General features: G+C 65.5%; 50 protein-coding genes and 2 pseudogenes (2 of these 52 cut by a window edge). 24 read left to right on the forward strand and 28 right to left on the reverse strand.

All coding sequences use genetic code 11. The features are described from left to right. On the forward strand, positions 1-730 hold the end of the coding sequence (locus tag BOSE125_RS09825; protein WP_371300585.1) for an aldehyde dehydrogenase (NADP(+)). 857 nt of this gene lie to the left of the window's left edge; 730 of the gene's 1,587 nt are visible here — the last part of the coding sequence; its start codon lies off the left edge, out of view; the stop codon is at positions 728-730. 219 nt (positions 731-949) lie between these two features. Here BOSE125_RS09825 and BOSE125_RS09830 read toward each other — a convergent pair whose 3' ends face one another. Genes BOSE125_RS09830 through BOSE125_RS09855 form a run of 6 tightly spaced genes read right to left on the reverse strand, consistent with a single transcriptional unit; the run spans position 950 to position 8,445 of the window. Continuing rightward, positions 950-2,515, reverse strand: coding sequence for an FAD-dependent oxidoreductase (locus tag BOSE125_RS09830; protein WP_159552146.1), 1,566 nt, complete (start codon positions 2,513-2,515; stop codon positions 950-952). Beyond that, positions 2,512-3,954, reverse strand: a complete 1,443-nt coding sequence (locus BOSE125_RS09835) for an FAD-dependent oxidoreductase (RefSeq protein WP_159552148.1) — start codon at positions 3,952-3,954, stop codon at positions 2,512-2,514. Before BOSE125_RS09835 ends, BOSE125_RS09830 begins: the two co-directional genes overlap by 4 nt. Next, positions 3,951-5,402, reverse strand: a complete 1,452-nt coding sequence (locus BOSE125_RS09840) for an FAD-dependent oxidoreductase (protein ID WP_159552150.1) — start codon at positions 5,400-5,402, stop codon at positions 3,951-3,953. Before BOSE125_RS09840 ends, BOSE125_RS09835 begins: the two co-directional genes overlap by 4 nt. Then, positions 5,399-6,817 (reverse strand): MFS transporter, encoded by a 1,419-nt coding sequence (locus BOSE125_RS09845; protein WP_159552152.1) that lies wholly within the window; start codon positions 6,815-6,817, stop codon positions 5,399-5,401. Before BOSE125_RS09845 ends, BOSE125_RS09840 begins: the two co-directional genes overlap by 4 nt. A gap of 18 nt (positions 6,818-6,835) precedes the next feature. Further along, entirely contained in the window at positions 6,836-7,624 is a 789-nt protein-coding gene (locus BOSE125_RS09850) for an SDR family NAD(P)-dependent oxidoreductase (RefSeq protein ID WP_159552154.1), read from the reverse strand. Next, positions 7,618-8,445, reverse strand: a complete 828-nt coding sequence (locus tag BOSE125_RS09855; protein ID WP_159552156.1) for an SDR family NAD(P)-dependent oxidoreductase — start codon at positions 8,443-8,445, stop codon at positions 7,618-7,620. Before BOSE125_RS09855 ends, BOSE125_RS09850 begins: the two co-directional genes overlap by 7 nt. A 126-nt stretch (positions 8,446-8,571) precedes the next feature. Here BOSE125_RS09855 and BOSE125_RS09860 point away from each other — a divergent pair, with 126 nt between their 5' ends. The 3 genes from BOSE125_RS09860 (at position 8,572) to BOSE125_RS09870 (ending at position 11,756) form a co-directional block, all read left to right on the forward strand. Beyond that, complete coding sequence (locus tag BOSE125_RS09860) at positions 8,572-9,375, forward strand: IclR family transcriptional regulator (RefSeq protein WP_159552158.1); 804 nt, start codon at positions 8,572-8,574, stop codon at positions 9,373-9,375. Positions 9,376-9,383: 8 nt separating this feature from the next. Further along, positions 9,384-10,142: an IclR family transcriptional regulator gene (locus BOSE125_RS09865; protein WP_236558170.1), complete on the forward strand. Its 759-nt coding sequence runs from the start codon at positions 9,384-9,386 to the stop codon at positions 10,140-10,142. Between the two features lie 177 nt (positions 10,143-10,319). Next, positions 10,320-11,756 carry an MFS transporter gene (locus tag BOSE125_RS09870; protein WP_159552162.1) on the forward strand — a complete coding sequence of 479 codons (1,437 nt, stop codon included), beginning with the start codon at positions 10,320-10,322 and terminating at the stop codon, positions 11,754-11,756. Between the two features lie 114 nt (positions 11,757-11,870). Here the strand turns inward: BOSE125_RS09870 and BOSE125_RS09875 are convergent, their stop codons facing one another. Together BOSE125_RS09875 and BOSE125_RS09880 are read right to left on the reverse strand one after the other, a co-directional pair. Continuing rightward, positions 11,871-12,788: a hypothetical protein gene (locus BOSE125_RS09875; protein ID WP_159552164.1), complete on the reverse strand. Its 918-nt coding sequence runs from the start codon at positions 12,786-12,788 to the stop codon at positions 11,871-11,873. After that, a complete protein-coding gene (locus tag BOSE125_RS09880) occupies positions 12,788-13,279 on the reverse strand; it encodes a hypothetical protein (protein WP_159552166.1) in 492 nt (163 codons plus the stop codon). Before BOSE125_RS09880 ends, BOSE125_RS09875 begins: the two co-directional genes overlap by 1 nt. 263 nt (positions 13,280-13,542) lie before the next feature. Between BOSE125_RS09880 and BOSE125_RS09885 the strand changes: the two genes are divergently transcribed. Then, entirely contained in the window at positions 13,543-13,812 is a 270-nt protein-coding gene (locus tag BOSE125_RS09885) for a hypothetical protein (protein WP_159552168.1), read from the forward strand. 92 nt (positions 13,813-13,904) lie between these two features. Then, positions 13,905-14,622 (forward strand): annotated as a pseudogene (locus tag BOSE125_RS09890) (DUF2071 domain-containing protein). A gap of 35 nt (positions 14,623-14,657) precedes the next feature. Here BOSE125_RS09890 and BOSE125_RS09900 read toward each other — a convergent pair. Both BOSE125_RS09900 and BOSE125_RS09905 read right to left on the reverse strand, forming a co-directional pair. Next, positions 14,658-15,470 carry a nitroreductase family protein gene (locus BOSE125_RS09900; RefSeq protein ID WP_159552174.1) on the reverse strand — a complete coding sequence of 271 codons (813 nt, stop codon included), beginning with the start codon at positions 15,468-15,470 and terminating at the stop codon, positions 14,658-14,660. A gap of 3 nt (positions 15,471-15,473) precedes the next feature. Further along, positions 15,474-15,803: a hypothetical protein gene (locus tag BOSE125_RS09905; RefSeq protein WP_159552176.1), complete on the reverse strand. Its 330-nt coding sequence runs from the start codon at positions 15,801-15,803 to the stop codon at positions 15,474-15,476. Between the two features lie 277 nt (positions 15,804-16,080). On the opposite strand from BOSE125_RS09905, the gene BOSE125_RS09910 reads away from it, so the two are divergent. Next, positions 16,081-18,546: a calcineurin-like phosphoesterase C-terminal domain-containing protein gene (locus BOSE125_RS09910; RefSeq protein WP_159552178.1), complete on the forward strand. Its 2,466-nt coding sequence runs from the start codon at positions 16,081-16,083 to the stop codon at positions 18,544-18,546. A 95-nt stretch (positions 18,547-18,641) separates the two neighbouring features. On the opposite strand, the gene BOSE125_RS09915 is transcribed toward BOSE125_RS09910, so the two are convergent. The 3 genes from BOSE125_RS09915 to BOSE125_RS09925 all read right to left on the reverse strand — a co-directional run bounded on the left by BOSE125_RS09915 (position 18,642) and on the right by BOSE125_RS09925 (position 20,830). Further along, positions 18,642-19,283, reverse strand: coding sequence for a tRNA (adenosine(37)-N6)-threonylcarbamoyltransferase complex ATPase subunit type 1 TsaE (locus tag BOSE125_RS09915; protein ID WP_159555017.1), 642 nt, complete (start codon positions 19,281-19,283; stop codon positions 18,642-18,644). Between the two features lie 53 nt (positions 19,284-19,336). Next, positions 19,337-20,611: an alanine racemase gene (gene alr, locus BOSE125_RS09920; protein ID WP_159552180.1), complete on the reverse strand. Its 1,275-nt coding sequence runs from the start codon at positions 20,609-20,611 to the stop codon at positions 19,337-19,339. 78 nt (positions 20,612-20,689) lie between these two features. Continuing rightward, positions 20,690-20,830 carry a hypothetical protein gene (locus BOSE125_RS09925; protein WP_159552182.1) on the reverse strand — a complete coding sequence of 47 codons (141 nt, stop codon included), beginning with the start codon at positions 20,828-20,830 and terminating at the stop codon, positions 20,690-20,692. Positions 20,831-21,119: 289 nt separating this feature from the next. On the opposite strand from BOSE125_RS09925, the pseudogene BOSE125_RS09930 reads away from it, so the two are divergent. Together BOSE125_RS09930 and BOSE125_RS09935 are read left to right on the forward strand one after the other, a co-directional pair. Beyond that, positions 21,120-21,260, forward strand: a pseudogene (locus BOSE125_RS09930) (sugar phosphate nucleotidyltransferase); the annotation flags it as partial. Between the two features lie 367 nt (positions 21,261-21,627). Next, complete coding sequence (locus tag BOSE125_RS09935; RefSeq protein ID WP_159552184.1) at positions 21,628-22,749, forward strand: hypothetical protein; 1,122 nt, start codon at positions 21,628-21,630, stop codon at positions 22,747-22,749. Positions 22,750-23,031: 282 nt separating this feature from the next. Here BOSE125_RS09935 and BOSE125_RS09940 read toward each other — a convergent pair whose 3' ends face one another. Further along, the gene (locus BOSE125_RS09940) at positions 23,032-23,382 is read right to left on the reverse strand and encodes a holo-ACP synthase (RefSeq protein ID WP_159552186.1); all 351 of its coding nucleotides are present in this window, start codon (positions 23,380-23,382) and stop codon (positions 23,032-23,034) included. 418 nt (positions 23,383-23,800) lie between these two features. Here BOSE125_RS09940 and BOSE125_RS09945 point away from each other — a divergent pair, with 418 nt between their 5' ends. Further along, a complete protein-coding gene (locus BOSE125_RS09945) occupies positions 23,801-25,201 on the forward strand; it encodes a sugar transferase (RefSeq protein WP_236557913.1) in 1,401 nt (466 codons plus the stop codon). A gap of 13 nt (positions 25,202-25,214) precedes the next feature. Here BOSE125_RS09945 and BOSE125_RS09950 read toward each other — a convergent pair whose 3' ends face one another. The 4 genes from BOSE125_RS09950 to rfbB all read right to left on the reverse strand — a co-directional run bounded on the left by BOSE125_RS09950 (position 25,215) and on the right by rfbB (position 30,492). After that, on the reverse strand, positions 25,215-25,790 hold the full coding sequence (locus BOSE125_RS09950; protein WP_159552190.1) for a hypothetical protein: 576 nt from the start codon (positions 25,788-25,790) through the stop codon (positions 25,215-25,217). 83 nt (positions 25,791-25,873) lie between these two features. Then, positions 25,874-28,000, reverse strand: a complete 2,127-nt coding sequence (gene glgX / locus BOSE125_RS09955; RefSeq protein ID WP_159552192.1) for a glycogen debranching protein GlgX — start codon at positions 27,998-28,000, stop codon at positions 25,874-25,876. Positions 28,001-28,075: 75 nt separating this feature from the next. Next, the gene (gene rfbD, locus BOSE125_RS09960) at positions 28,076-29,485 is read right to left on the reverse strand and encodes a dTDP-4-dehydrorhamnose reductase (protein ID WP_159552194.1); all 1,410 of its coding nucleotides are present in this window, start codon (positions 29,483-29,485) and stop codon (positions 28,076-28,078) included. Between the two features lie 8 nt (positions 29,486-29,493). Further along, entirely contained in the window at positions 29,494-30,492 is a 999-nt protein-coding gene (rfbB, locus tag BOSE125_RS09965; RefSeq protein ID WP_159552196.1) for a dTDP-glucose 4,6-dehydratase, read from the reverse strand. Positions 30,493-30,665: 173 nt separating this feature from the next. On the opposite strand from rfbB, the gene BOSE125_RS09970 reads away from it, so the two are divergent. The 3 genes from BOSE125_RS09970 to BOSE125_RS09980 all read left to right on the forward strand — a co-directional run. Next, on the forward strand, positions 30,666-30,907 hold a 242-nt coding region (locus tag BOSE125_RS09970), incomplete at its 3' end, for a sugar phosphate nucleotidyltransferase (protein ID WP_236557914.1). 102 nt (positions 30,908-31,009) lie between these two features. Further along, positions 31,010-31,732, forward strand: coding sequence for an IS21-like element helper ATPase IstB (istB, locus tag BOSE125_RS09975; protein ID WP_305764257.1), 723 nt, complete (start codon positions 31,010-31,012; stop codon positions 31,730-31,732). A gap of 337 nt (positions 31,733-32,069) precedes the next feature. Then, positions 32,070-33,488 (forward strand): NF041680 family putative transposase, encoded by a 1,419-nt coding sequence (locus tag BOSE125_RS09980; protein ID WP_159552198.1) that lies wholly within the window; start codon positions 32,070-32,072, stop codon positions 33,486-33,488. 142 nt (positions 33,489-33,630) lie between these two features. On the opposite strand, the gene BOSE125_RS09985 is transcribed toward BOSE125_RS09980, so the two are convergent. The 3 genes from BOSE125_RS09985 to glmS all read right to left on the reverse strand — a co-directional run bounded on the left by BOSE125_RS09985 (position 33,631) and on the right by glmS (position 39,124). Next, positions 33,631-34,542 carry a glycosyltransferase gene (locus BOSE125_RS09985; RefSeq protein WP_159552200.1) on the reverse strand — a complete coding sequence of 304 codons (912 nt, stop codon included), beginning with the start codon at positions 34,540-34,542 and terminating at the stop codon, positions 33,631-33,633. 396 nt (positions 34,543-34,938) lie between these two features. Next, the gene (locus BOSE125_RS09990; protein ID WP_159552202.1) at positions 34,939-36,036 is read right to left on the reverse strand and encodes a hypothetical protein; all 1,098 of its coding nucleotides are present in this window, start codon (positions 36,034-36,036) and stop codon (positions 34,939-34,941) included. A gap of 1,216 nt (positions 36,037-37,252) precedes the next feature. Continuing rightward, positions 37,253-39,124: a glutamine--fructose-6-phosphate transaminase (isomerizing) gene (gene glmS / locus BOSE125_RS09995; RefSeq protein WP_159552204.1), complete on the reverse strand. Its 1,872-nt coding sequence runs from the start codon at positions 39,122-39,124 to the stop codon at positions 37,253-37,255. Between the two features lie 237 nt (positions 39,125-39,361). On the opposite strand from glmS, the gene BOSE125_RS10000 reads away from it, so the two are divergent. The 3 genes from BOSE125_RS10000 (at position 39,362) to BOSE125_RS10010 (ending at position 42,894) form a co-directional block, all read left to right on the forward strand. After that, positions 39,362-40,483, forward strand: coding sequence for a glycosyltransferase (locus BOSE125_RS10000; protein WP_159552206.1), 1,122 nt, complete (start codon positions 39,362-39,364; stop codon positions 40,481-40,483). Positions 40,484-40,576: 93 nt separating this feature from the next. After that, entirely contained in the window at positions 40,577-41,842 is a 1,266-nt protein-coding gene (locus BOSE125_RS10005) for a zinc-dependent alcohol dehydrogenase (RefSeq protein ID WP_159552208.1), read from the forward strand. Next, positions 41,842-42,894: an NAD-dependent epimerase/dehydratase family protein gene (locus BOSE125_RS10010; RefSeq protein ID WP_159552210.1), complete on the forward strand. Its 1,053-nt coding sequence runs from the start codon at positions 41,842-41,844 to the stop codon at positions 42,892-42,894. The genes BOSE125_RS10005 and BOSE125_RS10010 overlap by 1 nt, the downstream gene beginning before the upstream one ends. A 20-nt stretch (positions 42,895-42,914) precedes the next feature. Here the strand turns inward: BOSE125_RS10010 and BOSE125_RS10015 are convergent, their stop codons facing one another. Continuing rightward, positions 42,915-44,165 (reverse strand): nucleotide sugar dehydrogenase, encoded by a 1,251-nt coding sequence (locus BOSE125_RS10015; protein ID WP_159552212.1) that lies wholly within the window; start codon positions 44,163-44,165, stop codon positions 42,915-42,917. Between the two features lie 132 nt (positions 44,166-44,297). Then, positions 44,298-44,738 (reverse strand): hypothetical protein, encoded by a 441-nt coding sequence (locus tag BOSE125_RS10020; RefSeq protein ID WP_159552214.1) that lies wholly within the window; start codon positions 44,736-44,738, stop codon positions 44,298-44,300. Between the two features lie 199 nt (positions 44,739-44,937). Between BOSE125_RS10020 and BOSE125_RS10025 the strand changes: the two genes are divergently transcribed. Further along, positions 44,938-45,231, forward strand: a complete 294-nt coding sequence (locus BOSE125_RS10025) for a cytoplasmic protein (RefSeq protein WP_159552216.1) — start codon at positions 44,938-44,940, stop codon at positions 45,229-45,231. A 60-nt stretch (positions 45,232-45,291) separates the two neighbouring features. On the opposite strand, the gene BOSE125_RS10030 is transcribed toward BOSE125_RS10025, so the two are convergent. Continuing rightward, complete coding sequence (locus tag BOSE125_RS10030) at positions 45,292-46,227, reverse strand: LysR family transcriptional regulator (protein ID WP_159552218.1); 936 nt, start codon at positions 46,225-46,227, stop codon at positions 45,292-45,294. Positions 46,228-46,345: 118 nt separating this feature from the next. Here BOSE125_RS10030 and BOSE125_RS10035 point away from each other — a divergent pair, with 118 nt between their 5' ends. From BOSE125_RS10035 to BOSE125_RS10045, 3 genes are read left to right on the forward strand one after another with little or no spacing between them, the layout of a single operon-like run. Next, on the forward strand, positions 46,346-47,728 hold the full coding sequence (locus BOSE125_RS10035) for a CitMHS family transporter (RefSeq protein WP_159552220.1): 1,383 nt from the start codon (positions 46,346-46,348) through the stop codon (positions 47,726-47,728). Between the two features lie 59 nt (positions 47,729-47,787). Further along, positions 47,788-49,149 (forward strand): acyclic terpene utilization AtuA family protein, encoded by a 1,362-nt coding sequence (locus BOSE125_RS10040; RefSeq protein WP_159552222.1) that lies wholly within the window; start codon positions 47,788-47,790, stop codon positions 49,147-49,149. Further along, positions 49,146-49,463: a hypothetical protein gene (locus BOSE125_RS10045; RefSeq protein ID WP_159552224.1), complete on the forward strand. Its 318-nt coding sequence runs from the start codon at positions 49,146-49,148 to the stop codon at positions 49,461-49,463. The genes BOSE125_RS10040 and BOSE125_RS10045 overlap by 4 nt, the downstream gene beginning before the upstream one ends. 71 nt (positions 49,464-49,534) lie before the next feature. Here the strand turns inward: BOSE125_RS10045 and BOSE125_RS10050 are convergent, their stop codons facing one another. From BOSE125_RS10050 to BOSE125_RS10065, 4 genes are all read right to left on the reverse strand, one after another. Continuing rightward, a complete protein-coding gene (locus tag BOSE125_RS10050) occupies positions 49,535-50,065 on the reverse strand; it encodes a hypothetical protein (RefSeq protein ID WP_159552226.1) in 531 nt (176 codons plus the stop codon). A gap of 56 nt (positions 50,066-50,121) precedes the next feature. Next, entirely contained in the window at positions 50,122-50,943 is an 822-nt protein-coding gene (locus tag BOSE125_RS10055; protein ID WP_159552228.1) for an SGNH/GDSL hydrolase family protein, read from the reverse strand. Between the two features lie 140 nt (positions 50,944-51,083). Further along, positions 51,084-52,019, reverse strand: coding sequence for a LysR family transcriptional regulator (locus BOSE125_RS10060; protein ID WP_159552230.1), 936 nt, complete (start codon positions 52,017-52,019; stop codon positions 51,084-51,086). A gap of 106 nt (positions 52,020-52,125) precedes the next feature. Continuing rightward, positions 52,126-53,499 (reverse strand): MFS transporter, encoded by a 1,374-nt coding sequence (locus tag BOSE125_RS10065; RefSeq protein WP_159552232.1) that lies wholly within the window; start codon positions 53,497-53,499, stop codon positions 52,126-52,128. Positions 53,500-53,673: 174 nt separating this feature from the next. On the opposite strand from BOSE125_RS10065, the gene BOSE125_RS10070 reads away from it, so the two are divergent. The 4 genes from BOSE125_RS10070 to BOSE125_RS10085 form a co-directional block, all read left to right on the forward strand. Further along, a complete protein-coding gene (locus tag BOSE125_RS10070) occupies positions 53,674-54,540 on the forward strand; it encodes a LysR family transcriptional regulator (RefSeq protein WP_201301175.1) in 867 nt (288 codons plus the stop codon). Positions 54,541-54,721: 181 nt separating this feature from the next. After that, complete coding sequence (locus BOSE125_RS10075; protein WP_159552236.1) at positions 54,722-56,029, forward strand: NAD(P)/FAD-dependent oxidoreductase; 1,308 nt, start codon at positions 54,722-54,724, stop codon at positions 56,027-56,029. Positions 56,030-56,080: 51 nt separating this feature from the next. After that, on the forward strand, positions 56,081-56,503 hold the full coding sequence (locus BOSE125_RS10080; RefSeq protein WP_159552238.1) for a RidA family protein: 423 nt from the start codon (positions 56,081-56,083) through the stop codon (positions 56,501-56,503). Continuing rightward, a protein-coding gene (locus BOSE125_RS10085; RefSeq protein ID WP_159552240.1) for a DUF1028 domain-containing protein crosses the window boundary here: on the forward strand, positions 56,500-57,010 show its 5' portion. It continues 161 nt past the right edge of the window; only the first 511 of its 672 coding nucleotides appear in the window; its start codon is at positions 56,500-56,502; its stop codon lies off the right edge, out of view. Before BOSE125_RS10080 ends, BOSE125_RS10085 begins: the two co-directional genes overlap by 4 nt.

The raw sequence follows: 57,010 nt of genomic DNA on the forward strand, positions 1-57,010 counted from the left end.
CCTCGCCACGGGCTTCGTGAATTCGCTGACCAGTTCCTCCGGCCAGCTCTGCACTGTCCCCGGCATCCTGCTGGTCCCCGCCCGTGAGCCTGGTGACAGCTTGGTCGAAAGGATCGGGCAGATCTTGTCTGAGCGCAATGGTCAGACCATGCTGAGTCCATCCATCGCGCAGTCCTGGGCGGATGGCGTCTCCGAGCTCGGCCGGCAGGCCGGGGTGGAGAAGATCGCGTCGGGCACTCGAGGGGAAACCGAGAACGCACCGGCACCGCTCGCGTTCGCCACCACGTCGGACGTGTTCCTGGCCAACGAGGCCTGTCACGCCGAGATTTTCGGAGCAGCTGCCCTGATCGTCCGTTACGCAGATCTCGGGCAGCTTCAGGAGGTCCTGGAATCACTCGAGGGCCAGCTCACGGCGACCCTCCAGCTGACGGAGAAGGACTACGAGGCTGCGTCCACGGTCCTCCCGGTCCTCGAGGAGAAGGTCGGGCGCATCGTCGTTAACGGCTGGCCCACAGGCGTGGAAGTCGGCCACGCGGTCGTCCATGGCGGCCCCTACCCGGCGACGTCTGACTCACGGTCGACGTCCGTAGGGTCGGCTGCCATCGACCGCTTCCTGCGTCCGGTTGCCTATCAGGACTTCCCGGAGCAGCTATTACCTGAATCGACTCGCGATTCGAATCCCTGGCAAGTGGCGGGTCGACTGCGCGATGGTCTTCCGGAGCAGCACTGAACGCCGGTGGCCGTTGACCGATCACCACGCCTCGGAGGCAGTGATGAGTACTTACTTCTAGGCGGGCTCGAGAGATCAGCGCCCTGCCGTGCCCTCATGCTGGAAGGTCGGTTCTGTCTGCAATAGAGAACACTGTGTGGTGGCACCTTTGGGGTGCTGGATGTCCATCATTCCCAAGGGTGCCACCAGACGCGGTGTGGGTCCGGATCGCCGGCTGATTCACTGGACGGCGTGCACCGAACCGGTGTCCCATGCGGTGACCGCGTCGGCCGGGGTCAGGTCCGCACGGGCGGGGCTGACGGCCACCTTGCGACCGACGATCCGACCGGACACCATGGCCCAGCCGATGTGCAGACCGTGGTTGAGCAGCTGGAGGCCGCCCTGACCGGTAGATCCCGCAGCCCAGAGACCGGGTACCTGCTCGCCGGACTCGGTGATGACCTGGAGGTCGTCGTCCACGGCCAGGCCACCGTCGGCCAAGGTGATGTAGGCGTTCATCGGCCCGAGCGCGTAGAAGGGGCCCTCCTGGATGGGGCCGCCGAAGTGCTCCCGGCCGAAGGCCTCGTCCTGGCCGGTGTCAGTCACCGTGTTCCACTCCCGCACGGTGTCCTGCAGTGCCGTGGCGTCCACGCCCATGGACTCGGCGAGCTCCTCCAGGGTGTCCGCCTTGTGGTAGACGTCCGGGCGGAACCGCTTGTAGTCCTCCACATAGGCGTAGGCCACGCCGGGAAAGGTCGAGACCGGGTTCGGCCAGGCCGAGAACTCGTGGGCGACCCTCGCATCGAACACCATGTACCCGGCGTTCCGGGGATCGGCTGCCACGGCGCGGGCCATGGTCTGGTCCGAGTCCTCGTTGGCCACGCGCTGGCCGGAGGCATTGACCAGGATTGCCCCCGCCCGGTACATGGTGTTGTTCGGGCCGATCCAGCTGGTCAGGGCGCCGCGGATGATCACTGCGAGCAGGCTCTTCGGCAGCACGTCTACGGCCCACCGCACGGCCTTGGCCATGATCGGGTGATACGGGATGGATTTAATGAGGTCCGGCCGCGTGGACGGGGCGAAGCGCAGTCCCTCGTAGAGCCGGTCCATCTGCACCATGGTGCCGCCGGCAGCCGCACCGAGCTTGATGCCATCCCCGGTGTTGCCCGTGTTCACGGCCGGAACGTTGGCCGCGTCCGCACCGACGAATTCGGACTTCAGGTCCCGGGAAGCGGAGTAGTCGCCGGTGGCGAGCACCACGCCCTGGCGGCCGAAGAACTCCTCACCGTTGGCGCGGGCCCCGATGATCTCTCCCGCGGCATTGCGCAACAGCGCGTCCACCCGCATCGAGGTCCTGATGGTGACCCCGCGCTTGGCACACTCCTTGGACAGGGCGGACACGTAGGCCGAGGAGTTCGGCAGCACGTTGTGCATGCGCGGCTTCTCATAGGGCGGCTCCGGGGTGGGTCCCATGAAGGCCACGCCGATTGACGAGAGCCATTCCAGGGTCGGTCCGGCATTCTCCGCCAGGATTCGCCGCAGGCTCTGGTTCTCCCGGGCCTCGAACTGACCGTTGGCGACCTTCATGTCCTCGATGAAGTACTCGATCGAGTCATTGACCCCGGCCCGGTACTGGTAGGCGGTGTTGGCTGCCGTGAAGGATCCCACGGACATGCCGGTGCTCCCGCCGGCCTTGGGCTGCTTCTCCAGGATCAGGGTGCTGGATCCGGAAGTCGCGGCGGAGATGGCGGCACACATGCCGGCACCGCCACCCCCGATGATGAGGACGTCGACTGTGGTGCTCATGCGTGCTTCCCTTGCTCTCGATTCTCGTTCTGGTCGGACGCGCGGGCCGCGCGAGCGGCGGCGCGCCCGGCCCACCGGCCCGTGATGTATCCGGGCGCCAGGCCCCCGGCGTAGCCGTAGTTGGACAGGCCTCCGGCATCGGCCCCGGCGGCGAAGAGCCCGGGGACCGGCCGCGCGTCGGGGTCCAGGACCTCACCGTTAGTGCTGGTGGGCAGTCCGCCGAAGGTGAAGGTGATGGAGGGCTGGACCATCAGGGCGTGGAAGGGGCCGGTCTGGGGCGCACGAGCGCCCGGGGCCACCGGAATCCCCTGTGCCGAGCCGCCGCCGTTCTCGGCGGCCTGCCGGTAGGCCTCGAGCGTGGCGCCGAGATGAACGCGGTCCACGCCCCACCGGGACACCTCATCCAGCAACTCCCCCAGGGTCGCGGCGGTACTGTGCCGACCGCCGGCCTCGATCGCGGTGGCGAACCGGTCCACCACGCCGAGCCCGGGGAAGGGCTCCTGGGTGGCCTCCGTCCGCCGCACGTGGTCGTCGAAGATCAGCACGCCGCGGGCCTCGGGCTGGAACGTGAGGTCCTGGTTCAGCAGCTCATCTCCCAGGGTCTCGTCCGTGAACCGCTCGCCGCGCAGGTTCACCAGGACCGTGTGACCGGAGTAGTACTGGGAATAGGGCAGGAACTGCTCGGCCGTGAACTGCCGTACCGGCCAGGGCAGCAGGTGCCCGTAGAACGTGCTCATCCCAGTGGAGCTGCCCGCACCGGCCCGCCGGCCGAACCGCAGGGCGTCGCCCACGCTGCCGGGGTTGGAGCGGAACAGCAGCCGGTCGGCGTTCGGGCCCATATGGCGGTTCAGCTCCGCGGGGTCGCCCTGGAAGCCACCGGTGGCCAGCACCACGGCACCGGCCCGGATCTCCAGCAGGCCGCCATGGGGCCGGCGGACGGTCACACCCGCCACTCCGGTGCCGGGAACGTCGCCGTCCAGCAGCAGGTCGACCACCGGGGTGCCCGTGAGGACCTCGCCGCCGTGGGCCTGGACCTGTTGGCGGCAGTAGTCGAGGATGCCGTGGATGTCCGTGGAATAGCCGATGCCGAAGGTCATGATGTCCCGGGTCGGCTCCTCGGCCACCCGCACCCCCATGGACCGCAGTTCGTCCACGGCCTCGGCGTAGTCATTGACCAGGGCGGCACCGTGGCCGGGCTTGCCCAGTGGGATCCGCCGGTTGTAGGCCCGCAGGTCCGGCGCCGTCCAGAACATCCCGGCGGACAGCGCAGCGGAACCCCCGGGGCTGGCGTTCTTCTCCACCAGGACCACTCGGGCACCGGCCCGAGCGGCCTGCAGGGCGGCTGCGGATCCGCTCACGCCGGAACCCACCACCACGACGTCGGCCTGCCGGGTTTCGCGCCCTGCTTCGCCCGGGGCGGTGGTCAGGGTCTCGCTCATCGTGCAACCTGTTCCTTGCCCTGGGCCGGGCCACCTGCTGGGGCTGGGGTTGGGGTTACGGCCGAGGAAGCCAGCAGCCGGTCCGCGACCGCCTGGCCGATGGCGTGGCCGAAGACCGCGCCCTTGCCCAGGGACGTCCCGGTCATGTAGGCGGCCCCGTGGAATCCACCGGTCACCTCACCCACGGCGTAGAGACCCTCAATAGGGTCACCGTCCACGTCCGTCACCGCACCGTCCGCGGTGATGGTCACCCCGCAGTAGGTGGTGGTCATCAGCGACTTCGCCGGGTAGGCATAGAAGGGGGCCGCGACGATGGGGAGCAGGTCACCGATTCCATTGCACAGGCTGGTGCGCCCCACCTCGTCCGTTCCCTCGCCGCTGATGGCCGCGTTGTAGGCGGCCACACTCTGCACCAGGGCCTCCGCATCGATGCCGGCCACTTGCGCCAACTCCTCCAGGGTGTCGGCACGGTGTACGTGGCCGATGTCCTCCAGGGCGTCGATGTCCTTGAGTGGCACCCCCGGCTCTGACTGGGCCCGCACAGTGGCATCGAAGATCTCAAAGCCCAAGCCGTCCGGCTGCTCCAGCACGTCACGGCCCAGGGTCTTGTAGGACTGGGACTCGTCCGTGAACCGCCGGCCGTCCCGGTTCACGATGATCGCGCCCTGATAGTAGGCGGTGAGCAGTTCATGGAACTCCTCCCCGGTCTCCGGGTGGGAGCCGTAGGTGCCGGACACGAAGGACATGTCCGCCATGCCGGCCCCGAGCTTCCATGCCATGCGCAGACCGTCGCCGGTGTTGCCTCGGCCTCCATAGGGGATGGCGTTGAGCTGATACGGAGCGAAGACGCGCAGCATCTCAGTGCCCCGGCTGAATCCGCCGGTGGCCAGCACCACGCCCCCTCGGGCGTCGAAGCGGACATCTCCGTCCGGCGAGGAGGCCACGACGCCGGCCACGCGCCCATCCTGTCCGCGTACCAGGGTGTGGCCCCGGTGTTCCATATAAGTCCGGCCGCCGGCGGCCTCGAAATCCCGGTGCAGTCCGGCGATGACGTCCTTGATGGCGGTCAGGTGGCTGCGCTTCGCTGACTGGCCGGAGCTGATGGAGATCTCGCGGAAGTCCACTCCGTGGTCCTTGAGCCAGCGGTAGGTCTGGTCCTGGCGGTCCAGGTAGGTCTCCAGCAGGTCGGTCCGGTTCAGGTGGTCGCCGACTTCCAGCAGGTCCTGCAGGAACAGGTCCCGGGAGTCCTGCTCCTCCTTCGCCGCCTGTTCCTCGGTGCCGGAGAAGGCGAACCATCCCCCGCTCATCACCGAGGACCCACCCCGGGCATCCGTCTTCTCCAGCAGGGCGACGCTCAGTCCGGCCTCGGCCGCGGTGGTCGCGGTGACCTGGCCGGCGATCCCGGTGCCGAGTACCACCAGATCCACGTGGTGTTCCGTGCGGCTCATGCCGATGCTCCTGTCTGGGTTGTCTGTGCTGTCTGGGTTGTCTGTGCTGTCTGGGTTGTCTGTGCTGCTGCGGCTTCCTGGTCTGCGATCTCGTCCTCCTCGTCCCGGCGGCCCAGCTCGGCCAGCGGGGTCTTGTAGGTCTCCCTGGCAGTGGCCACGGCGATCGCGGAGATGATGCAGGCCACGCTGGTCAGGGCGGCGGCTGGCCACCACGCGTCGTCATTGGCGGTGGAGATGGCCTGGATGATGGTCGGCGAGAAGCCGGTGACCACGATTCCCAGCTGCAGGCCGATCGCCATGCCGCTGACGCGGTACTTCACGTTGAACATCTCGGAGAAGAACACCGGGTAGACGGCGTTGGTGCACGCGAAGGCCACGGTGATGGTGAGGAAGATGCCCAGGTAGATCATCGGGATGTCGGCCTCACCGACGGCCCAGAAGAACTGCCACACGGCAACGGCGCCGATCAGGTTGCCGACGATCAACACCGGCTTACGCCCGATGCGATCGCTGAGGGCCGCGAACATGGGCTGGGTGAAGAAGGCGGTCGCGTAGCCGAACAAGGTGGTCCACAGCACCACGGAGGCGTCGATGCCCACCACATTGGTGGCGTACGTCAGGCCGTAGACGGGGACGGTGGTGCTGATGACGATGAGGAAGGCCGCGAAGATCACGCGGACCACATCCACCGGCTGGCGCTTCAGCAGCACGCCAATGGGCGCCTTCGGGATCTCGTTGTTCGCCTTCTTCTCGGTGAAGACCTCCGGGTCCTCCAGGCTGCGGCGGATGATCAGGCCGAGCACCACGATCAGGGCGGAGGCCCAGAACGGGACGCGCCAGCCCCAGGTCTGGATGGCCTCGTCCGGCAGGGCGGCCACCCAGAGGAAGGCCAGGGTGGCCAAGATGTAGCCGAACCAGATGCCGGAGACGAGCCAGGAGGTGTAGAAGCCACGGCGGTTCTCCGGGGCATGCTCCAGAGTCAGCGAGGCGGCACCGGCCAGCTCGCCGCCCACGGACAACCCCTGGAGCAGGCGCATGAGCACCAGCAGTGCAGGCGCCCACAGGCCGATCGCACTGTAGCTGGGCAGGCAGCCGATGATGAAGGTGGCGATGCCCATGATCAGCAGGGTTGCGATCATGACGTTGCGGCGGCCGAAACGGTCACCGAAGTGCCCGGCCAGGAACCCGCCCAGCGGGCGTGCCAGGTAGGCGACGCCGTAGGTGGCGAGGGAGAGCAGCAGGCCGGTGGCGCCGGCGTCGGGAAAGAATACCCGGGAGAACACCAAGGCCGAGGCCGAGGCGTAGATGTACATGTCGTAGTACTCCAGGGCGCTGCCGAAGAATCCGGCGAGGGAGGATTTGAAGCCCTGGTTGCTCTTCTTCGGCGCACGGGCACCGCGGGTGGTGGCACTCATGAAGGAGTCCTGTATCTGTCAGTAGGTGGTTCGTCCGCCGGAGGCGTCGAAGACGAATCCGGTGGTGAACGAGGCGTCGGGGGAAACGATGTAGTCGACCAGGGCGGCGATCTCCTGGACGGTGCCGAACCGGCCCATGGGGATCAGCGAACGCTGGACCTGTTGGCGTTCGGCGGTCATGCCGGCGATGAGCGGGGTCTCGATGGAGGCGGGAGCCACGGCGTTGATGGTCACTCCGGAGGACGCCGTCTCGCGTCCGACCGACTTCACCATGCCGATCACGCCGGCCTTGGAGGCGGAATACGCGGCCATCTGGGGGTTGCCCTCCTTGCCGGCGATGGAGGCGATGTGCACGATCCGTCCGTACCCGGCCGGCAGCAGGTGGGTGAGGGCAGCCCGGGTGACGGCGAAGGCTCCGCCCAGGTTGATGCCGATGATCTTGGCGAAGGTCTCCTGGCTCGTCTCGACCGCGGGGGCCACCGGACCGAGGATCCCGGCGCAGTTCACCACAATCTCCAGTCCACCCAGGCGTTCAACGGCTTCACCGAGGGCACGGTCCACCGACCCGGCGTCCGAGACGTCCACCGGGATCCGGTGGTGCGCGGCCGAGTCCTCCGGCCAGGTCGCGGTGACCAGGTCCAGGCCCGCCACGGCGTAGCCGCGGTCGGCCAGCCGGGCGGCGATCGCCGCGCCCATACCGCTGGAGGCGCCCACGACGACGGCACGCTGGCTGGCGCTGTGCGGTCCAGTACTGCCGTGGCCGGCATCGTCGGTGGTGGGGTTGGCGTTGGGGTTGGCGGTCAGCATGTGGCCCACCCTCCATTGACGTCCAGGCTGGTACCGGTGATGTAGCTGGCCTTGCTGCTGGCCAGGAAGGCCACGGCGTCGGCGATCTCCTCGGGCTGGGCGAAGCGGTTCATCGGGACCGGGGCGAGCATCTTCGGGTCCACCGGGACGGCACCCATCATGCCGGTCTGCACGAAGCCGGGGGACACGCCGTTGACGCGGATGTTTCGGTCGGCGAGCTCGTGGGCGATGCTCACGGTCATGTTGTGCAGGGCGGCCTTCGTGGCGCCGTAGGCGACGGTGCTGGGGATGTAGGGCACGAAGGTGGCGTCGGCGGGGCCGCCCGTGCCGGTCTTGGCCGTGATGGACAGCAGGTTCACGATGCTGGCGGTGCCGTCCGTCGGCATGAAGCGATAGGCCTCACGCATCAGGTAGAACGGGGCGCTGAGATTGACGTCCAGGATGGTCTTCCACAGATCGTCATCCAGCTCGAAGAACCTGATCTTCTGACCGTCCCTCTTCGGGGAAATGCCCACCGCGTTGACCAGCACGCCGATGGGGGCGATTCCGGCGGCGACCTCAGCCAGCTCACGGTTGGTGGCTGACTGCGTGAGATCTCCGGCGAAGCCGTGGTGGTCCGCCTGGCCCGTCCGGGGCAGTCCGGCCATCACGTCCTCGACCGCGGACTCGTTGACATCGGCAACCACCACCGCATAGCCCTCCTCGGCGAGTCGACGGGAGAGCACCCGTCCGATGCCGCCGGCGCCGCCGCTGACGACGGCCGTGCGCAGGCCGGTGTCCGCGGGACCGTCACCGGCGGGATGTGAAATCTGGGGGTCCATGGTGTCTCCGTCTACTGCTGGGTCTGGTGCTGGTTCGCATGCTGGCGCTGGGGCCGGAGCGGTTGAGTTCGGAGTGAGCCTAATCACGGCTGAACACTCTGCGCAATCATGAGTTACCGTTATTGCATGATGCGCAACACATCGACGGCGGCACCGAAGGTCCAGTCGGTCCACCGGGTGCTGCAGCTGCTGAAACTGATCACAGCGAGGGGGCGCCTGAGCGTGACCGAAGCTGCCGAGGCCCTGGGTGTGCACCCCTCCTCCGCCCAGCGACTACTGGCCACCCTGGTGGCGGACGGGTTCGCCGTGCAGGACGAGCACCGCCGCTACCTTGCCGGGCCCGAGTTCCTCCAGGCAGGCCAGGCCATGACCCGTGAGCCCCTGCAGGTGACGCTCCGCCCCACCCTTGAGCGGCTGTACCTGAGGGTCCGGGAGACGGTCCACCTGGTGACACTGATCGGCAGCCACACCCACCACGTGGACGGGATCCTGGACACCTCCCACTCGCTGCGCTTCGGCGGTCGTACCGGCGTGGTTCTGCCCGCTCACATCACCTCGTCCGGCAAGGCCATCCTGGCGACACTGAGCAGGGAGGAGCTGGACCATCGCTACCTCTCGGACCCGAACAACTCCGCGGGCGTGCGGCGCCCGGAGGACATGGAGGCGATCCACCGGACCGTCGCGGCCACCCGCCAGCAGGGGCTGGGAATGAACTTCGGGGAGAGTGAGGACGGCGTGGCCGCCTTTGGGCAATCCCTGGGCGTGGTAGACGGACAGCACGTGGGACTGAGCATCGCCATGCCCAGCGCCCGATTCTCCCGCGAGCTCGTGGCCAGGTTCCGAGCCCATCTGGACGCCACCGTGGCGGAGCATCACGCCGCGGCCACACCACGGCGCCCCGACCGTCTTTCCCGCCCGTCGTTAGGATGAATCGCGTGATGCGCAACAACGGTGAGCCCGCACCGCGGGTCGAGTCCGTTCACCGGGCCCTGGTCCTGCTCAAGTTGATCTCAGAGGAGGGATCCCTCAGCGTGACCGAGGCGGCCCAGGCGGTGGACATCCACCCGGCGACGGCCCAACGCCTGTTGATGACCCTGGTGGGTGACGACTTCGCACGGCAGGGCGAGAAACGCCGATACTTCCCCGGACCGGCCCTGCTGCGCACTGCGGAGAACACGGCCTCCCTCAAGGAGCGAGTCCGCCCCTTCCTCGAGCGCCTCTATGAACAATCCGGGGAGACCGTCCATCTCGCCAGCCTCATCGGGACCGAGGTCCACCACCCGGACTGCCTGGAGTCGGTCCAGCCGCTGAGATTCGGCTCCCGCGTCGGCACCCGGGTCCCGGCGCATGTCACTTCCGAGGGCAAGTCAATGCTGGCAGAGCTTCCCTGGGAAGAGGTCGAGGCCCGTTATTCAGTGGCCCTGCTGGGCCGGCTCGGCCACACCCTCCACGTGGACCTCGGGGAATTGCGCGAGGAGCTGGAGCGCACCCGAGAGCGGGGATACGCCACGAACTTCGAGGAGAGTGAGCCCGGCATCGCCGCCTTCGCCGTCTCCCTCGGACGCATTGACGGGCAGCACGGATCGCTCAGCATCGCCATGCCGATCGCCCGGTACTCGGACGATCTCGGGGAATCCATGGCCGAATACCTGAAGATCATCCGGACTGACGCGCGGGACGCCCTCCACTCCGCATGATTGCGTCATAAGCAACAACTGCAAACCGCTATTGCGCTGGTTGTCATGTGTGTCTAGCGTCACATCTCACGCAGGGCTGCTCCCCTCCCCCGGAACAGGTCCTGCACCCGTCGTTCGTCCGCACCTGGACCCTCACTCTCCGCGACGGCCTCCGCTTCCAGCGCCCCAGGAGTCCTCATGTCCCAGACCACGCCTCACCGCGCCCCGCGCCGTTCCCTTCGTCCCTCGGAGCCACCGTCCCCTCAGGCGAAGCGGGCCCTGGTCAGCGGCGCCACCGGTGCCGCGCTCGAATGGTTCGACTTCGCCCTCTACGGCGCTCTGTCCGCCACGGTCTTCCCCGCCCTGTTCTTCAATGACCTCGACCCGGGGATGGGCCTGCTGGCATCCTTCGCGACCTTCGGCGTGGGCTTCTTCGCCCGTCCCCTGGGAGGAATCGTCTTCGGCTACCTCGGTGACCGGTTCGGCCGCCGCCAGATCCTGTTGACCACGTTCATCATGATGGGCGCCGCCTCCGTAGTCATCGGCCTCCTCCCGCCGTACGCCACGATCGGGTTCATCGCCCCGCTGATCCTGGTCTTGATGCGCTTCATCCAGGGTGTGGCCCTGGGCGGTGAGGCCACGGGCGCCCAACTCATGACCATGGAGCACGCTCCGGGCGACCGCCGGGCCTTCTACGGCGCCGTCATGGCCATGGGTTCCCCGGTCAGCCAGGTGATGGCCCACCTGCTCCTGGCCGTCATGACCGCCACCCTCAGTGCCGAGGCGTTCCTGTCCTGGGGCTGGCGACTGCCGTTCCTGTTGAGCGTCCTGCTGGTGCTGGTGGGCATCTACATCCGTCTCAAGGTCGAGGAGACCCCGCTCTTCAAGGAGGGGCAGAAGCACGCCCAGGAAGGCGTCGGCACGCTCACCGTCCTCAAGACCCACGGCGTCGCCATCCTGCGCCTGATGCTCGCCTACGCGCCGATCGTGCTGACCTTCTACGTTGTCTCAGTGTTCGGCATCAGCTACCTGACGGGCCGCGGCTTCACCCAGACGGAGACGTTCACCATCATCATGATCGCCAACCTGGTCTCCGTGGTGGCCATGTGGTTCGGCGGCCGTCTGGCCGACGTCTACGGCCGCCGGAGGATCCTGATGGTCGGGTCCATCGGCACTCTCATCGCGGCCTTCGTCTTCTTCCCGGTCGCCCACCTCGGAAGCTTCCCCCTGACACTGTTGGTGGTGACCTTCGCCCTGGCGTCCGCCCAGTTCGGCAATGCCGGCCAGGGCGCCTTCTTCGCCGAGGCCTTCCCGACCCGGATCCGCTACACCGGCTCAGCCCTGGCCCTGACCGGTTCGACCCTCGTCTTCGCCGCCCCGGCACCGTTCCTCGCCACTGGGTTGATGAACATCAGTGGCGGAAGCACGGTGCCCCTGACCGTCGTCTGGATCCTGGTCATCGTCGCCGCCCTGATCACCATGGTCACGATGGGTGACGGAAAGACCCTCGAGGGCGGTCGGCACCACTTCACCCGCGCAGCGGTGAACACAGCGCACGCGGCGGATGCCGACGATGCGGGAAACACCGGGAATTCAGGGACGGAGGAGGCACCGGTCCCCACGGCCGTGCGCTGAGGGGCGGCAGAGCCGGGCGCGACCGCTAGTAGTTACGGTCACAGTTGACGTCGAGACGCGCCGATGCACCCACCGACAAGCGTGATCGTAACCCAAGGGGTGGGAGCCGGGGCGCTACCGGGTGGCGGGCATCTCCGGCGTCGGCAGCTGGTGGGTGCCGGTCTGGGTCACGCCCAGCACCTCTCCCCCGGCGCGGGCGGCACCGCCTCCGTGGGACAGCACCCACAGGGTCTCCCAGACGGCCCGCGCCGTGACGGGAGCGATGCGCAGGAGGAGGCGGCCGGCATCGCGCGAGGCGTCCGCATCCGCACCGAAGACGTAGTTGCCGTTGCTCTGGGTGCTGATGAAGGCCAGGTTCACGCCGAGGGCGGAGGACGTGGACTCCCACACGAACCACGGCTCAGCCCACAGCTCCGCCAGCTCGGCGGGCGAGCCGTCCGGCGCGGGGTACAGCGGGTCGGCCACGCGGGCGGTGAATTCGTCCTCGTCCACCAGCAGCTCGCCGGCCAGCAGTGCGGGCCCGGTGCGCACACCGGCCCACGTGCAGACCTGGGAGGCCAAGGCGTCCCGCTCGGCGAGCGCCACGGCATACCGGGAACGGCTCTGGCTCACGACGCCGGCCATCACGTCCGCGCCCGGCGCACCGGACACGGTGGAGACCTGGCCCCCGGCGAGCCAGGACTGCATCAGGGTGCGCTCGGCGCCGCACTGGCCGCGCAGGGCCAGGACGTCCTCGGCGGTGGCGACGGGGCCCATGAAGTCATCCCCGGCGGTGTCCAGCACGCCGTCCAGGGTCAGGAACCCCTCGCGGACCAGGCGGCCGATGGCACTGCGGTTCCGCAGGGTGGCGAAGCGGCCGAGCGAGCCGAGGTGGTGGATGGACTGCAGGACCTCGAGGTCGTTGCTGCGCAACAGGCCGGGATCCTCGGGACTGGTTGACTGGCGGCGGCCGTCCCCGTGGACGTGGCGCTGCAGGGCCTCGACGTCCGCGATCGGCCGCCCGGACCGGCCCTGTCGGTCAGTGGCGGACATCAGGCCACGGCCCGGAGCGGGGCGCTCTCTGCCGGGACCTCGTCCACAGCGAATCGGGCGCTGGCGATGGCCGCGTCGAAGACAGCGGTGAAGTGCTCGTAGTCGCTGATCAGGCAACTGGCGCTGATCTCCAGGGTGGCCCGGCCCTCGGCGAGTGCCTCCTGGACCAGCCAGCGGCGGGTGAAGATGTTGTTGCGGCCGGTCCAGCGGGTTAGGTCCATCCGGCGCGCGGGATAGCCACCGACCGTGCAGGTGACGTCCTCGACCACGTAGAGGCGGTTCAGGCCGCAGAGTCCGGCCGGCTCACCGGCATAGGTGGTGGCCACGATGTTCGGGGCCAGTTCGGGTTCGGGCAGGGGCCCTCCGGGCTGCAGTCCGTCCGTGAGCATGCGCTCCGCGGACTCCGTCACGGGGGCGGTCGCCACCAGGTGAAAGCCGTCCACCGGGTACCGGACCCAGTCCTCGGGCAGGTCCATGGTCAGCGTCCGCATGCGTTCTCCTCCCGCACCTCCCCTACCCGCGAGTGCCAGTAACGGAAGGTGAATTCCTTCTGAACCACGGTACTGATCCCCCTCCGGGGCCGCGATGGGGAGAGGTACCCATCGCGGCTGTTGCCGCCGGCGAGGACAGGGTGCTATCCAGCGGCCTGCGGCAGGCCCAGCCCTCGGTCCTGCATGACCTGCCGCAACCGGTCCGGAGGCCAAAGCATCGGTGATGCCGTGCCGCGGCAGGATGACCACAGGCACCGCACAGCATGGGCAAAGGCGAGACCGAAGGACCGGTGATGATCTGGTCATCGAACACGTCGAACGACGGACCAGACAACAAGGGATACCCCATGGCGACCACCGGCAAGATTCTCTCGCATCAGCCCACGGAGCCGTTCGGCCGGAACGGCGCAGGCCGGACACTGTATGAACAGCGCGCGCGATGGCTGCCCGGACTGGACCAGCCACCAGCACCCTCCTGGGACGATCTGGATGAGTCCGTCCGCGAACGCTGGTGTGAAAACGCCAAGGCATGATCCGCTGCCGCACGCCGGAAAGGGTCCGGAATGGCACCAACGGTTCACCGCCATAGACTGGCGCGACCATGCGTGAAAGGCGGCAGCCGACCATGAGCGGACGCAATCCCGACCATTCGGTTCGTTTCCCCGTCAATTTCCAGGACTGGGAAGACCTCACGTTCCTGCACTGGCCCTACGAGGCCGACGCCGTCCAACGCCTGGTTCCCGAGGGTCTCACGGTGCAGGAATGGGATGGGCTCACCTGGGTCGACATCACCCCGTTCCGCATGGCGCGGGTCCGCGTGCCGGGTCTGCCGCCGCCCCCGGGATGGGGCGTCTTCCCGGAGCTGAACGTGCGGGCCTACGTGCGCACCCAGGACGGTCGGGACGGCATCTGGTTCCTCGGGATGGTCGCACCCAGGCTCACCTTCATCGCTGCCCTGCGCGCCCTCGGGCTGCCCTATGAGCGTTCCCACCCGTCCCTGTCCGTGGTCGGCTCGCGGTGGACCTACCGGTTCGGCACGCCGCACGGGATCCGCTCCCGTCCGGACGACTGGTTCCAGGCGGTCGTGGACGTCGGTCGGCCGCTGGACACCGCCGAGCGGACGCCGCTGGTGGACGGCCTTCCACCGGAGGGCGCGCGTGCTCTGGCGGACGCCGGTCGTGCATGAGCCTTGGCCGCTGCACACAGCCACTGCCACGGCCACTGCCGCCGGGAGCCTCACCGCGCCCCTGCACTGGGTCGGGCTGCCGTCACCGACCGAGGACCCGATCGTGCACGCCGCCCCCGCCGTGCACACCCGGATCGGTGTTCCCCGACCGGCCTGAGCACGACACACGGCTTCGAGCGTGCCCGTGACCGTTCAGGCCGAACCGGGCCGGACGTCGTTGTCCCAGCCCCGCTGCGGGGTTGCGCAAGTCTCGCGGAAGACGAACTGGGAGGGGCGCCTGCGCTCCCGGCTGGACCAGTCGATGGCGGGCCGGTGGGTCCGCTCGGGCAGGTAGCCCAGCCGGTAAACGGCCATCAGTTCCAGTTCGTCCGGCACCTGCAGCATCCGCACGATGCGATCCCACTGGTGCGGCGCCTCCATGGGGAAGGAGACGAACTGGATACCCATGCCGAGCTCCACCGTGGTCAGCCAGAGGTTCTCCATCGCGGCCCCCATGCTGAAGACCGAGTAGAAGCCGGACAGCTCCCCGGGCCGGTACTCACCGCGTTCAAGCATGACGCCGATCAGCAACGGGGAGCCGGCCACCAGCCTGCGGTTCTCCTCGCCGAGCTTCTGCGGGACCCGCAGCCGGTTCATCAGGGACTGGCCCGAGGGCGTGAACGCACGGGAGGTGAAGGGACGCAGCAGGGCGGGCAGCTTGTCGAAGAGCATGCCGCTGCGGGCCGCGTCCATCTCCTTCTGGCTGAACCGGAAGTACTTCTTGTACCGGTCGAAGAACGTGCCCGCGCCCATCACCACGGTCATGCTCTCACCGCTGATGGCGGCCACCGTCTCGATGGTGGTGCGGTCCTCGATGAGCACGAACCGCCATGGCTGGCTGTTGAACTGGGAGGGCGCGGCGGCCGCGGCCCGGATCAGCAGCTGCTGGTGTTCGGGGCTGACGGGGTCCGGCCGGAACGGCCCGTTCGTGGTGCGCCGGTTGAACACGGCATCGAGGAATTCCATGGGTTACCTCCAGGCGAGGATGAGCCCGGCCGCATAGCAGGGGGCCGCCGCCAGGGCGTCGTGGGTGTGCCGGTTCAAGGGTCGCGCTCCGTGCCGCTGCAAGAGGACCAACGGAACAGCTGCGGGGACCAGCGCGACGGCGGCCGGCGACCGCCGCGCTGTGCAGGCCAGAGCCGCCACGGCCGTCGTCGTGGCGGTCACGGTGTACAGGCCGTGATGGACCCAGCGGATGCTCGACGTATCGATCCACCGGAGGGCCACCGCGGCACCGAGTGCGCAGTTGGCCGTATAGGCACCGGCGGCTGCCGTGACCAGCGTGCGGAGCAGCGTCATGGCCCTCCTTGTCAGCCGGTGATCATCACGCCCATCGTGCCACACGCCGGCCCGTCCAACACGGCCCCCGAGTCTCCGCTCTACGCGTCCCTCCGCGCCCTCCCCACTGAGACCTCAGCTCGAACCCGAACTTGCACGTTCAAGCACGGGTCGGGCAACCGTCATGGTGGCGTTGCGTGTGTACACCTTGCCGTGGGCTGCCGTTCACGCGGCGAGCACAGGGTAGGTGAGTCAACGGTTACCCCCGGCCGGAACCCTATCCATCGGAAGGTACTTCGTGAACGCGATCACTCGCTCCCCACGCCATCGATCAGCCCGCCTGGCCGCAGGCGTGCTGGCCCTCGCCACCACCGGCGCCCTGCTCAGCCCGGCCGTCACCGCCGCCGCAGCCACCCCCATCACGGCCAGCCCCGTTGCTGCCCAGAAGTCCGAGACCGCACAGACGGCCCCAACGGCAGAAACCGCCGAGACTGCCGAGCAGGCCGGCGCCGCCTGGGACGAGAGCGCCTACCGCGGCGCCGTCGAGGTGGTTGAGGGGACGAACCAGACCCCCGAGGTCCTCGAGGGCGTGGTCTTCGACGACCGGAACCAGAACTCCACCCAGGACGAGGACGAGCCCGGCATCGCCGACGTCACCGTCTCCAACGGCCGCGATGTGGTCACCACCGATGAGGACGGCGCCTACGAGCTGCCGGCCTTCGACAACATGACGGCCTTCGTCACCCAGCCCGCCGGCTACCAGGTGCCCGTGGACCAGGACAACGTGGCCCAGTTCCACTACCACCACCTGCCCGAGGGCTCCCCCGAACTCAAGTACGGCGGCCTCGAGCCCACCGGCCCCCTGCCGGACGCTGTCAACTTCCCACTGGCGCAAGACGAGGACGCCGCCGCCTCCACCCAGGAGTGCCTGGTGGGCGGGGACGTGCAGACCTACACCGAGGAGGAGATCGAGTACGCTCGCGCCGGCGCGTTCGCCGACCTCGCGGCCCGCTCCGGTTATGAGAACTGCGGCGCCCTGTTCGTGGGGGACGTGGCCGGTGACGACCTGTCCCTCTACCCGGGCATCCGCACCCTGACGGAGATGATCAACGGACCGGCCCGCTTCCTGCCCGGCAACCATGACATCGACTTCGACGCCACGGAGCAGGAGCACGCCTTCGACTCCTACCGCGCGGGCCTCGGCCCCGAGTACTACTCCTATGACGTGGGTGATGCCCACTTCGTGGCACTGAACAACGTGGAGTACCCCTTCTCCGGTGACACCCTGTACAACGGGGCCATTGACGAGGAGCAGATGGAGTGGCTCCGCCAGGACATCGCCAACACTCCCAAGGACAAGCTCGTGGTGATCGCCGCCCACATCCCGCTTCTGGGATTCGCGGACCAGGGCGGCACGCAGCACCAGACCGACCAGGTCAAGGAGATTTACGAGCTGCTGGAGGGCCGCGAGGCCATCTCGTTGGCTGGCCACGTGCACGCGATCGAGAACATGCGCGAGGGCGACAGCCTGGCCTCCTGGAAGGAGCTGTTCGACGTTGACCAGCTGCCCTTCCCCCATCTGACGGTGGGCGCCATCTCCGGTGACTGGTACTCCGGCGAGATGCTCGACGGCGGCTACCCCACCGCCCTGCAGCGGGACGGTGCCTACCCGGGCGTGCTCACCATGGACCTGGAGGGCAACCAGGTCTCCGAGTACTTCACCCGCACCGGCGACGACGGTTCCGACCAGATGGCCCTGGGCCTGAACACCCCGGCCTACCGCGGCTGGTTCGAGGAGCACATCGACTCCGAGGACGCCGCACCGGAGTTCGAGAACCCGCTCACCGTGGGCCAGGACGAGCTGGCGGACACCTGGCTGACCACCAACTTCTTCATGGGCGCCACCGGCTCCACCGTGGAGGTCTCGGTGGACGGCGGCGAGGCCCAGGCAGCCGAGCGCACTCAGCCGATGGAGGGCGAGGAGCAGTACGTTGGCGCCGAGTACTCGGACCCGACAGCCGTTCAGGAGCAGCTGGTGCACGGCGGCTCGGTGGCGGACCGCACCTCCCACCTGTGGCGCCTGCCCCTGTCCGCGGGCCTGGAGGCCGGTGAGCACACCGCCGAGGTGACCGCCACGGACGTGCACGGCAACGTCTCGACCGAGTCCCTGACCTTCGAGGTCACCGAGGGCTCCACCGAGCCGGAGGAGCCGGCCGCGGACTTCACGGACAACGCCCCCGGATCTCGCCACTACACCCCGGTCCGCTGGCTGCAGGACGCCGGGCTGACCCACGGCTACTCAGACGGGAGCTTCGGCAAGGACCGTGAGATCTCTCGCGGCGAGTCCTTGGCCTTCATCTACCGCTACCTCGATCCGGAATACACCGCCGAGGGCGCTCCGTTCCCGGACGTCGAGGCCGGTCACACCCACTACGAGCCGATCTCCTGGGCCGCTGCCCAGGATCAGTCCATCACCACCGGCTACGCCGACGGGACCTTCAAACCCGCCCGCGAGGTGACTCGCGGCGAGTTCGCTTCCTTCCTGCACCGGGCCATCAAGCCCGAGCACCTGGGACCGAAGGACTCCGAGTTCACCGACGTTCCTGCCGATGACGCCCACTACCAAGCCATCACCTGGTTGGCCTCCGAAGGCCTCTCCATCGGCTATCAGGACGACACCTACCGCTCCGACCGACCGATCACCCGCGCCGAGGTCGCCACCCTGCTCTACCGCTACCAGACCATGGTGGCCGACCAGAGCTAGTCCACACTCCGCCCAACCCAACCAGCGGTCGACAGTGCCCCGTTTTCCGGAGAGTTCCTTCCGGAAAACGGGGCACTGTCGACCTCCAGGTGCAGTCAGAAGGGCGACGGCGGTGAGCAGGATGGCTCAGCGGGCAATTCCACTTCGGCCCAGCGGGGCCCATATCCCAGCACGACGGCGGTGCGCGTCTCGTCTGCGCCGGTGCCGTCCTCGTCGGAGAAGTCGGTGATGATGGTTCCGGCCTCAGCGTCAGCCCGCGTGCCGGCGTCGCCCGGCTCGCCGCTGCCGGTGGCTCGGATCAGCTCGATGTCCAGCCAGGAGGCGTCCGGATCGTCAGGCCAGCCGGCCAACGACTCGGCCAGTCCCCGCCCCCACTCGACCACGGTCACGGAGCGGTCCACGGTGGCATCCAGGTCCAGGTCAGACAGCTCTCCGACCGAGCCCAGCCGGTACGCGTCCACGTGCACCAAGTCCGGTCCCCCACGGTCAGAACCCCCCGACCCATCCGAACCACCAGTACCATCCGATCGCTCCACCAACGAGGGGTGGATCCGGGAGATCACGAAGGTCGGCGAGATGATGCCTTCCCGCACGCCGAGTCCGGCGCCGAGGCCCTGCGTGAAGGTCGTCTTGCCCGCGCCGAGCTCACCGGTCAGGATCAGCACGTCCCCGGCGCGCAGCACGGATGCCAGGCGCGCGGCCCACGCCTGTGTCGCCTCAGCCCCCTCCAGATCCACTTCGATCCGCAGCACCGACTCGGGCAGTCGCGAGGCCGCCCCGGTCAGGTCCTTCACCGGCTCTCCCCCGTCGGGGCACCCACGTCTTCGCCGGGCCGGGTGTCCACGTGGATCCGCGGCACACGGGAACCGATCCGCGTCACGAGCTCGTAGTTGATGGTGCCGGCGGCAGCGGCCCACTCATCGGCCGAGATCCCGGAAGCCGGTCCGAACAGCTCCACGGTGGCGCCCACCGGGGCCACCGTGGTGTCGTCGGTCTTCAGGTCCACCACGAACTGATCCATGGCGATCCGCCCGGCCACCTCATACCGCTGACCACCGATGGCCACGGGTGCCGCGATCGTCGGGCGCGGGATGCCGTCCGCGTAGCCGAGCGGGATGAGCGCCAGGCGCGTGGCCGCCGAGGTGCGATAACGGTAGCCGTAGGAGATCCCCTGGCCGGCGGGCACCGCCTTGTTCTGCGCCACCGTGGTGGTGACGGTCATGGCGGGGATCAGGTCGAAGTCCGCGGCGGGGCGGTCCGCGAAGGGAGTGAGCCCGTAGATGCCGAGGCCGGCGCGGACGAGGTCCAGGTGGGAGTCGGGCCGGTGCAGGATCCCCGGGGTGTTGGCGATGTGCCGCACATCCGGGTCTACCCCGGCCTCACGCGCGGTCTCGACGGCCTGGTGGAACAGTTCGAGCTGCTCGTCGGTCTCGGCCTCGCGGTCCTCCTCATCGGCCACGGCCAGGTGAGAGAAGATGCCGACCACGCGGATCAGGCCGGATTCCTGCAACTCGGCGGCGCGGGCCACCACGGCCGGCCAGTCCTCGATGGTGGCCCCGTTGCGGCCCAGCCCCGTATCGATCTTCAGGTGCACGCGGGCCGGACGCTCCAGGCGCTGGGCGGCCTCGGCAATGGGCTCGAGTTCCCAGCCGGAGACTCCGAGGTCGATGTTCTCCTCCACAGCCCGGCCGAAGGGGGTGCCGGTGGTGTGCAGCCAGGCGAGCATGGGCGCGGAGACGCCGGCCTCCCGCAGTTCGAGGGCTTCGGAGACGTGGGCCAGCCCGAGCCACGTCGCTCCGGCGTCCAGGGCGGCGCGGGCCACGGGCAACGCGCCGTGGCCGTAGGCATCCGCCTTGACCACGGCCATCAGCGCGGCCGGCTGAACCCAGGAACGCAGCGTGGCCACGTTGTGCCGGATGGCAGCCAGGTCCACGACGGCCGCGCGCTCGGCCGGCCCGTTGCGCTTCAGTGGTCCCGTGGTGCTGGAGGTGCCGGTGGGCCCGGATCCGGCGCGGGGGCGGTCCCGGAAGGGAGGGCGTTGCTCGGGCAGATAGTCAGTCGACATAGTGCCTGCCATTCTTCCACCCGTCACAGGCACCGAACGGCTCATCTGCGCGACACGGTCCCTCCAGGCACCTGACCCCTACCCCAAAATAAGGAGCATGGCGAAGAAGACCATCATGGCCACCAGGATCAACACCGCGGGGACTATCGTGCTCGTGCTGATGCGGCGCCGATTCCGGACGTACTCGGTGCGGTAGCGGGTGGAGGGTTGGGTGGTCATGGGTGCCCCTATGAGTCGATGCTTGAAACACCCTTGGAAGAGGGCGCCGTGAGACGGACGGAAAAGAGGGTGGGAAATGCCAGCGGCGGAGGATCACTCGCTGGGCGAATGAACTGTTGAAGCTTCATTCCTGGCAGGACTTTATTTTTCATCCTCACGAGCGTCAATGCCATTCAATACCAACAGGCAGGTCGAGAGCAGCGCACCACCGTGCCCCCGGTGAAACCGCGTAGAAGACGAGTACTGGCCCGCCTTATCCCGTCAACAGCCTCCCCCTAGGTTCGAGACCATGAAGGGCATCATCCTGGCCGGGGGCACCGGCTCCCGGCTGCACCCGATCACCCTGGGTGTGAGCAAACAACTGGTCCCGGTCTATGACAAACCGATGATCTACTACCCGCTGTCCACCCTCATCCTGGCCGGCATCCAGGGACCACCTTCAGCGGCTTGTCGGTCGAGGACCATCCGGACCGCTCGATCGCGGAACTCAGGGGTGAACTTCTTGGGCATGTACCGATTCTCCTTCGTGAGACTCGGAACCAAACCCAGGGCGCTTCACTCACAGGAGAAGTAGGCCTCCATCGGCGGCCACGATCATCTGGAGGGGTGCGATTGAAACAAAGATGGAACCCGCGACAGTGGCGATCAACCCGCTGTCGGCATTCGAGTGCAATTACGCGATTCCGATGGCTTAGTACACGCAACGGCAGGTACCGACTCGTGTTCCTGATGGCAAGACCCAGATCTAGGGTCTTGGGAACGGAGGGGGATCCACCCCAAGCAAGGCGGTAGCGAACATGTCTGAAGGTTATTTCAGCACACCGACCCGTCGAGCCACCCTGGCAGCAGCAGCAGCTGGCGTCGTGGCGTCGGCAGGCCTCAACGTCGAACAGGCCCCAGCCGAGGTAAGTGACGCGCAGATCGCGGCGAAGATCAAGGACGAAAGCACCCAGACACGTGCCGCCCTTGACAATGTGGTGGTCCAACCGCGCACATTTGCGAACGAGCAGTCCTTCTCTGCGGGCGTCAATCTGATAGGCCAGGCATCACAGTTCAGAATCAATGGACACGGGTTCACGCAGCCGTATGACACGGACGTGTGGGTGGCGGGCAAGCAACGCTTGAACCCCAAGAAAGAGTCTCAGGCCATGTACCTGCAGCACCGCTTGAAGGGAGACATGGGCCAACTCGTCCACGTCGGCGGAGCCTCCGAATTGCGACTAGAAGCGATTCAGAACGCCACATTTCTCAATGCCTTCGAGGCCACCACGGCGGTCTCGGGCACGGCCGGCAATAGCCAGATTTCAGACGCCCGCTCCATCACTGCGAACCTGCATTGGCAAGGCACTCCAACCGGTATTCTGACGAACTTCTCGCTGATTCGGGCTCAAACCGTGGCCGCACCGCCCCGCGGGTTCACTGTGAACCGAGTCTACGGACTCCACATCGAGCCACAGACCGTGGGAACTCATGAGAACTGGAGTGTGTATGCGCCGCTGGGGGCGTCCCTGTTTGGGGATGTCCAAGTGACGAATGATGCCACCGTTGGCGCGGGATCCGGCCACCGGACGTTGCGTATCAACGGAGCAGAAGGCGCTCTGTCGGTACTATCATTCCAGGCTGGCGGAACCGATCGCTGGCTCCTGCGCCGCGACAGTGCCACAGAGCATGGGGGCAATGCTGGCTCTGATCTCGTGCTGATCGCCCGCGACGATCGCGGCGGTAACCTCGGTGATGTGATTCGGTTTCACCGCTCCTCGCGTGGCATTCAACTAGGCACAGGACCTCTCGGATTCTTCGGCGCTACTCCCACTGGTAAACCAACAATTCGCGGTTCGCGTTCCGATGGAACAGCGCTGGCCAATCTACTCACCGCACTGGAAAAAATGGGGCTCATCAAAGATGACACCACGGCCTGACGTGCCGACCACGTTCTAACCAACCGCGCCAGACGGGATAGACGATGTCCAAGGCCCCGCCACCGTGCGGGGCCTTCGTCGTGTCCAGCCTTACCTAAATGCCGGATTAGCCCAGTTCCATCATAGCCAAAACACCACATGGCGCCATCTGCGCTAAGCGAACTGCACTCGTAACCAGAGAGGGCCTTAGGCCTTACTGCTGTAAACCATGGGCCACGCTTAACCCATCCATTCTGCTCGGCATTGGTCTGCTCAAGAATCTAAGGCAGGCTCTTCGCGACCTCAGCCTTCGGCGACGACCATTGCGGTGGCCACGTCTCCGTCGTGGCTGAGGGACAGATGCCACTTCTTGACGCCCTTGGCATCGGCCACGTCGGCTACGGTACCGATGGCCACGACGTGGGGGGCACCGGCGGCGTCAATGTCGATCTGGCAGTGCTGCCAGTTCATGCCGGCCGGAGCACCGAGGGCCTTGGCCACGGCCTCCTTGGCCGCGAAGCGGGCGGCGAGGGACCGGGTGTTGAGTTCACGCTCAGCTGGCGTGAAGAGGCGGTCCCGCAGGGCCGGTGCCTTGGCCAATTGCTGCTTGAAACGGGTTACCAGGACGACGTCCACGCCAATGCCGATGATCATGCGGATCATCCTATCGGGAGGTCAGTAACGCTCCAGCCCTTAGAGGCAGTATTCGAGGCTTGACAAGGCCAGTTGAAGAACCTGTATTACTTCTTCGTCTGACTTGCTTGCTGGTTGTCGCTCCTTTCCCCGATGATTCGGGCTGCAACAGCCCGGCATTGAGATGAACAGAAACGGCTAAGACATCAATGTCCGTTACAGTTAAACCGTCGCTGCAATGGCCGTACGAGGGCTCACGCCTAAAAGTCGCAGAGCCTGTTGTCATCGTGGATCATATCGCGGACCTGAACCAAAATGGGCCGCACCGGGGAGCAAACTGGAGGTTCTGCACGTCATGCCTGCGGCAGTACTCGAACACACGGAATCCGGTAGAGCAGTTGCACGCAACAGGCCGTGGACCATCAGAGTCGTTTCGAGGATGGGCGTTGTAGACGCAGTCGCGATCACGGCGTCGGTGGCCTGTGCGCAAACGCTTCGTTTCGGCCTCTCAGCGGGCGCGGAAATCCAGGGCGCTTGGGATGCGTCCTACGTTTCCTTCAGCATCTTTGTGGGCATCGCCTGGTGGATGTTCTTGAGCTTTTTCAAGTCTCGAGATCTGAAGATCCTCGGTGCAGGCCCAGACGAATACAAGCGAGTGGCCATGGCGTCCCTCTATCTATTTGGGCTGATCGCCATCATCTCGTACGTCTTCCAACTTGATCTGGCGCGTGGCTACGTGGGCATTGCCCTCCCGCTTGGAATTGTGGCACTCCTTATCGGGCGGTGGGTCCTGCGACGGCAACTTGTCCGCGAGCGTACTTCTGGTCGTTCGATACGGCGCGTGGTCCTCCTAGGCGGACCCAGCGCCGTCCAGCACCTTCATAGATCCTTATCCGGCGTTCCCGGCGCGGGGTACAAACCAGTCGCCTCCATCCTGCCGGGCTATAGTCTCACCGGTCCCGAGGGCGAGGAAGGCCTCTCACTCCCGGTCGCCAGTGTTTCGCAGTCAATCCCCGAGATCCTTCGAGTTCTGGAGGACTACGATGCCGACGCGTTGGCGATCTCCGCCGGTGCGCCGCTCAAGACGAGAACCGTGCGTCAACTGGGATGGGAGCTCGCCGAGCGCCGCATCAGCCAGATCATGGCGCCAGCGCTTACGGACATCGCGGGACCGCGCATCCATGCCCAGCCCGTAGCCGGTTTGTCCCTAATTCATGTGTCGACTCCGCGGCTTGCCGGTCCTGAAGCCTTCCTCAAGCGATCCTTTGATATTCTCGCTTCCGGTGTCGGCCTTCTCTTGATGTCGCCCTTCCTCCTTGCCTTCGCACTCGCCGTTAAAATCGACGATCCTGGACCGGCTTTCTTCCACCAGGAACGCGTTGGCAAGAACGGCGAACGGTTCCACATGCACAAGTTCCGCTCCATGGTGGTGGATGCCGAGGCGCGACTCGCCAAGCTCCAAGAGCAGAATGAGGGCGCCGGCGTACTTTTCAAGATGAAAGATGACCCGCGGATCACCAAGTTCGGAGCCTTCATTCGCCGCTACTCCATCGACGAACTGCCTCAACTTTGGAACGTCTTTGTAGGAGATATGTCCTTGGTGGGCCCTCGCCCTCCACTTCCCGCTGAAGTCGAGGATTACGAACAGCATGTATCCCGGCGCTTGCTCGTCAAACCTGGAATTACCGGACTGTGGCAGGTCAGCGGTCGGTCCGACCTGAGCTGGGACGAATCCGTGCGGCTGGACTTGTACTACGTCGAGAACTGGTCCTTCCTCCAGGACCTGCTGATCCTCGGCCGAACCGCCAAAGCCGTCATCGGTAAGGATGGCGCGTACTAGCGAGCTCGATATTTCAGGGGTTCGGACGCGTTAGATCCTTGACCCACTCGACCGACCGCTCAATGGGTCGGGGAAATTCTGTGGTGCAACCCGGAGTCAAGGACGTTTTCCCAAAGGCCGCAACGCCGTAGACCACTTGGTAGGCACGCTCGTGGAGACTGAAGTCCCGATGAAACTCGTAGAGGCGCAGATCTGAATCCCAGCAGCGGGAGACGACCATTCGCGCACGCTCCAGGTGGTTATCAAAGGTCAACAGGCCCAGTGTTTCCACGCCGCGATCTCGAGCCAGTTCCGAGCCCATGATGGCCTCGCCTTGGGTCGTGACGGGCTCGGGGCTGAAACAAACAACTTCTACCTCAGTATCTGTCCGAGACCCGCCGCAGAGCCGGTCGTCGGCACCGTAAGGTTGAGAGACGATGAGCAAATCTGTCACACCCTCGTTGGCCATCTCCACCGCTCGGTCATAGACAGCATCCTCGGTGTACAGCACCAACAAGGCATCCACCCGCGGCGCCGGGTTGGTGCGAGGAAACAGGACCAACCATGTCGCCAACAGCAAGTACAGTCCGACGACGGCCCCAACGGCCATCAGACCAACCTTCAGCCCCCTACGGCGACTTTGCGAACCCCGGTAGGCCTCAACGGCCGGCGCGACCCTCGTCCGCGTTCCGGTCACCGCTGGGCAGACCGCAGGATCACAATGCCCCGGCCGGGCACGGAGATCCTGTCCCCGGCGGAGAACTCGGTGGTGTCCGGGGTGGCGTCGGCGGTGTCCACCACCAGATCCCAGGAATCCGGGAACGGCTCACCAGGCAGGGTGTACTCCACCGGCTCCCAATACGCGTTGAGCAGCACGTAGAAGTCGTGGTCACCCCCGGTCCCGTCATCGGTACCCCGCTCGGTCTCCGTCAGGTCATGGCCGTTGAGGAAGAAGGCGATCGACTTGGCGTAGTAGGTCTCCCAGTCGGACTCGTCCTTGGCCGTGGCATCCGGCTCGAGCCACACGATGTCCGGCAACGCCATCGCATCGGCGCGTGCGGCGGGTCGGCCGTCGAAGTACCGCCGGCGCCGGAACACGGGGTGATCCTGCCGGAGTGCCACCACCCGCGAGGTGAACTCGATGAGGTCCTCGTCAGCCTCGTCCCAGTGGATCCAGGAGAGCTCATTGTCCTGGGCGTAGACGTTGTTGTTGCCCTGCTGCGTTCGCCCCAGCTCGTCGCCGTGGCTGATCATCGGCACGCCCTGGCTGATCATCAGCGTCGCCAGGTAGTTCCGCTGCTGCTGGGCACGGAGCTTGAGGACCTCGGCGTCCTCGGTGTCCCCCTCCACGCCGCAGTTCCACGAGCTGTTGTGGGATTCGCCGTCGTTGTTGTCCTCGCCGTTGGCTTCGTTGTGCTTCTCGTTGTACGAGACGAGGTCGCGTAGCGTAAAGCCGTCGTGGGCGGTCACGAAGTTCACGGAGGCCCGCGGGGTGCGCCCGTCGTCCTCGTAGAGGTCGGCTGAACCGGTGATGCGGGTGGCGAACTCCGCCAGCGTTCCGGGCTCGCCGCGCCAGAAGTCCCGCACGGAGTCCCGGTACTTCCCGTTCCACTCACTCCACAACCCCGGGAAGTTGCCCACTTGGTAGCCGGCCCAACCCACGTCCCAGGGCTCAGCGATGAGCTTGACGGTACGCAGCACGGGGTCCTGGCGGACCACGTCAAAGAACCCACCCAGCATGTCCGGGCCCCGCTCGCCCTCCGAACGCGTCAGCGTGGTGGCCAGGTCGAACCGGAAGCCGTCCACGTGCATCTCCTGCACCCAGTAGCGCAGCGAGTCCATGACCAGCTGCAGCACCATGGGGTGGGAGAGGTTCAGCGAGTTCCCGGTCCCGGTGTAGTCCATGTAGTGGCGCTCGTCGCCCTCCACCAGGTGGTAGTAGTTCACGTTGTCGATGCCGCGGAAGGACAGAGTGGGCCCCATGTGGTTGCCCTCCGCGGTGTGGTTGTAGACCACGTCCAGGATCACCTCTAGCCCGGCGGCGTGCAGGTCCTTGACCATCTGTTTGAACTCGCGCACCTGCCCTCCGGTGTCCCCGGCCGAGGAGTACGTGTTCTGCGGGGCGAAGTAGCCCAGGGTGTTGTACCCCCAGTAGTTGGAGAGCCCCTTGTCCTGCAGGGAGGAGTCATTGGTGAACTGGTGCACTGGCATCAGTTCCACGGCCGTCACGCCCAGCTTCCTGAGGTGCTCCAGCACTGCGGGGTGGGCCAATCCGGCGTAAGTCCCCCGCGCTTCCTCGGGGACCTCCGGGTGCAACTTGGTCATGCCCTTGACGTGGGTCTCGTAGATGACGGTCTCGTTGAAGGGGATGTCCGGCTGCTCGTCCTCGCCCCAGTCGAAGGAATCGTCCACCACCACGCCCAGCATGGTGTGACCCAGCGAGTCCGAGGTGTCGATCGCGTCGTGGTCCTCGAAGTCGTAGGAGAACTGGTACTGGCCCCAGTTGAAGTCACCCGTAATCGCTTTGGCGTACGGGTCCAGCAAGATCTTCGCAGCGTTGTACCGCAGTCCGGACGCCGGGTCCCAGGGGCCGTGCACGCGGTAGGCGTACTTCTGCCCATCGCCTACACCGGCCACGTACGCATGCCAGGTGTTCCCAGAGCGCTCTGTCAGCTCCACGCAGGTCTCGGCGCCGTCAGCGTCCACGAGGCACAACTCCACCTTCTCGGCGGCTTCGCCGACGGAAAGCGCGAAATTCGCCCCGTCCTCGTCCGGTGTGGCGCCCAGGGGGTAGGGCACGCCGGCAGTGGTCTCGACCATGTGTCTCCTCGGATGGAAGCGGATTCCGAAGAACAGTCTATGGTGATGGAGCCCAGATGCCGGTGTGATCCGAGTCTACGCCTGTGAGGCCGCGAGGTACTCCTCGAGGGCCTCCCACTGGTCCCGCGGCGTGAATCCGGAGGCCTCGAGCTTGGACAGGTCCAGCACCGAGTTCAGCGGCCGCCGCGCCACGGACTTCCCAGCAAAGTACTGTTCCGTGGTCACCTCGGTGACGTCCAGCGAAGGGCGGCCAGCGTGCGTGTAGACGCGCCGGGCGACCTCCGCCCAACTCCCCGGCTCCCCGCCGTTCGTCACGTTGTACGTCCCATAGGGAGCGTTGCCGTTGCGGAGGTGAATGATGGCCTCGGCCAGGTCCCGGGTGAAGGTCAATCGGCCGACCTGGTCGGAGACCACGGACGGGGCGCTCCCGCGCTCCGCCAGTGACTGCATGGTGCGCACGAAGTTCTTCCCGTCCCCTATCACCCACGAGGTCCGCAGCAGGTAATGGCGCGGCACCACGCCGACGGCCAGGTCCCCCGCCGCCTTCGAGGTCCCGTAGGCGTTGACCGGTCGCAGCGGGTCGGACTCGGTGTAGGCGCCATCCTTGGTGCCGTCGAACACGTAATCCGTGGAGATGTGGATGAGCGTCACCTGGTGCTGCGCGCAGGCCTGGGCTAGCCGCGCCACGCCCTCGGCGTTGGCCGCCCATGCGGCCTGGCCCCCGCCCTCGGCCTCGTCCACCGCGGTATAGGCGGCGGCATTCACCACGGTGCCCACGCGGCGCCAGTCGATGCTCCCGACGGCGGCCGGGTCGGCCAGGTCGAACCGGTCCCGTCCCAGAAACTCCACGCCGGGACGGTCAGCCAGCTGGCGGACCAGCTCCCGGCCGAGCTGGCCGGTGGCCCCCAGCACCAGCGTGGTCGACGGAGCCATGGGCACCACCTCGGCCAGGGGCGGGTGGGCGCGGTCCTTGTCCGAGAGTTCGGCCTCGTCCAAGGTGATGGGCCAGTCGATGGCCGCCGTGGGGTCGGCGAGGTTGAGGAAGGTGTACTGCGCCTGGGCCTCGGCGGACCAGTGGTCGTTGACCAAGTAGGTGTAAGCAGTGTTGTCCTCGAGGGACTGGAAGGCGTTGCCGACCCCCCGGGGCACGAAGATCGCCGTGGACGGGTCGATCACGGCGGTGAACACCCGGCCGAAGGTGCTGCCCTGGCGCAGGTCCACCCAAGCGCCGAAGACGGATCCTGTGGCCACGGAGATGTACTTGTCCCAGGGTTCGGCGTGTATGCCCCGAGTGGTGCCTCGGCTGGCGTTAAAGGAGATGTTGTTCTGTACCGGCCCAAAGTCCGGCAGGCCGAGCTCGGTCATCTTCTGCCGCTGCCAGTTCTCCTTGAACCAGCCGCGGTTGTCCCCGTGCACGGACAGGTCGAAAATGGTGAGCCCGGGGATGGTGGTTGTCTGCGCGTTGAGGAGTTTCCCGTAGTTCATGCTCCTGCTCACTGCCCGGTCGTCTGGTACTTTGCTTCGGTGGCCGCCTTTTGAGGCCTCCACCACGCTTCGTTTTCGCGGTACCACTTCACCGTGGCCTCTAGACCCGCTCGGAAGTCCGAATACTGCGGAGTCCAGCCCAGCGCGGTGCGCAGCTTGGTGGAGTCGATCGCATAGCGCAAGTCATGTCCGGAGCGGTCGATCACATGGTCGTAGGCCCCGGTAGGTTCGCCCATGATCTCGAGGATGGATTCAATCACGGCCTTGTTGTTTTGCTCGCCATCTGCCCCAATGAGGTACGTCTCCCCCACGGCGCCCCGCTCGAGGATCGTCAGGACGGCCGAAGAATGATCGTTGGCGTGGATCCAGTCACGGACGTTGAGCCCTTCCCCGTACAACCGGGGACGGACGCCATCGATCACGTTGGTGATCTGGCGCGGGATGAACTTCTCCACGTGCTGATAGGGGCCGTAGTTGTTGGAGCAATTAGAGATGGTGGCCCGCAGCCCGAATGAGCGCACCCAGGCCCGCACGAGCAGGTCGGAGCCGGCCTTGGTGGAGGAGTACGGGCTGGACGGGTTGTAGGGAGTGGTCTCGGTGAACCGCTCCGGGGCGTCCAGCTCCAGGTCCCCGTAGACCTCGTCCGTGGAGATGTGGTGAAACCGAACGTCGTGTCGGCGGGCGGCCTCGATGAGGGTGTAGGTGCCAAGGATGTTGGTGTCCACGAAGGGCCGCGGGTCGTGGAGCGAGTTGTCATTGTGGGATTCGGCTGCGTAGTGCACCACCACGTCCGCGTCTCGCACCAACCCGTCCACCAGGGTTGCGTCTGCGATGTCCCCCTGCACGAAGGACAGGCGGTCCTCCGGCAGACTTGCCAAGGTGGCCCGATTACCGGCGTAAGTCAGCTTGTCCAGCACCGTGACGTTTAGATCTGTTTCGCGAATGACGTAATGGACAAAGTTGGATCCGATGAATCCGGCACCGCCGGTGACGAGAAGGTTGCTCACTTCTCAACCATAACTGGATAACACCCTTGCATCTGCAGCGAGTCACGGATCAACTGCCGCAACCCGCCTGCATCCGACGAATTCGGATCCAGTAAGGCGCTAAAGTCGTTATGTAAAACCGGTGGCACGCTCGCTGCCTGGCAGATTCAGCGTAAGCGCGAACGGAGTTGTCGATGAAGGGCATCATTCTGGCCGGGGGCACCGGCTCCCGGCTGCACCCGATCACCCTGGGTGTGAGCAAACAACTGGTCCCGGTCTATGACAAACCGATGATCTACTACCCGCTGTCCACCCTCATCCTGGCCGGCATCCAGGACATCCTGATCATCACCACCGGCCACGACGCCGGCGCCTTCCACCGCCTGCTCGGCGACGGTTCCCGCTTCGGCATCAACCTCACCTACACCGTCCAGCCNCCGGCGGAAGGAGCCTAAGCAGGTGGCTCCGAACGACAATAACGGTGGCTCCGAAGACAGCAAATGCGTCAACCGGCCACCGGCTCCCAACCCCAATACGAGTGGACCTCAGTACTCCGAATATTCAGGCCGTGGCCCCGGAGGTATTGGCCACCGCCAAGGCCCAGCGGTGGGACCCCACCGAGGTGCTGCGCGTGCTGCTCACCGAAGAGATTCGAGGCCGGGACGAGGCCACCCGGGCCGCTCGTCGCAAAGCCGCCGGGCTACCTGCCGGCAAGACCTTCGACTCCTGGCGCGAGGCCGATTCCTCGATCCCCGCCCCCACCCAGTCCGCCCTGGCCACCCTGGAATGGATCCACCGCGGCGAGAACCTGACCATCACCGGGCCCTCCGGCACCGGCAAGACCCACTTCGTCGAGGCCCTGGCCCACCGGGTCATCGACGCCGGCATGCGCGTCTCCTGGTTCACCCTGGAATCCCTCACCACCGCGATCAACCGGGCCGCCGTCGACGGCTCCACCAGCAAGGTCCTGGCCAGGATCACCCGCGCCGAACTCGTCGTCGTGGATGACATCGGCATGCTGCCTACCGGGCAGGCCGCAGCTGAGGCGTTCTACCGACTCGTGGATGCCACCTACGAACGCCGCAGCCTTGCGGTGACTTCCAATATCCACCCCTCTGGCTTTGACTCCTTCATGCCGACCACCCTGGCCACCGCGGCCGTGGACCGGCTCCTGCACCACGCTCATGTCATCGTCACCGAGGGCGCCTCGCTACGCCACGCCGAGGCCACCACAGGGCGCGGAGTCAAACCCCTGATCTAAACCGACAGGGAGATCAACTGACCGCAGACAGGGAGATAACGTGTCCGCCGACAGGGAGATCCAATGTCCGCCCACGGGGAGGTCCCGGTGTCCCTTGACAGCCATCATCGTGCTACGTCGGCTGCTCAAGAATCATGGACCGGTTCCGGTGGGACGACCGCGCTGCCAAGCAGTACCAGTGGCAATGAGCCCCTAACCACGCAATCTCTAAGCTTGTTGTTTAACCTGTGACTCGCCGGTTGTTGACTTCCTCGGCGTGTCGATGGGCGCAGTGCAGCCGCCGTCTTTGATGCTTCTGGTTACCAGACCAAGAGGCGATCGAAACGGCGGCTGCGTCATGATTATCGACGACCTGACACTTTCTCCGCTACCCCGGGACGGGGCGGGGTGTCTGGACCGGTTCCGCACCGGCCTGTACTCGTGCCTGTGCCGTCGAGGGGATGCGCTGTTCGAGCTGACCGACGCGGTGTCGTGCGCACCGTCGAAGGTCACCGATCTGGCCCGGCTCTCCCTGGAGGCAGAACACCGGCGGGGCCACGGTGCCCTGTATGACGGGCTCAACGCCGGGATGGTCGATTCCGGCCGGCTGCGCTCCCTGGTCTGTGCCGGGCCGCTGCCGAAGGTCATCGGCCCCGATGGGCGGGAGCGAATGGTGCTGGCCGTGGACGTGTCGAACTGGCTGCGGCCCGATGCGGGCACCAGCCCGGCCCGGTCGTTCTGCCACACCTACGCCCGCGGCCGCGGGCAGGCGCAGATGATCCCGGGCTGGCCCTACTCCTTCGTCGCCGCCCTCGAAGCCGGAGCCTCGTCCTGGACGGCCGTGCTGGACGCGGCCCGCCTGCATCCCGACGACGACGCGACAGCCGTGACGGCCGCCCAACTTCGCACCGTCGTCGACGAACTCACGAAGTCCGGGCACTACCGGTTCGGGGACCCGAACATCCTGGTGGTCATGGATGCCGGCTACGACGTGGTCCGCCTGGCCTTCCTCCTCGGGGACCTGCCGGTCACGCTGGTCGGCAGGCTCCGCTCGGACCGGGTGTTCCACGCCCCGGCCGGGGCACGCCAGGGCCCCACGAAGGGCCGGGCGCCCAGGCACGGAGCCAGACTGGTGCTGGCCGATACGGTCACCCACCCCGGTCCCACGGTCGCCACCGACAACAACACTGCCAGGTACGGGCGTGCCGAGACGACTGCGTTCGCACGGATGCACCCCAGGCTCGAGTCCCGAGGCGGATGGAAAGACCATGTCGGGCCGCTGCCCATCATCGCCGGCACCGTCGTGGGCCTGCGAGTGGAGCGCCTGCCCGGTAATCGTGATCCGAAACCGGTGTGGCTGTGGGTGTCGAAGCCGGTCCCGGACAGCGGTGCCGAACTCGATCACTGGTGGTCGATGTTCATCCGCCGATTCGACCTGGAGCACACCTTCCGCTTCCTCAAGCAGTCCCTGGGCTGGGCACGGCCCCATCTCCGTGACCCGGAAGCGGCCGACCGGTGGACCTGGCTCATCGTGGCCGCCCACACCCAGCTCAGACTCGCCAGGCCACTGGTCGCCGACCACCGGCTGCCCTGGCAGAGACCACTGGCCCCGACGCGGCTCACGCCCGCACGGGTGCGGGCAGGCTATCGCCACATCCACCGGACCCTGGCCCGTCCCGCCAGTCCGCCGAAACGCTCACGCCCCGGCCCGGGACGGCCAAAGGACCGCAGAAACCGCAAGAAAGCACCGATCCAGCCGGTCGGAAAGTCACATTAGGGGTTAAACAACAAGCTAAGGCCAATCTCCAAGTCGACCGTACCTGTCGCCCTAGCATGTTGGTGGCGGGCCTTCAGCTACGCCACCATGCTCACCATCACCGCCTCATCCACCCGTTACGGCCAGAAACATCCAAGACCCTTCAACTTGACAACATCAGATCCAGAATAGTGATCGCCTTCTGCTTCCATGTCAGGTCTGCAGGGATCATCATGGGCTCCCTTGCGATACGGTCGCAATTCTCAGATAGCGACCTAAATGACTCCACCTGGTCCGCCGACGAGATCACACGGACGCCCTTCATAGGGCGTTCAACCGTTCCAATGATCGGGGTGGTCACCACCGGCAGTCCGCTTGCGCGGTATTCATAGATTTTGATGGCGTCGCCTCCCACTTGGCCATGGTCCACGTCGTGAGGAACCCAACCGATGTCGAACGACGTGAGTAGTTGCGGAATGGAGCTATATGGAACGTCACCGAGCAGTTCGACATTGTCTCGAGCTGCTACGCCTTCTATGTAACCCTTTTCCAAAACCGGACCAGCGAATACAAACTTCCAATCAGGGAAGGCAGCAACTACGGCTTCGATAAGTTGAGCATCGAGTCGACGGCCCATTTTCCCAATGTAACCAACGGTGATCGGTCCATTGGCAGTTGACTCTACGGAGAATCTCTCCGGGTCGCAGCCGTTAGGAATAAGTACTGCGTCCGTCCTACCAAACCGACGGGCGAGGTCCAACGTACCTTCGGAATTTGCCGACACGCTACTCGCTACTTCGAATAGGCGCCCGTAGGACCTTAAAATTTCTGGTCGAATCGACCGAAATGCAGCGTGGACCAACCAGTCGTCCAGCAGGTCGAAGTGCAAATTGGCGTTCATACGATGAATGTCAGACCGAAGCCCAAGCATCGGATTCCATACGACAGTTGGGGTATCTGTCGCCACCGGATCGAAGAGCTTGACTGAGTCAACCCACCACTTCTTCTTGTCACGCATCGGCGGGATTCGCAGCACAGACTTGGAAACGTCCACAGTGCCAGCCAGCGTGCCCATGCGGCGACTCCGAGATTTTGCCAATGTCAACTCGCGAAGCGGCCATGGGTCCGGACGTGAATAGACGTCTATGGTTGTGCTCGGACGCAACTTAGTGAACCACTCCACCAGATGAGCGTCTCTGGTTCGATATCCTTCGGTCAGCCATTTGTGGTATCCATGCATGGGATAAGCGGCGATTTGGTCTAGGTACACGGGGTTGACACCATCTTCATTCTATGAATTCGAGCCAGTTTTTCTTCGAATCAAACTTCATGTCTACATTCTCGCCCATCACACGCGACGGCAAACAAACCAACCAAGTACCTCAGGATCTCGCTGACCGCCCGTCATATAGGTGCATCTCTCTACGAACGCGGCAGACGACTGGGTTTAACGATGAGCCAACTGCGGGAATCAACTTCCGTACCCTGCCGCCAGCCTCTTAGTCTCGTAGCGACACCAAAGAAACCAGAGCAAGTAGCAGAGGGCACTACCAAGTGCACCCGCGAAGTATCCAATCTCAGGAGCTAAGCCCGCAACAAGGACGCCATTGACTGCCGCAATGCTCAACGCGAGTATGGATGTCAACGTTAGACGGTCCCTGCTCAAAAGTTCTAGATAACTTGGCGTCGCCCAAGTCATGCACATAAGGCCCAGGGCGATCATGCAAATAGCGCCGACATCTAAAGAGTATCTGCCAGCGGAAATCACATTTGCAAAGAGGAGCGCCAGTGGTACCGAACAAACGGCCATGACAAATGTAGCAACATAGAACTTAAAGCCAAGTCGAGTCCCCTTACCGCCGAGCGCGTCACCGAGCTTGCCGGTGATAACGATATTGGACAGACTTCTGAAGCCCTTATCGAGCAATCCATATACGAGCGCATAGCCGGCGGCAGCGACCGGCTCGATAGCCTGCTCGAAAAAGATCTTGTCGAATCCTGCAATAAACCAGAGGCAGAAATTGATTATCCCGACCTGAACACCGTAGGAGGATGAGACCCGACTCCTTACAATCCGCACGTTCCTGACACGCAGAACAAAAACGAAACAGTTTCCAATGAACACAGCAAAAAGAGCGGTCGTCAAGTCAACGTCCACAGCCATTGATGCAGTCAGTACTAAAGCCACGGGAATACCCAGGCGAACTACGAGGCAGGCGAAGTAGAGCCAGAGTCTTTTCTGCCCCAGAAGAGCGGATAGCACTACTTCTAAAGCAATAAATCCTACCATATTCAGGCCGCCCAGTATAGAAATAACAATTGGATGTCCAGCTAATATGGAATAGAAGCAGACGCCCAGAGAAGCGGTAAATATAGTGATTAGGTCGCTAATCTTTAGCGATATACGATTAGAACCACGAGCCACATCTCGCGCGACACTAGTGCCGAGCCCCGTCCCGACGATGGCATTCCCGATGGCCCAGACTGCTGCAAATGCAGAGTAGGCCGCATATCCGGAAGCAGGAAGGAGCCTTGTAAGGGCGGCAATCAGCGCTAACGAAAGCAGCAAGCTCATAGCCTGCGACAAAACAGCCGGATGCAATACCCGCTGGAAGAGGTGAGGAGAAATCACGACCCAATGACACTTCGTACCAGGGCCGAAAACTTCTCCGCAACACGCGGAGTACTCAGGCTTTGATCGAATAGTTCTAGCGCTCGGGCGTTGACCGATGATTTCCTGGCCGTTTCCATCGCGTCCACAAGTTCGACGTCGTTCCCCGTTTCCGAAAGGAAGATGACAGCATCCTGACCAATTTCGGATATGGCCGGGGTTGGACTGGCGAGAATCGGTTTGCCTGCCCTCATAGCGTCAATGAGTTTGGCCGGGAGTTGCACACGGCTTGCGCGGTCGGAAAGGTCCATTGGAAGTAGCGACACTTCAACGCATCCATACGCCTCCATCAAAGGAGTATTAGGTGGAATTTCCCTCCAATTACTGTCGGTATCTCTAGGTTGACCCAGGCCGCATCCCTGGAAAGTGACCATAGTCCAATTCTTGTTCGCCCTCATGAATGAGAGCAACATATCGCCGCCCTTATGGGGTCGTATTGTCCCAAAAAAGCCAAAGCTTCTTACTATAGGCTCTTTCTCATCCGAGATCGTCACACGCGGAGGTCGAGCATGTGGGATTACTTTGAACGGACTCAGATGTGGATAGAGTTCGCAACGTAAAGAATTTGTGGAAAAGGTATATGCGTCGGCAACTTGTGAGATAGAACTTATGCTGCGTTCAATCGACCGGCTACTCCCTCGCCTAAGCGGGTTCAATTTGATTCGATTGATTAAGGTCGCGTTCGCGAACGAATGTGCCAGACCGATGTCATCGTCGTCTATATCCAGAATCACGGATACGTGCGGATAGTGCTTTGAGACATAGTGTGCCACTTCGTCAAGTGGGCGGAGACCCTTGGATATCCAGAGCACAACATGACTATCGTCCAGGGTCTCGCCGATCCATGTGTCTAGCTGAGACCTCCACTCCGTACTCAGCGGCAGCACCGGATGTTGAAACTGGGCAGCTCCACGCCAGAGTGGCAAGTTGCCAAACGCTCCGACCCGAACTTCACCTACCTGTGCCGCAATGTCGGCCATGCAGAGTAGACGTCCAATTGCGTTGCTCTGAAGGTTGTGCCCGATCAGGATAGTGTTCATTCGCTCCACGGACCGGCCTTCCAGGCTTCGAAGCAATCTTCGATAGTAAGTTGCATGATGCTCTACAGCTGTTGCTACTCGACTGTCACAGACTTAGCCAGGTTACGCGGCTGGTCCACGTCGTAGCCTTTGGCCGTAGCCAGTTCACAGGCGAAGATCTGTAGTGGGACAGTAGTCAACAGCGGCATGAGCATGGGCTGGGTCTCCGGGACGTAGAAGACTTGCTCCGCGTAGTCCCTGACAGTCTCATCGCCAGCTTCGGCCACCACGATGGTCTTAGCGCCGCGGGCGCGGACCTCTTGGATGTTGGAGACCACTTTGGCGTGCAGGGAGTGGCGATCCATCGGCGAGGGCACCACCACGAAGACCGGCTGACCTTCATCGATGAGTGCAATCGGGCCGTGCTTGAGCTCGCCAGCAGCGAAGCCCTCAGCATGGATGTAGGCCAACTCCTTGAGCTTCAGGGCACCTTCAAGGGCCACCGGGTAACCGACGTTGCGGCCCAGGAACAGCACAGAGGAAGCCTCAGCCATGGAGCGGGCGAGTTCCTTGATGCTGTCCGCGTTGTTCAGGATCTGCTGGACCTTGGCCGGGATGTCGGCGAGGTCGGACAGGATATCTTTGATCTCTTCGCGGTAGAGCTTCTTGGTCAACTGGGCCAGGTAAAGGCCCAGCAGGTAAGCAGCCGTGATCTGCGCCAGGAAGGCCTTGGTGGAGGCCACGGCGATCTCGGGACCGGCGTGGGTGTACAGCACGGCATCGGATTCACGCGGGATCGTGGAGCCGTTGGTGTTACAGATGGATACCGTGCGGGCGCCCTGCTCCTTCGCATAGCGCACCGCCATCAGGGTGTCCATGGTCTCGCCGGACTGGGAGATGGAGACGATCAGGGTGTTCGCGTCGATAATCGGGTCGCGGTACCGGAATTCATGGGAGAGTTCCACCTCCACGGGGATACGGCACCACCGTTCGATGGCGTACTTGGCGACCATTCCTGCATACGAGGACGTGCCACAGGCCAGGACGATGATCTTCCGGATGGACTTGAGTTCGTCCTCGTCGATGCGGAGTTCGTCGAGGATCAGGTTTCCATCAGCGTCGCTGCGGCCCAACAGTGTGTCAGCCACAGCGGCAGGCTGGTCATGGATCTCCTTCTCCATGAACGAGGCAAAGCCACCCTTCTCGGCAGCCGAGGCATCCCAGTCGACGGTGAATTCTTTGCCTTGGGCCGAATTGCCCACGAAGTCGGTGATCTCGACGGAGTCGGCGGTGATGGTGACCACTTGATCTTGCTCGAGTTCGACCGCGCGGCGGGTGAAGTCGATGAAGCCGGAGACGTCTGAACCGAGGAAGTTCTCTCCCTCTCCCAGGCCGACGACCAACGGAGAATTCTTGCGGGAAGCGACCACGCGATCCGGGTGGTCGGCGTGGATGGCCAGCAGGGTGAAGGCACCCTCGAGGCGCTGGCTGACCAACTGCATGGACTTCGTCAGATCCTGCCCGCCCTCGTGTCGATAAATGTGGCCAAGCAGAGCTGCGGCCACCTCGGTATCGGTCTCCGAACGGAAGGTGACGCCGTTCGCAAGCAGTTCCTTCTTAAGTTCGGCGAAGTTCTCGATGATGCCGTTGTGGATGACGGAAAGCCGGTCGTTGTCGGCCAGATGCGGATGGGCGTTGAGGTCCGTGGGACCGCCGTGGGTGGCCCACCGGGTGTGACCGATACCCACCGAGGCTACTGGCACGGGGCGGGATTCGAGTTCCGACGTGAGGTTGGCCAGCTTCCCGGCCTTCTTGCGGTGCTCCACGGCACCGTCAGTCACGACGGCTATGCCGGCGGAATCATATCCGCGATATTCGAGGCGCTTGAGGCCTTCCATGAGCACGTCCAGGGACGAATGCTGTTCCAACAAAGAGGGCTGGCCAATGTAGCCGACGATTCCGCACATGGGCACTAGGTTATCGCGAAATGGTGACTGCCAATCCGTAGCGATACGTAGCCGTGTTGCTCGGTCCTCGAAACGATCAGCCCGGAAGATCAGCATAGGAGCAACCATTGCCGTCCCCGACATGATCGTGTCAGGGACATTGATAGACACGCCGCTTGGTAATCTTGCCAAGTCTTCAATGCATTTTTCAGTGGCCGCCGCTGAAGGCGAGGCCACACGCTCTCAAAGGATCTTCACTTGAGCAAATCAGTGGCCATCATCGGGACCCGGGGATACCCCAGCTACTACGGCGGTTTCGAAACTGCCGTCCGGAAGCTGGCTCCTTACCTTGCCGAGAATGGCTGGGACGTCACCGTCTACAGTCGTCCTGACGGCGTGAAGCACGACGACCCACAGGTGGACTCGCGAGTGAAGTCTGTCCTAACAAGAGGCATCGAGACCAAACAGTTGAGCACACTTAGCTACGGGCTCACATCAACCTTCCATGCAGCTCTTAAGAAGCCTGATGTTGCACTCATCATGAATGTAGCGAACGGCTATTTTCTTCCACTACTCAAAGCCCGCGGCGTGCCCACGATTCTGAATGTTGATGGCATCGAGTGGGAGAGAGCCAAATGGGGCGAAACCGCCCGCAAATTGTTCCGACAGGGAGCGCGCGCTTCGGCGATCACCGCCAACTACCTCATTGCGGACTCCAAGGAAATCAAAAGGCGCTGGGAGAACAAGACCCATCGAAAGCTGGAGTTCATTCCCTACGGAGGCGATGAGCCGGGAGACCTCCCTATTCCCGCTGAAGGCCAGCCAGGGAAATACGCTCTCCTTGTTGCACGGTTCGTTCCGGAGAACACCATAGGTCCATTCCTCGACGCCGCACGGGCTATTGCCAAAACTCACGATGTGATCCTCGTGGGGTCGGCTGGTTACAGCGACCCAATTGAGGACAAAATTCGACAGCTGGTGGACGATTCACCGCGGGTGACTTGGCTAGGTCACATCAGCAATGATGAACACCTGCACGGGTTGTGGCAGAACGCCGGCGTGTATTTCCACGGTCACAGCGTCGGAGGTACCAATCCCGCCCTGGTCCAAGCAATGGCTTGCTCCACGCCCACGGTTGCTCGCGACACGGTCTACAACCGAGAAGTGTTGAAAGATGCCGCGTTATTCGTATGGCCCAAAGGAAGCGACATCGCCGAGGCCTGTCTCAGAGTGCTCAACGATCCGGAGCTCCGCGAGAAGTTAGGAGCTAAGGCATTCGCCCGGTCCCGGTCTCATTACAGCTGGGAGCAGGTGTGCGCAGACTACGAGGCTCTGCTAGAACATGCCATTGAGTCAGGAAGTAGACACATTACCTTCTAACTCTCGCGAGCTAAACCGGTATTTTCGTCAGTTCGCCGTTCGTCACCGGCCGCCCCTTCACATGCCCCTTGCCTGGCCCATAGCGTGACGACCATGAAGGCACTCACTTGGCAAGGCAAGCGCAACGTCAGCATCGAAAACGTCCCGGACCCAGTGATCCAGGCGCCCACGGACGCGATCATCCGCATCACGTCCTCGGCCATCTGCGGCTCCGACCTGCACCTCTACGAGGTCCTCGGCCCGTTCATGGACAAGAACGACGTCCTCGGCCACGAGCCCATGGGCATCGTCGAGGAGGTCGGCTCGGGGGTGACCAACCTCTCCCCCGGAGACCGCGTGGTCATCCCCTTCAACATCTCCTGCGGGCACTGCTGGATGTGCCAGCGCGGACTGCAGTCCCAGTGCGAGACCAACCAGGTCCGCGAGCAGGACTCGGGCACCACACTCTTCGGTTTCTCGCGACTCTACGGCTCCATCCCCGGTGGCCAGGCCGAGTACCTGCGGGTCCCCAACGCGGACTACGGGCCCATCAAGGTTCCCCACACCGGCCAGGACGAGCAGTGGCTCTACCTCTCCGACATCCTGCCTACCGCCTGGCAGGGCGTGCAGTACGCACAGGTTCCCGAGGGCGGCTCCCTCGCCGTCCTGGGGCTGGGCCCGGTCGGCCAGTTCGCGGCCCGAATCGGCAAGCACCTGGGCTACCGGGTGATCGGCGTGGACCCAGTGGCCGAGCGCCGGGGCATGGCCGAACGTCATGGCATCGAGACCGCGGACCAGGACGAGCACCTGGTCGAGCGCCTGCGCCTGGCCACGGACGGGCGCGGCCCGGACGCGGTGCTGGACGCCGTGGGGATGGAAGCGCACGGATCGCCGATCGCGGGAGTGGCCCATGCCGCCGTCGGGCTTCTACCGGACGCCATCGGCCGGCTGGCCATGAAGACCGCCGGGGCGGACCGGCTCAACGCCCTGCAGACCGCCATCGAGGCCGTACGGCGCGGCGGGACCATCTCCCTGTCCGGCGTCTACGGCGGCATGGCGGACCCGATGCCGATGCTCACGCTCTTCGACAAGCAGATCGCCCTGCACATGGGCCAGTGCAACGTGAAGCACTGGATCGACGACCTCATGCCCCTGGTGGACGACCCCTCCGACCCGCTCGGCACCCTCGACCTGGCCACCCATCAGGTGCCACTGGACCGCGCCCCGGAGATGTACGAGACGTTCCAGAAGAAGGAGGACGGCTGCATCAAGGTGGTCCTCAAGCCCGAGCTCAGCACCAACGCAACAGGTGGCACGGAGGGAACGACCACTAGGTTCCCGGCGGACGCCGGATCCCATGAAGTGGACGGTGAGCGCTGATGCGCGTCGTGGTCCTCGGCGCCACCGGCAACGTGGGCACCGCCCTGCTGCACCGACTCCAGGCCGCGAAGGCTGCCGGTGAGGTGGACTCCATCGTCGGCGTCTCCCGGCGCGGCCCGGACCGTGCCGGCCCACCCTTCGAGGGCGTGGAGTGGCTGAAGATCGACGTCACGGATCCCGACGCCGGCCCGAGGCTGGAGACGGCCATGCGCGGCGCAGACGCGGTGGTCGACCTGGTGTGGGTCATTCGCCCCAACCGGGACCGGAACTTCCTGCGGGCGGTCAATGTGGAGGGCAATCGGACGGTGTTCCAGGCGGTGGCTCATGCCGGCGTGCCGCACCTGGTCTACGCCTCCTCGATCGGCGCCTACGGTAGGGGCTCCAAGACCGTTCCCGTAGACGAGTCCCATCCCACCACCGGCACTCCGACGTCCCACTACGGCGCTCAGAAGGCCGAGGTGGAGTCCCTGCTCGACGTGTTTGAGGCGGAGAACCCTGGCGTGCTGGTCACTCGGCTGCGGCCGGGGCTGATCTTCGGGGCGGTGCCGGCACCGGAGATCAAGGACTACTTCATCGGGGATCTGGTCCCGGCGCGGCTCCTGACGTGGCTGCTGGCTGTGGGTCGGTTGCCGGTGCTGCCGTTCCCGGCTGGCATCCGGTTCCAGGCCGTCGCGGCGGCGGACATGGCGGAGGCCTACTGGCAGGTGGTCCGGCAACGGGCCGGCGGCGCCTTCAACGTGGCCGCCGAGCCCGTGCTGGATGCCCAGACCATGGGCCAGTTGCTCGGCTCACGCCGGTACCTGGAGTTGCCGGTGGGCGTGTTCAAGGCCTTGGCCGCTCTGACGTACGCGGCGCGGCTACAGCCAACGGACCCGGGCTGGGTGGACATGGCCGAGACCGTGCCGATCATGGACACCACCAAACTGCGCGAGGCTACCGGCTGGCGAGAGACGATCAGCTCTCAGCAAGCCCTCCGAGCGCTGCTGGACGGCTTCGACGGTGCCGAGGGTCTCGGCAACGCGGGGCACCGCTCCCACTCGCCGCTGGAGTAAGCCGTCCCGAACACAACGGTTTAGAGCTTGATGCCCTCGCTCTTGCCACGGGTGTCGAAAAAGACCTTGGCGCGGGAATGGATACCCTGGAGATCGTAGGACCGATGAGCTTGGAGCAACACGACCACGTCGGCTTCGTCAAGCGCTACACCTAGATCCGGAACGACAGTGAGGTCCTGGTTCTCCAGCCGCCACGTCGTCACGTGCGGGTCATGGAAACTGACTCGGGCGCCGCGGCCCAATAGGAGTTCCGCCACCGGCACCGCCGGAGATTCGCGCTGGTCGGCAATGTCCGGCTTGTACGTGACGCCGAGCAACAGGATCTTGGATCCCTTGACCGAGCGCTCTTGATCGTTCAGCAAGCGAGCCACGCGATCGACGACGTATTCGGGCATGGAGTTGTTGATTTCCTGCGCGAGTTCGACGAATCGGAATGGGTACCCAAGTTCGCTCTTGACTTGGTACGCCAGGTAGTTCGGATCGATCGGGATGCAGTGTCCGCCCACGCCCGGGCCCGGGGTAAACGGCATGAATCCGAAGGGCTTCGTGCCCGCACCTCGGATAACCTCCCAGATATCAATCCCCATCTCGTGGCAGAACTTCGCCATCTCATTGACGAGAGCAATGTTCACATGCCGGAAAGTGTTCTCGAGGAGCTTGGCCGTCTCAGCTTCCTTGGGTCCAGAAAGCGGCACCACTTCGTCGACGAAGCTGGAGTAGAAACGGACGGCCGACTGGGTGCAGTGATCGGTGAGACCACCGACCAGTTTGGGCGTGTTCTTGATCCCATAATTCTGGTCGCCTGGGTTGATCCGTTCCGGAGAGAAGGCCATGGCGAAGTCGCTGCCGGCTTTAAGGTCATTCTGAGACTCGACCAATGGGACGACGACGTCTTCAGTGGTTCCCGGATAGGTGGTCGACTCCAGGATGACAGTGGACCCACTCTTCAGGTTCGCGCTGATCGTGGATGATGCCTGTCGTACGGCCGTGAGGTCGGGCCCACCGCTCTCGGCCAGCGGCGTCGGCACGCAGACAACCACGACGTCAGACTCGCTGATGGCTGCCGGATCCGTGGTTGCGCGGTAGCCCTTGTCCAGCATCGAGCGGATATCTTCATCGGAGAGATCATCGACATGCGACGTCCCTGAATTCAGAGCGTCGACCAGCGTCTGAGTCACGTCCAGTCCGTAGACCTGCCACCCGGCGTGTACAGCAGCCTGCGCGAGGGGCAGTCCGACATACCCTTGACCAATAATCGTGACAGTTGACATTGTCTATCCGTTTCTACGTCGCGCGGCACTATGAGACCGACCCACTTGCTCCGCAAACATTACCCGCATTGACCAACTGCAAATTAACCCATTCCCTACGTTTCGCCGGGATGGCGGGATGGGTGGGGCCATTCAACTGACGAGAATCTGCGTCGAGTTCTCCTTGATGGCCGCGTTGGCCCACTTCATTTGCCGCAGCGTGTCTGGGTGGCAGCGTTGAACCACGGCCAACAGGTCCAGGTGCTGGATGCCCTGGGCCGCATGCGCCAGCATCTCCCAGTCAGCGGAGACGCCGCAGGCCTTGGTGTAGATCTCCCGCAGGTCGTGTAGCAGTGCTAGTTCCGGGAAGCCCTTGCGGCCCAGTAGTTCGCTGCCACGCTCCCGCAGGCGCCGGGCAGTCGCCAGCTCGGACTTCGGCTCAGGGTCCAGCTTCTCGCCATAGTCGCAGGCGATCTCGACGATCTTCCGGACGTGCTGCCGGGACGATTCGGCCAGGTTCTGGACCAGGTGGTAGATCGAGTGGTCGGCGAGGGCGGTGTGGTCCTCCGCCGTGCGGAAGCCGACGTCGCCCACCGGGGCGGAGGCCGTCGTCGTGGGTGCGAGCGCCGGGCCGTGGTGACCTCGGTGAGGTCACCCTCGCCGTTCCCCCACGCGGCGTCCCGCGCGCAGAGTTCCACCCAGGCTTCCGGGGCTGCCCGCTGCGGAGTCATTGCCTGCACCTGGTGCCGGGCGTACGGTTCTGCCACCACGTCAGAACCCCACGGGGAGAGCCATGAGCCAGAATCCCACCGAGACCGACGGTGACCTCTACGCCATCATCTTCGAGAACGAGAGAGTGCGGGTTCTCGAGTACCGAGACACCCCGGGAACTCGGACCCACGAACACCACCACGGGGACAGCCTGATGGTCACGCTGAGCGACTTCCGGCGGGAGATCACCGTGGCCGGAACCATTCGTCCCGTGGAGCTCGCGGCGCACCAGTTGCAGTGGCTGCCGGCCCAGAACCACGTGGGCCACAATGTGGGGACCACGGACACGCACGTGCTCTTCGTCGAGCTGAAGTAGCCGCTCCCCGCGCGGTACCTGGCGTCACGCACCAGGGCCGATGCCGCCGTCGTGCACTAGTCACTCCACCCACTCCACACCCTGCGGCAGAGGCAGGTCGCCGGAGGGCGCCTCATCGAGCATGGCCCGGAAGGCCCGCAGCGCGGACGAGACCGGCCGCTCGCGGTGCGCCAGGATGCCGAGGGTCCGCTTGACCGCCGGGGAGGTCACCGCCACGTCCACGATCCCTGCGAAGCCCACCAGCGGGACCACCAGGGACGGCACCACGCTGATGCCCAGGCCGGCGGCGATCATGCCGCCCACGGCCGCCACGTTCCGGGCGTCCACCACCACGTGGGGCACCTCGCCGAAGGCCGCGTCCAGGTGGGCGCGGATGCTGCTGGACGTGTCGAACCGGATGAACGGCTCCTCCCTCAGCTCCTCCCACTCCAGTGACTCCCGGTCCGCGAACGGATGCCCGGGCGGGCACAGGCACCGGAAGGCGTCCCGGACCAACGGCGTGAAGGTCAGCGGATGGCATGCCTCGCGTTCCGTGCCCTCCGGCCCGGCGGCCGTGAGTCCCAGGTCCACCTCCCCCTTCAGGACCATCTCCTCCACCTGGGCATGCAGACCGTCGTGCACGGTCACCTCGCAGTCCGGATGGGCCTGCCGGAAGGCGGCGACCACCGGCGGCAGCAGGGTGGCGGCGGCTGTGGGCAGGGCGCCGATCCGGACGGTTCCCCGGCTGCCGCTCTGGTACCCCTCGATGTGGCGCATGCCGGTCTCGTAGGCCTCCACCAGGGACTCCGCGATCCGCACGACCTCCGTACCCAACGGGGTGAGGGCCACGTGGCGAGTGCTGCGGTCGAACAGCTGTCCGCGGACGCGCGCCTCCACCTCCGCCACGGTGCGGCTGAGGGCGGATTGGGACAGGTGCAGCACCCGGCCGGCCTGGGAGAAGGACCGCTCCCGGGCCACCACGACCACGGCGCGCAATTGCTGGACGGTGAGGTTCACGCCTTCACTCTCCCCGCGTGCAGTGATGAGCGCAACGCATGAGTTGATGCTCTTTTGATGTTTGTGCTGCACATGTGTGCGGCATCACACTCGAAGGCATGACCTCAAGGAGATCCCCATGCTGACGATTCTGGGCTTCGCCACCATCGTGGTGTTCCTCGTGCTGACCATGACCAACCGCGTCTCGGTCCTCATCGGGCTGATCGCCGTGCCCGTGGTGGCGGCCCTGATCGGCGGCTTCGGCCCCCAGCTCGGGGAACTCTCCACCGAAGGCATCCTCCAGGTGACCCCCGTGGCGGTCATGATCACCTTCGCCATCCTGTACTTCAGCCTGATGATGGACGAGGGGCTCTTCGACCCGGCCATCCGCAGGATCCTGCGCTGGGTGAAGGGCGACCCGGCCCGCATCACCGTCGGCACCGCCGTCCTCACCATGCTGGTGGCCCTCGACGGCGACGGCGCCACCACCTTCCTCATCACCGTCTCCGCCATGCTGCCGCTCTACCAGCGCCTCGGCATGCGGCCACTGGTACTGGCCGGGGTGGTGGGCCTGTCCGCCGGCGTCATGAACATCCTGCCGTGGGGCGGCCCCACCGCCCGCGCCATGGCCGTGCTCGACGTCGGCATCGACGAGATCTTCATCCCGGTGATCCCCTCCCTGATCGCCGGCATCATCTGGATCCTCGCCGTGGCCTGGTACCTGGGCCTGCGCGAGCGCCGCCGCATCGGGGTGGCCAGCCTGAGCGCCGAGGAGCTGGAGCTCGTGGTCGCCGGGGTGCGCGGCACCGGCGGAGGAGGTGCCGGGACCGGTTCCGGCGGCGGCTCGGCTGCCGCTGCTGATCTGGGGCACGACGGCGGCCCGGCCACCCGCCGCGCGACGCCCCGCTGGCGGATGGTCGCCAACCTCGTCCTGACCGTCGCCCTGCTCGCCGCACTGGTGGCCCACGTCCTGCCCCTGCACGTGCTGTTCATCCTCGGATTCGTCATCGCGCTGACCTACAACCGGCCGCGGTGGGCGGACCAGCAGCGTCTGCTGGAGGACCACGGCAAGGCCGTGCTGCTGGTGATCTCCATGATCTTCGCCGCGGGCATCTTCACCGGCGTGCTGGGCGGGACCGGGATGATCACGGCCATGGCCGACTCGCTGGTGGGCGTAATCCCCACCGGACTGGCCAACCTGCTGCCGTTGCTGACCGCGCTGACCAGCATGCCGATGTCCCTGATGTTCACCCCGGATGCCTACTACTTCGGCGTCCTGCCGGTGCTGGCTGAGACCTACGCGGCTTCCGGCGGGGATCCGTCCGCGATCGGCCGCGCCGCCATCATGGGGCAGATGACCACCGGCTTCCCGCTGAGCCCGCTGACCGCGGCCACCTTCATCCTGATCGGCCTGACCTCGGTCCAATTGGGTGAGCACCAGAAGTTCCTGTTCGGCTGGGCCTTCGGCACCACCCTCGTCATGACGGCCGTGGCGATCCTGACGGGGGCGATCCCGCTGTGAACAGCCCAGAATCCCCGAACCCCCCGAACGCCAAAGCATCGCTCGAGAAGGACCCCACCATGACTCTGGACCGCTCCCCCACCGTCCGGCTCGGAGCGGGCGCGGGCTTCGCCGGGGACCGGATCGATCCGGCCCTGGACCTCGCCGAACGGGGCGGGCTGGACTACCTCGTCTTCGAGTGCCTCGGCGAACGGACCATCGCCGCCGCCCACGCCCGGCGGCTCAGCAGTCCCGGCAGCGGCTACGACCCGCGGCTGCTGGCGCGGATGCGCGCCGTGCTGCCCGCCTGCCGCACCGCCGGGACCCGCATCATCACCAACAGCGGCGCCGCCGAACCCCTCGCGGCCGGCCGGGCCGTCGTCGAGCTCGCCCGGGACCTGGGCCTGACCGGGCTGAGGGTGGCCGTGCTGACCGGTGACGACGTCCTGGAGGCCGTGCGTAGCACCCGCCCCGTGGACGCCGAGACCGGCGAGCCCCTGGACCTGGACGCCGCCGTCTCCGCCAACGCCTATCTGGGCGCTGAGGGGATCGCGGACGCCCTGGGTGAGGGCGCCGACGTCGTGATCACCGGCCGCGTCTCCGACCCGGCCCTGTACCTCGGTCCGCTGATGCACGAGCACGGCTGGTCTCCCGAGGACGTGGAATTGCTGGGACGCGGCACGTTGGTGGGGCACCTGCTCGAGTGCGCCGGGCAGTTGACCGGCGGGTACTTCGCCGATCCGGACACCAAGCCGGTCCCTGGCCTGGACCGGCTCGGCTTCCCCTTCGCCGATGTGGATGCCCAGGGCGAGGCGCTGTTCCAGAAGCTGCCCGGCACCGGTGGCCTGCTCACCCCGCAGACCTGCGCGGAGCAACTGCTGTACGAGGTGGACGATCCGGGCGCGTACCTGACGCCGGATGTGGTGGCGGACTTCTCCCGGGTCGCCTTCACCACGGCCGGGCCGGATGCGGTGCGCGCCACCGGGGCCACGGGGCGTACCCGGCCCTCACAGCTGAAGGTGACCCTCGGCTACCGGGGCGGATGGCTGGGCGAGGGGCAGATCTCCTACGCCGGCCCGCGCGCGCTGGAACGGGCACGGCTGGCCGGCGAGGTCGCCCGGGCACGACTGCACCGGGTCCATGGGCTGCCCGAGGAAGCGGTGGAGCTCGAATACATCGGGACCGGTGCGGCGTTCCGCGGCCTGGCCGCTGTTCCCGAGGCCCTGTCCAAGGCCCTGCCCGAGGTGCGGCTGCGGGTCAGCGCCCGCGTGGACGAGGAGCAGCAGGCCGCGGCGGTGCCGTGGGAGGTCGAGAGCCTGTACACGAACGGGCCGGCCGGCGGTGGCGGCGCCCGTGGATCCGTCACCGAGCAGGTCAGCGTGCGGTCCTGCCTGTTGGACCGCGACCTGGCCCCCTACACCACCACGATGCTGGAGGCATGATGATCCTCGACGACCTGGCCACCGTCCGCGCCGGCGACAAGGGCGACGCCCTGATCCTGGCGGTCTTCCCCCGGGACGAGGAGGCATACGCGGTGCTGCGGGAGGAGGCGACCGAGGAACGGGTGGCCGCCCACTTCCAATGCAGTCCGGGGCAGGTGCGGCGCCTGGAGCAGACAGTTCTCCGGGCCTTCGTGTTCCGGCTCGCCGGCGTGCTGGGCGGCGGCGTCACCGGCAGCGCCACCCTGGACGGGCACGGCAAGACCCTGAGCTACCACCTGGCCACCCTCCCCCTCCCCCCATCACGGCCGCGATAACTGTTGATCCGCGCGGCGTGTCTCGACGTCGACTGGTGCCTTGATTCCCGGGTCGGTCGGCGACCGCTCGCTCAGTGGGCGACGAAGCGGGTATCCATCGTGGCGTCGCTGATGCGTCGGACCCTGGCCTGCTGGTCCTGTGCCTGCTGGTAGAGGTCCTTCATCCGCTGTCCGTCCAGGCCGGCGTCCGGAAAGCGCTCCGCCAGCTTGGCCAGCACGGCATACATGCCGGCCTTGCCCTGCAAGGCGCTCTGCAGGATGTCCATCTCGACCTGCGTCATGCCCTCGGACTTCGACCGGGTGATGTTCACGGGATTCAGCCGGCCGGCCACTCCAGCGGCCAGGCCCAGGGCGTTCTCCACGATCGACTGCCGCAGTCCGAGCCGATCGATCAGCTGCTCGAGTTCTTCCTTCTCCTCAGTGACCTCCCCAGACAGATCGCGGAATTCCTGCTCATACTCGGTGCCATCCCATGTGTCCGCGGCGGCCTGGAACAGGCGGATGCCGCTCTTAGCACCCAGCAGGTGGTGATTGAGGTAGTCCTGCAACTCGTGCTGATTGATCTGGTTGAGCTGATTCGAGTCATTGCGGGGAGTGTCCATGGTCCCTGCCTACGCGTCCGAAGGCCGCCCTGCAAGGGATGACCAGCCCCCATGGGTTAGTCGGCGAAGAAGGTCCTGACTGCATCAGCCCACACTTGGTGGCCGTCCTCGTTCGGGTTGACCTCGTCCGCCAGCAGGGATTCCCAGTCGCCGGCCTCTTCGAAGGCGGCGAACACGTCGATCACCGGCAGCCCGCGCTCCTCGGCCGCGGCACGCATGGCGTCCCGGTTGGTATCGGCGTAGCCGATCCAGGTGGCCAATGCCGGGTTCTGTGCGGTCAGCACCACGGGGGCGGCGTCCTCGCCCCCGGCGTCCAGGGTCCCGAGCAGCTCGTTCAGGGCGGAGTCCACGAAGTCGGGCTCGCCGAAGTGCCCGTAGTTGAGGATCGTCAGGTCCGCCTCGGGCTCGATCATGCCGTCCAACTCCAGCGGGAAGCCGGGGTTGCCCTCGGTGGCGGAGCCGTTCCAGATGGTGATGGCCCGATCGCCCCCGCCGAAGGTGCGCGGCTCCACGTACCAGGTTCCCGTCTCGGGGTTCCAGGTATGGACCGCCACGGAGGCCTCGGCGCCGAGCTCCTCGGCCCAGCGGTACACCCATTCGTTGCTGGTGTTGGACGTGGAGTCCCCGAGCACGTTGATGACGGAGTCATCACCCCGGTTGACCACGGCCTGGGCGGCTGCGGTGACGGCGTCTACCGGATCCTCAGGGGCCTCCTCGGACGCCGTGGGGCTGGCAGAGGGGCTTGCCGAGGGCTCGACGGTCTCCGCCGGGGTCTCCTGAGCGGGGGCGGAGACATTGCTCTCGAGCGCAGCCTCAGCGTCGGTGCGGTAGTCCTTCTGCTGGGTGAACAAGACCACCAGCAAAGCCACAATGGCCATCACCAGGAGCACCAGTGCCGCCCATTGAAGCTTCGACGTTCCGACCAATTTTTCTCTCACAAGGGCCGATCCTACCGGCAGGGAAGGCACTGAGCGCGATCTTCGAGGGCGACAGAGGACATGGCAGCTCGGAGCCTTGGCTACCGTTCGCCCGCAGGGTAGTACCTCGGGCTGGTGGACAGGACTTCTGCGGCCTGGCGCAGGAAAAGCTGGACCCGTTGGCTATGATTCCGATGTCCCGGCGTGACCGCCACGATGTCCAGTGCCTCGGGGTGGCCATCCAGTTCCACGGCGGCATAATCGAGTCCTTCCAGGCTGGCCATGTGCCTGGCCCTCTGGCTGAGCAACGAGCACCCCAGCCCCTGAGCGACCAGCCCCCGCAACACCTCGAAGCTGGCGGTGCGGAACCGGACTGTGGGGGTCAGTCCAGCGGCCGAGAACAGGGACAGGAAATACTCACCGGCGGGTTCGAGATCGAAAAGAATGAATGGTTCCTGAGCCAGATCCGCCAAGGAGACCTCCCCCGCCGTGGCCCGGTGGTGTTCTGCAGGAAGCAGTGCATAGGGCCGAACGGATCCCAAAGGCACCACGTTGCCCACCTCCGTCAGCTGGTCACCGAACCGGTAGTCATACATCACCGCCACGTCACATTCGCCCTTCATCAGCTGACGTAGCAGGTCGCTGCGGGATCCCTCGGAGAACCGAATGTCGATGGCCGGGTGGGATTCCGCGAACTCGGCCACGAGGCGAGGCATAAGGACCGGGGCGATGGTGGCATAGCAGCCGATGTGCAAGGTCCCTGTGAGTTCCTGACCCAGCCGCCCGGCATTGCGTTCAAGGTTGTCCACATCCCTCAACAGCTGCCGGGCATGCGCCAGGAGCGACTGGCCGTCCCGGGTCAGCACCAGTCCCCGCGCCTGCCGGATGAACAGTTGGACTTTCAGCGCCTTCTCCAGATCGGAGACGGCCGTGGACACCGCGGACTGAGAGAGATGGAGTTGCTGGGCAGCGGCCGTGACCGTGCCGAGTTCAGCGACCGCCGCAAAGTGCTCCAGTTGCCTGAAGGTGATGGTCATTCCCGGCTCCTCGGTCAGGAGGTGGACGTCTGGACATGGACCGACCCGGCCGTCGACGAGGCGTCAACAGCCGGGTTCAGGGGCCCGTATCCAGCGTAGGGGCAGGCTAGGCCCGGGCGGTGTCCGGCTTCGCCTCCTCCGAGTCCTTCGAGGAAACTCCCGCCGGAGCTCGGTCAGAATCATGCAGCAGGTCCACCCCGCGGGTCTCGGGCATGGTGTACAGGGTCACTAGGCCGATCAATCCGACGACCATCAGGGTGAAGGCCGGCACCATGTTGTTCCCCGTGAGATCGATCAGCCAGGTGTTGATGTAGGGCAGCGTGCCGGCGAAGAACGCCCCGGCGATGCTGTACGCCATAGAGAGACCGCTCTGACGCGTGCGCGTGGGGAAGAGCTCGGCGACCGTCACAGCATGGGTGCCCAGAATGAGAGCCAGGATGGCGGCCAGCCCGAAGGTGGAGAAGAAGCCGGCCAGCACCGAACCCTGGTTCATCAGCATGAAGAGCGGGTAGGAACCCAGGATTAGCAGGATGCCGGCGGCCACGAGGACGGGCTTCCGGCCGACTCGGTCGGAGACGATGCCGGACAGCGGGATGATCGCGATGGCCGTCAACGAGGCGACGGCGGACAAGACGGCTGCCTGGTCGTTGGGCATCCCGACCAATTGTTCCTGGTAGGTGATCAGGTAGACCAGCACCACGTAGAACGTGCAGTTCATGAAGATCTCGATGCCAATGGTCTGGAAGAACTGCTTGCTGTTGTGGCTGAAGACCTCCCGGATGGGAGCGGATGACACGGTATCCAGCTCCTGCAAGGCCTGATATTCCGGGGTGTCCTCGATCTTGAGGCGAATGTAGAGGCCCACCAGGGCGAGCGGCACCGTCAGCAGGAAAGGAATGCGCCAGCCCCAGGCGAGGACCTCCGCCGGGTCCAGCCAGAAATGGAGGCCCGCGACCACCAGGGATGCCAGCAGGAATCCGAGGACGGAGCCGAACTCCAGCCACGAGACGCCCAGACCGCGCCGTTTGGTGGGTGCGTACTCGGCCAGGAAGGCTGCAGCCGAGCCGAACTCGCCGCCGGCCGCGATCCCCTGGATGACGCGGGCCACCACCAGCAGAATCGGGGCGAGAATGCCGATTGAGTCATAGGAGGGGATCAGACCTAGCAGGAGAGTGCCGGCGGCCATGGTGACGATCACGATCGACAGGGTCTTCTTGCGCCCGTACCGGTCCCCGAGGTGGCCGAAGATGAGGGACCCGATGGGTCTCACGAAGAAGGCGACGGCGAAGACCGCGAAGACCGACAGCAGACCCGCTGCCCCGTCCTGAGAGGGGAAGAAGATGACCGCGATCGTGGTCGCCAGATAGGCGTAGATCGCCCAGTCGAACCAGTGGACCAGGACGCCGATGGCCCCGGCGACGACGTTGCGTTTGAGTCCTGTCTTGGCGACCTGGCGGTCGGCTTCGGAAGTGCGGGACATGGTGTTCTCCCTTGATCGGGTGGGTAGTGCCCAGAAGCTTGGCAATCAGGCTAAGTCTGTGAGTGGTGTCACTACCATCGATATCTTTCGAGAGGCACCTCACTAAAACCGAAACCTCGGGTAGCTATGCTCGTGGCCATGGCGAATGCTCCGTCCGACCTCACACTCAACCAAGTGAGGTACTTCGTGCGCGTTGCGGAGCTCGGCTCCATGACGGAAACCGCCGCCGAGATGTTCGTCGCGCAGTCGGCGATCTCCACGGCCATCGCGCACCTGGAGACCACCCTCGGCCACAAGCTGTTCGTCCGCCAACGCTCGCGCGGAGTGGTCCTGACCGAGCAGGGCACCACGTTCTATGCGGCCGCACAGACCATCCTCCGATCCGTTGACGATGCGGTCCATTCCCTCAGTCCCGAGCGACTCACGGGGCAGCTGGCAGCCGGATGCTTCACCACCCTGGCCCCCTTCTGGCTGCCCACGGTCTACGAGGGCCTGACCTCGGCCCACCCGGCACTCGACGTCCGGCTCCGTGAAGTCACCGGCGACCAGGTGGAGCAGCTCCTCCTCCGCCGGGAACTGGAAGTGGCACTGACCTACAGCTTCGACTACGGCCGCAGCATCGACTTCGAACGGCTCAGCGAAGCGCCGGTATATGCGGCCGTGGGGGAAGGCAGCCATCTGGCCGGCCGCTCCACGGTGTCGCTCGAAGAGCTCGCTGACGAACCACTCATCCTGCTGAACATGGGCAAAAGCGCCAACTACTTCCTGTCGATCTTCCAGGACGCACACCTGCAGCCCCGGGTCCACGAGAGGTTCGAGAGCTTCGAGGTGGTGCGCTCCATGGTGGCTCGCGGCCACGGATACACCATCCTGAACCAGCGCCCCGCTCATGACCTCACCAACGACGGCGGCCGCATCGTGCGGCTGCCCATCGATGGCGTGCGCTCGTACTTGCAGATCGGTGTGGCACATCGCGCCGACGAGACGCTGTCCCGTAAGGGTCAGGTCTTCATCGAGGCATGCCGCTCGATCCTCGGCTGATCGGTCATGGCAGCGGATCCCCGTGAACGATGCAGTGCGCGTCATTGGATCTGATTTTCCGATGCAGATCCTCACTTACGAGTATTTGATATCGACCTGAGCCCTCCGGAGACTGAGTACCACTCAGCAGCGAAAACCGTGGTCCTCATCACTCGGTGGGGTCAGTCAACCGGAGGTATGCATGTCGACCCAAGACACCGAGGTACTCATCGTGGGGGCCGGCCAGGCCGGCGTGGCCATGAGCGAACATCTGACCGGCCGGGGTGTCCCCCACCTCGTCCTGGAACGCCACCGCATCGCCGAACGGTGGCGGACGGAGCGGTGGGACTCCCTGGTCGCCAATGGTCCGGCCTGGCACGATCGCTTCCCGGGCATGGAGTTCGCGGACGTCGGACCGGACGGTTTCGCCACCAAGGAGCAGGTGGCCGACTACTTGGCCGCCTATGCGGAGCGCTTCGACGCACCGATCCGCACCGGCGTGGAAGTCACGGCAGTCCGCAAGAACGAGGGCCGGCCGGGGTTCACAGCAGAGACGTCCATCGGCACCATGCAGGCCCGCTACGTGGTGGCAGCCACCGGTCCCTTCCAGAAACCCGTCATCCCCGCCGTGGTCCCGGAGGGTTCCGGCCTCACACAGATGCATTCGAGTTCCTACCGCAACCCCGGGCAGCTGTCCGAGGGCGGTGTGCTGGTGGTCGGCGCCGGTTCCTCCGGCGTGCAGATCGCGGCCGAACTCCAGGACGCCGGACGGCAGACCTACCTGGCCGTGGGGCCCCATGACCGGCCCCCGCGTAGCTACCGCGGCCGCGACTTCGTGTGGTGGCTGGGCGTGCTGAACAAGTGGGAGGCCTCCGCGCCGCCGCAGGGCGCCGAGCACGTCACGATCGCCGTCAGTGGCGCCCGCGGCGGGCACACGGTGGACTTCCGCGACCTGGCCCACAGTGGCATCACCCTCGTGGGCCGGGCCAACTCGTTCCAGGACGGCGTCATGCACTTCGGTGCAGACCTCGTGGAGAACATCGCCCGTGGCGACGCGAACTACCTGGCCCTGCTCGACGAGGCCGACGAGTACATCGCACGCAACGGCCTGGACATGCCCGAGGAGCCGGAGGCCCGCCACCTCGGGGCCAGCCCTGACTGCGTTGAGCATCCTCTGCGAGAACTCGACCTGGCGGCCGCTGGCGTCAACTCGATCGTCTGGGCCACCGGGTTCTCCGTGGACTACGGCTGGTTGCACGCGGATGCCTTCGATGAGAACGGCAAGCCAGTGCATCAGCGCGGCGTCTCGGCAGAGCCCGGGGTGTACTTCCTGGGGCTGCCCTGGCAGTCCCGCCGCGGCTCCAGCTTCATCTGGGGCGTCTGGCATGACGCCAAGTACCTCGCCGACCACATCGCCATCCAGCGTGACTACAGCGCCTACCGCCCCTCTGTACCACCCACCGCGGGGGATGCTGCCGCGCGGCCGGTCTCGGCCAGCGTCGGCGCCTGACCACACTGTCCGCACCCCATCACCGCTTGAGTCCACCAGGAGAGCACACCCATGAAGTACACGCGCATCCGTCCGTTCAACACCAAGGACACCTACCCGGAACAGAACCTCGACAACGACCTCTGCCAGGCGGTGGTGGCCGGAGGTGTGGTCTATCTGCGGGGCCAGATCGGGCAGGACCTGGACACCCGCGAGTCCGTGGGCGTCGGGGACGTCGAGGCCCAGACGGTCAAGGCCATGGACAACATCAAGATGCTTCTGGAGGAGGCCGGCGGCGAGATGGAGGACATCGTCAAAGTGACCGTGTACCTCACGGATGTCCGCTACCGCGAGACCGTCTACCGGACCATGGGCACCTACCTCAAGGGGGTCTTCCCCGTCTCCACCGGGATCGTGGTCCAAGCGCTGGCCCGCCCGGAGTGGCTCGTGGAGATCGACGCCACCGCCGTACTGTCCGAGGAGGGCTCCAAGTGACCTTCTCCATCGCCGGCACCGATGGGTCCGGCCGGTTTGGTATGGCCGTCTCCTCCTCCTCCCCCGCCGTGGCAGCGCGGTGCATCCACCTGCGCGACGGGGTGGGGGCCGTGAGCTCGCAGAACATCACCGATCCCCGGCTCGGCGACGCCCTGCTCACCCTGCTCGAGGAGGGCCATCCGGCCAGCGAGGCGATGGAATCCCTGGTGACCGGAGAATCTACCCGGGAGTACCGCCAGCTCGTGGTCCTGGATGCCGCCGGCCGCGCCGCCGTGCACAGCGGCACCCACACTTTGGGCACCCATGCCGCAGCTTCCGGGGCCGGCTGCGTCAGCGCCGGCAACATGCTGGCGAACGAGGACATCCCGCAGGCCGCCTGCGAGGCGTTCGCCCGCACCAGCGGGGAGCTGGAGACCCGGTTGCTGGCCGGGCTCGTGGCCGGAGTGGACGCCGGCGGCGAAGAGGGACCCGTCCGCTCGGCCGGCCTCTCCGTGGTTTCTGGCCACG

The sequence above is a fragment of the Citricoccus sp. K5 genome (assembly GCF_902506195.1).
Classification (GTDB): Bacteria; Actinomycetota; Actinomycetes; order Actinomycetales; family Micrococcaceae; genus Citricoccus.

Bases quoted from the DNA above. Each gene is read 5' to 3' on its own strand.
- BOSE125_RS10060 (WP_159552230.1), bottom strand. From the start codon at position 52,019: ATGACCATCACCTTCAGGCAACTGGAGCACTTTGCGGCGGTCGCTGAA.
- glgX (WP_159552192.1), bottom strand. From the start codon at position 28,000: ATGGTCGAGACCACTGCCGGCGTGCCCTACCCCCTGGGCGCCACACCG.
- BOSE125_RS09945 (WP_236557913.1), top strand. From the start codon at position 23,801: ATGGGCGTTGTAGACGCAGTCGCGATCACGGCGTCGGTGGCCTGTGCG.
- BOSE125_RS10035 (WP_159552220.1), top strand. From the start codon at position 46,346: ATGCTGACGATTCTGGGCTTCGCCACCATCGTGGTGTTCCTCGTGCTG.
- BOSE125_RS10040 (WP_159552222.1), top strand. From the start codon at position 47,788: ATGACTCTGGACCGCTCCCCCACCGTCCGGCTCGGAGCGGGCGCGGGC.
- BOSE125_RS09925 (WP_159552182.1), bottom strand. From the start codon at position 20,830: ATGACCACCCAACCCTCCACCCGCTACCGCACCGAGTACGTCCGGAAT.
- BOSE125_RS09985 (WP_159552200.1), bottom strand. From the start codon at position 34,542: ATGGGCACGCTGGCTGGCACTGTGGACGTTTCCAAGTCTGTGCTGCGA.
- BOSE125_RS09865 (WP_236558170.1), top strand. From the start codon at position 9,384: ATGCGCAACAACGGTGAGCCCGCACCGCGGGTCGAGTCCGTTCACCGG.
- BOSE125_RS09935 (WP_159552184.1), top strand. From the start codon at position 21,628: ATGTCTGAAGGTTATTTCAGCACACCGACCCGTCGAGCCACCCTGGCA.
- BOSE125_RS09860 (WP_159552158.1), top strand. From the start codon at position 8,572: ATGATGCGCAACACATCGACGGCGGCACCGAAGGTCCAGTCGGTCCAC.
- BOSE125_RS09875 (WP_159552164.1), bottom strand. From the start codon at position 12,788: ATGTCCGCCACTGACCGACAGGGCCGGTCCGGGCGGCCGATCGCGGAC.
- BOSE125_RS10055 (WP_159552228.1), bottom strand. From the start codon at position 50,943: ATGGCCATTGTGGCTTTGCTGGTGGTCTTGTTCACCCAGCAGAAGGAC.
- BOSE125_RS10065 (WP_159552232.1), bottom strand. From the start codon at position 53,499: ATGTCCCGCACTTCCGAAGCCGACCGCCAGGTCGCCAAGACAGGACTC.
- BOSE125_RS09900 (WP_159552174.1), bottom strand. From the start codon at position 15,470: ATGGAATTCCTCGATGCCGTGTTCAACCGGCGCACCACGAACGGGCCG.
- BOSE125_RS09845 (WP_159552152.1), bottom strand. From the start codon at position 6,817: ATGAGTGCCACCACCCGCGGTGCCCGTGCGCCGAAGAAGAGCAACCAG.
- BOSE125_RS09940 (WP_159552186.1), bottom strand. From the start codon at position 23,382: ATGATCATCGGCATTGGCGTGGACGTCGTCCTGGTAACCCGTTTCAAG.
- BOSE125_RS09980 (WP_159552198.1), top strand. From the start codon at position 32,070: ATGATTATCGACGACCTGACACTTTCTCCGCTACCCCGGGACGGGGCG.
- BOSE125_RS09885 (WP_159552168.1), top strand. From the start codon at position 13,543: ATGGGCAAAGGCGAGACCGAAGGACCGGTGATGATCTGGTCATCGAAC.
- rfbD (WP_159552194.1), bottom strand. From the start codon at position 29,485: ATGAACTACGGGAAACTCCTCAACGCGCAGACAACCACCATCCCCGGG.
- alr (WP_159552180.1), bottom strand. From the start codon at position 20,611: ATGTCGACTGACTATCTGCCCGAGCAACGCCCTCCCTTCCGGGACCGC.
- BOSE125_RS10025 (WP_159552216.1), top strand. From the start codon at position 44,938: ATGAGCCAGAATCCCACCGAGACCGACGGTGACCTCTACGCCATCATC.
- BOSE125_RS09830 (WP_159552146.1), bottom strand. From the start codon at position 2,515: ATGAGCACCACAGTCGACGTCCTCATCATCGGGGGTGGCGGTGCCGGC.
- BOSE125_RS09855 (WP_159552156.1), bottom strand. From the start codon at position 8,445: ATGGACCCCCAGATTTCACATCCCGCCGGTGACGGTCCCGCGGACACC.
- BOSE125_RS10050 (WP_159552226.1), bottom strand. From the start codon at position 50,065: ATGGACACTCCCCGCAATGACTCGAATCAGCTCAACCAGATCAATCAG.
- BOSE125_RS09850 (WP_159552154.1), bottom strand. From the start codon at position 7,624: ATGCTGACCGCCAACCCCAACGCCAACCCCACCACCGACGATGCCGGC.
- BOSE125_RS10045 (WP_159552224.1), top strand. From the start codon at position 49,146: ATGATGATCCTCGACGACCTGGCCACCGTCCGCGCCGGCGACAAGGGC.
- glmS (WP_159552204.1), bottom strand. From the start codon at position 39,124: ATGTGCGGAATCGTCGGCTACATTGGCCAGCCCTCTTTGTTGGAACAG.
- BOSE125_RS09835 (WP_159552148.1), bottom strand. From the start codon at position 3,954: ATGAGCGAGACCCTGACCACCGCCCCGGGCGAAGCAGGGCGCGAAACC.
- BOSE125_RS09950 (WP_159552190.1), bottom strand. From the start codon at position 25,790: ATGGCCGTTGGGGCCGTCGTCGGACTGTACTTGCTGTTGGCGACATGG.
- BOSE125_RS10015 (WP_159552212.1), bottom strand. From the start codon at position 44,165: ATGTCAACTGTCACGATTATTGGTCAAGGGTATGTCGGACTGCCCCTC.
- BOSE125_RS09870 (WP_159552162.1), top strand. From the start codon at position 10,320: ATGTCCCAGACCACGCCTCACCGCGCCCCGCGCCGTTCCCTTCGTCCC.
- BOSE125_RS09905 (WP_159552176.1), bottom strand. From the start codon at position 15,803: ATGACGCTGCTCCGCACGCTGGTCACGGCAGCCGCCGGTGCCTATACG.
- BOSE125_RS10005 (WP_159552208.1), top strand. From the start codon at position 40,577: ATGAAGGCACTCACTTGGCAAGGCAAGCGCAACGTCAGCATCGAAAAC.
- BOSE125_RS09840 (WP_159552150.1), bottom strand. From the start codon at position 5,402: ATGAGCCGCACGGAACACCACGTGGATCTGGTGGTACTCGGCACCGGG.
- BOSE125_RS10075 (WP_159552236.1), top strand. From the start codon at position 54,722: ATGTCGACCCAAGACACCGAGGTACTCATCGTGGGGGCCGGCCAGGCC.
- BOSE125_RS10080 (WP_159552238.1), top strand. From the start codon at position 56,081: ATGAAGTACACGCGCATCCGTCCGTTCAACACCAAGGACACCTACCCG.
- BOSE125_RS09880 (WP_159552166.1), bottom strand. From the start codon at position 13,279: ATGCGGACGCTGACCATGGACCTGCCCGAGGACTGGGTCCGGTACCCG.
- BOSE125_RS10010 (WP_159552210.1), top strand. From the start codon at position 41,842: ATGCGCGTCGTGGTCCTCGGCGCCACCGGCAACGTGGGCACCGCCCTG.